This is a genomic window from Novosphingobium sp. HR1a (assembly GCF_015594425.1).
GTDB classification, from domain to species: Bacteria; Pseudomonadota; Alphaproteobacteria; order Sphingomonadales; family Sphingomonadaceae; genus Novosphingobium; species Novosphingobium resinovorum_A.
This window is the reverse complement of sequence record NZ_JABXWS010000003.1, coordinates 1-57671: the sequence shown is the minus strand read 5'-3', so window position 1 is coordinate 57671 and position 57671 is coordinate 1. Positions and strand designations below refer to the sequence as shown.

Below are 57671 nucleotides of genomic sequence, written 5' to 3'. Positions count from 1 at the left end.
GTCAAGGCGGACCTCAAGTACCCCGGCCCCGGCGGCATCGGCACCGTGGTCGGCCCGCTGACCAACCTGTCCAAGCACACCGCCAACGGCACCCTGTTCTACGAGGACAAGCTGCTCTCCCTGCGCGGCTCGGTGTCCTACCGTTCGGGCTACGTCGAAGCGTTCGGCGGCGGCGCGCGCGATCAGAGCACGCAGGAAGGCGTCAACAGCGCAATCAACGTCGATGCCTCGATCGGCGTCAACCTGACCGACAAGATCACCCTCACCATCGAGGGCAACAACCTGACGAACGAGGTCAAGGACATGTACATCGGCGATGCCGACCGCGTCGTCCTCAACCACAGCTTCGGCCGCCAGTTCTACTTCGGCGTCCGCTTCAAGTACTGACGACCTGTCCCGGCCCCCGCTTAACCGCGAGGGCCGGGATTTTTCGGTCCAATTATGATAGCGCTATCCAAACCGGGAGAGAGATGACGTGACCAAGGGCTTCGAACTGAGCCGCCGCGCGGTGGTTGCCGGCAGCCTCGCGCTGCTGGGCACGCGCCCCTCGCTCGGCCTTGCCGCCGAGCCTTTGAAGCGCCCGCCCTTCCCGGTCGAGGACGACAACGGCCGCCCGATCGATCCGCCGCCTGCGCGCTACTACGACGTCGCGACGCGCAGCGGCCCCGGCCTTCCGGTCACTCCCGAAACCGAGCGTGGCGGCTGGGTCACCAGCGAGGCGGCGGTGGACCGCAAGGGCGTGCGCTTCAAAGGCCCCGGCACGCCGCCGAAGAACGCGCTGCCGTGGAACGATTCCGACTCCGGCCGCGTCGTCACGCAGGGCCTGATCCCGCCGGTGAAGCCGCTGATCCACGTCCACTTGCGCGACACCATCGTGTGCCTCGGCGGTGACGGTTTCTACTACATGACCGGCTCCACCGGCGACGACATCTGGAAGGCCAACGACGGCGTCGAACTCTGGCGCTCGGCCGACCTCGAGCAGTGGGACTACCTCGGCCTCGTCTGGAGCATCGAAAAGGACGGCGGCTGGGAAAAGCAGTGGACTGTGCGCAAGGGCGACTACTTCCGCGCGATCTGGGCGCCGGAAATCCACTACATCAACGGCAACTACTACATCTGCCATTCGATCAGCCGCTCCGGCATCGCGATCCTGCGCAGCACCACCGGCAAGGCGACCGGCCCCTACGTCCACGCCTTCTCGCCCGACAAGCCGCTGCGCAACGGCATCGACGCCACCCTGTTCGGTGACGACGACGGCGCGGTCTACCTGACGTACGGCGGCGCCTTCGAGATGGTGCGCCTGAAGCCCGACCTCTCCGGCTACGACGGCGAGTGGACCCCGATCACGCTGGAAACCCCTGACCCCGACCCGCTGCACCACAACAAGAAGTGCGTTCACCGCGGCTTCAAGGACATCGGCTTTGAGGGCGCGACGATGTTCAAGCATGACGGCAAATACTACCTCGGCGCCGTCGACCGCTTCCACCCCAACCGCTATTCCTTCGCGCTGGCGACCTCGGACACGCCTTTCGGCCCGTACCGCGACCGCTACGAGAGCGTGCCGTGCGGCGGCGGCGGCAACATCTTCAAGGACAAGGAAGGCCGCTGGTGGTGCACCATCTTCGGCAACGACGACGAGGCGCCGTTCCGCGAAAAGCCCGGCATCGTGCCGGCGCGCATGGACGAGAAGGGCCATCTGGTGCCGGACTTCACGCCGCGCACGTAACTCCTGGGTGCGCGATCATCGTGAATTACAGAACCGTCATTCCCGCGAAGGCGGGAACCCATCTCCCGACATTTCGTGTGGCACCGGCATCAGATGGGTCCCCGCCTTCGCGGGGATGACCAGGAGTGTTTCAATTAGAAGAAGCGCCCCTCCGCCACCCCGCTCAGCCTGAGCGGGGGGAGAGTAATGACCGCCCGACGCTTACTGCACCGAGGGATGCGGGTCCATTTCCAGCCGCGCGCCCGGCAGCGCGGTGTCGGGGGTGACCCCGCCCTGCTCCAGCACGTGGCGCAGATAGCGCGCATAGTCCGACTTGCCGAGCCGCGAGATCGCCCGCTCCAGTCCCGCTTCGCTGATGAAGCCCCGGCGATAGGCGACTTCCTCCGGGCTGGCGATCTTGGTGCTCTGCCGCTTCTCGAGGATGCGTACGAACTCGGCCGCGTCCATCAGGCTGTCGGGCGTCCCGGTATCGAGCCAGGCGTAGCCGCGCCCCATCATCTCCACCGACAGCTGGCCGCGTTCCAGATAGGCGCGGTTGACGTCGGTGATCTCCAGTTCGCCGCGCGGCGAAGGGGCGAGGTTGGCGGCGATCTCCACCACTTGCGCGTCGTAGAAGTAGAGCCCGGTCACCGCCCAGTTGGAGCGCGGCAGGCTGGGCTTCTCTTCGATCGAGACGGCGCGCGCCCGGCTGTCGAACTCGACCACGCCGTAACGCTCGGGGTCCTGCACATGATAGGCGAAGACGCTCGCCCCGCGCTGGCGCTCGCCGGCGCGGGCGAGGAGGTCGGGCAGGCCGTGGCCGTGGAAGATGTTGTCGCCCAGGATCAGCGCCGAGGGCTGCCCGCCCACGAAATCCGCACCGATCACGTAAGCCTGCGCCAGCCCGTCAGGGCGCGGCTGGACCGCGTATTCCAGTTCCAGTCCCCATTGCGACCCATCGCCCAGCAGTTCGCGGAAGGCGGGCAGGTCACGCGGGGTGGAGATGATCAGGATCTGCCGGATGCCCGCCAGCATCAGCGTGCTCAGCGGGTAGTAGATCATCGGCTTGTCGTAGACCGGCATGAGCTGCTTCGAGGTCGACAGCGTCATCGGATAGAGGCGCGTTCCGCTGCCCCCGGCGAGAATGATGCCTTTCATGAGCAGGCTCCTGCGAACTGGTTAAGGGAGTGATGCCGGGCGACCAGCCGCTGCACGACGCCGCGCAGGGAGGTCCGCCACGGCGGCAAGGCGACACCGTGCACCGCCGCGATGCGCGCGCAGTCGAGGCGGGAGTCCGCCGGGCGACGCGCCACGGTCGGATAGGCACTGGTCGGGATGGCGCGGACCTGTGCCCAGGGGCCGCCCAATTCGTGCGAGAGGTCGAACACCGCCTCGGCAAGCTGCGCCCATGAGGCGTCGCCCTGCCCGGTCAGGTGGAACACGCCGCGCAGGCACGGATCGGGGTCCGCCAGCAGGTTGCGCGCGACCGCGATCACACCCTCGGCGATGTCGAGTGCGCTGGTCGGGTTGCCGAACTGGTCGGCGACGACGCTGACCTCCTCCCGCTCTCGTGCCAGTCTCAGCATGGTCTTGACGAAGTTGCCGCCGAACGGGCTGTAGACCCAAGCCGTGCGCAAGACCGCGCTGTCGGCGCCATGTGCGGCCAGCACCGCGCGCTCGCCTGCGAGCTTGGTGGCGCCGTAGACCCCGGCTGGATCGGTCGGCGCGTCCTCTGTGTGCGGCCCCCCCGCATCGGCGGCGAAGACGTAGTCGGTGGACAAATGCACCAGCGGCACGCCGAGATCGCGCGCGGCAAGCGCGATCGCCTCCGCCCCGTGCTCGTTGACCGCCTGCGCCTTGCGGCGATCGGTCTCGGCCGCATCGACGGCGGTGTAGGCGGCGGCGGAGACGATGGCGTCGGGGCGCACGGCGGCCAGCGCATCGCGTACGCTCTCGGGCCTGAGCAGATCCAGCACCGGACGTCCGACCGGCAGGACCTCGACCCCGAACGCCGCGCCCCGCTCCATGAGCGCGCGCACGACCTGCCCTCCGGTGCCGGTGACCGCCAGTCTCACGCGGCGACCTCCTGCATCAGCCCGAGGCGCTCGCCTTCGTACCGGGCGCGCAGCGGGCGCCACCACCATTCGTTATCGATGTACCACCGGACGGTGCGGCTGATCCCGGTCTCGAAGGTTTCCTGCGCCTGCCAGCCGAGTTCGCTCTCCAGCTTGCTCGCGTCGATGGCGTAGCGGGCGTCGTGGCCGGGACGGTCCTCGACGAATTCGATCAGGCGTTCGCGCGGCACCGGACCCGGCGCCATCGCATCGAGGATCATGCAGATGCGGCGCACCACGTCGATGTTGCGGCGCTCGTTGCGGCCCCCGACATTGTAGGTCTCGCCCAGCCGCCCGCGCGAGGCGATGCACTCCAGCGCGCGCGCGTGATCGTCGACATAGAGCCAGTCGCGCACATTCTCGCCCCGGCCGTAGACCGGCAGGCGGCACCCCTCCAGCGCGTTGAGGATGGTCAGCGGGATCAGCTTCTCGGGGAAGTGATAAGGGCCATAGTTGTTCGAGCAGTTCGAGACGACCACCGGCAAGCCGTACGTGCGATACCAGGCTTTGACGAGGTGATCCGATGCCGCCTTCGAGGCCGAATAAGGCGAACTGGGATCGTAGGGCGTGGTCTCCTCGAACAATCCCTCGTCACCGAGCGAGCCGTAGACCTCGTCGGTCGAGACATGGAGGAAACGAAAGCGGTCGCGCTCGGTCGCGGGCAGGCGCTGCCAGTAGTCGCGTGCCGTTTCCAGCAGGGTGAAGGTGCCCACGACGTTGGTGGCAATGAAGTCCCCCGCGCCGGTGATCGAGCGATCGACGTGGCTCTCGGCGGCAAGGTGCATCACCCGGTCGGGGCGGAACTGCGCGAAGGCTTCGGCCATCGCCGCGCGGTCGCAGATGTCGGCGCGCAGGAAGCGGTAGTTCTCGCGCCCGGCCACGCAGTTCAGCGAGGCGAGGTTGCCCGCATAGGTCAGCTTGTCGAGGTTGAGGACGGTGTCCCCGCGCGTCTGCACCAGATGGCGCACCAGCGCCGAGCCGATGAAACCCGCCCCGCCGGTCACCATCACGCGCATGCGGCAAGTTCCTCGAAGAAGAAGTGCGCGGGCCGCTCGCACAGCAACGGCTGCGCGCGGTCCTTGGGAGAGAGGCTGGCCGGGTTGGCAAGCTGCGGCCAGTCGATCGCCAGCGCCGGGTCGTTCCAGCGCATGCCGAGGTCGCATTCGGCGCAGTAGTAGTCGGTCACCTTGTAGGCGACGACGGTGTCGGGCAGCAGCGTGCAGAACCCGTGCGCGAAGCCGGGCGGTATCCAGAGCTGGGTGCCGTTGTCGGGCGTCAGCGTCTCGGCGATCCAGTGGCCGTACGTGGGAGAGCCGGCGCGGATGTCCACCGCCACGTCCATGATCGCGCCCGCGGTGCAGCGCACCAGCTTGCCCTGTGCATGCGGCGGGCGCTGGTAGTGCAGGCCCCGCACGGTGCCGACGGCAAGGCTGCAGGACTCGTTGTCCTGCACGAAGGCCGCATCGCCGCAGTGCCGGGCGAACAGGTCGTGCCGGAAGGTTTCGGCGAACCAGCCGCGCGTGTCGGCGATCCGGCTGGGCACGAAGGCGCAGGGACCGGAAATCTCATAGGTCTTGACGATCATGGTCGAGGCTCCCGCTCCCCCGGCCGGGCGAGAAAGCCCGGATGCGCGTATCCGCGTAGCCGCAACGATCGGCAGGCCCCGCTAGGGACAAGAAGCCAGATTTGCCGGGCAGCCGCCATTCGGCGATGACCGCCCCGAGTATTCTATTCCGACTTCGCCTTTATGACTTTTACGCAATCCGTAAGAGGCACGATTACGTGTCTTCCAATAGAAGTGCCGCTCAGTCGCGTATCTTGCGCCCGGAACATCGGCCCGCAGTAATCGTTCCCCATCGACTTACCGCAATGCTGCAACGTCGCAGCAACAATCCTTACCCATCCGAGCACTGATTTTTACGGCATTGTCAAACTATTAATCATCATCCATGGTGCCTGACACGCATGGGGGCGAAAATGCGAAGAGGGGCATACGAACCGACATGCCGGCATCCATTTCCATTGCGATCACGAATTCGATCATCCGCGAAGGTCTAAGGCGCATATTCACGGATGCGGACTTCGAGGTGTCGGAATCGGTTTCCGCTCTCGAAGAACTGAACCTGGGTCTTTCCGAAGAAGAGGTTCAGCACATCCTCGTCGTCGAGCGCGAATTGCTGCAGGATAATTGCACCGCCATCGTCGAAACCATGCAGCAAGACCATCCCGAAATGCGGATCATCGTGCTTACCGGCGCTTTCGATTTCGACGAGATGGTCGCGCTCTATGCGGCCGGAGCCTATGCCTATTTTCCCGACAACGTGCCTTATCTTTCGCTGGTCGCGATCCTGCAAATGGTCTCGAACGGGCAGAAGGTGGCGCCGCCGGAGGTGATCGACTTCCTCGTCAGCCTGCCGGCAGCCACACGGCACGCCGCCCCCGCCCCGGCGATCGAGGCGTTCGGGTTCCGCGACCGGGAACTGCGCGTCCTGGAGCATCTTGCACTCGGCCAGCCCAACAAGGCGATATCGCGCGAGATGGGCATCAACGAAGCCGCGGTAAAAGCGGCGGTTAAGGCCATCCTTCGCAAGCTCGGGGTGGAAAACCGTACCCAAGCCGCAGTAATGGCACGCGAGTTAATTAACAGGCCTTCCAGCCTCGTCGGTCAGGAGGCCGTGGAGGGAAACGTCGATATTCCTCAGACGAGCCATCCCCCGCAGCCGAGTCTGTTCGATCATGGCTCGACCTCTTCCGATTCAAGCACTAGGCGCTTCTCCGGGTCGATCCAGACCGACAGGATGATTGCGCGCAAGAGCAGAGACACTTTGTTACAATAGGTGATCCGGAGTCATCTATCTGCTTTTGTTATATTCATGTGTTCCGGATGGGCCGCTTATACTGAATTTTCAGAGTCCCATTATAGTACTGATAAGTGCCTCAAGAGGATGACGAGCTAGGTATATTCCCCCAAAATATTGCGTGACTCTCCGTTAGAGCGATGCGACATTGGGTTCATGGGGTTAACTGACCCCATTAGAGTCTACGGGGGTTTATATGTATCGAATTGAAGGAACCGAGAACGTCCAGCTGACTTCACGCGAACTGGACGTACTTCAGTTTGTGGCCATGGGTCGTTCGGCGAAGGAAACCGCGATCGAACTGAACATCGCGCCCTGCACGGTCGAACGCCACGTCGAGAACGTGCGGCTCAAGACGCGCACTCGCAACCGCGCCCACATGATCGCCTACGTCATCCGCGAAGGACTGCTTCAGTCGCAGGCTAACTGAGTACAGAGAAAAGCAAGAATGTCGGTTAGTATTTGGGAACTAACACTGGCCTCGCATGGCCCAAGACATCAGCAAACCGCCCTTCGGGTCGACAACATCGCTTTCCACGACTTCTCCATCGACAAGCACGTTCCTCGGGCCGCAGCCCACACCGCACTCGAACGATGACGGGGCAATTGAAAGACCCTTTCCGAGTGCCTTAGAACAGGCTTCCTTCCTGACCCAGACCGTCAGGAATGCATGGTCGGAAAACGCATCCGGCCTTTCATTCAACTGCATTAATTCGCGATCGGTATAATACATCGCAGCCAGTCCGGCCGCGTCGTCGACAGAGCGCACCCGCTCCATGTCGATCCCGATCTCCACGTGCCGCGCGAAAGCGACGAGCGCGACCTCTCCGCTGTAGCTCATGTTGCACTGCACATGCGGCACATCACGAAGATGCGGCTTGCCGAAATCGTTCACGCCATAGCGCTGCCGCGATGCCGCAATGCCGAACTCTGCCTCGATCAGCAGGCGCAGCGCGCCATGCGCCGCCAGGTAGCGCCGCGCGAGGGCACAAATCCTGAACCGATCTGCGCGCGCGCGTTCCTCGTCACTCAGGAGCGCGGAAACGTCGCCCGCGTTGTCCGGATCCGCCCGCACCAGCCAAAGCGGAAACGGCGCCGCGATCCGCTCACCGATGATGCCGTGCCGGGCGAGTGTCGCGACGAGATCCTCTCCCATGGCCTCAACGCCGTTGGGGCGCGAGCATCCCGAACCAGAGAAAGTCGCTGAGCAGCCGCGGCGGATCCTCACGCGGCTTGCGGCGCAGCTGCTGCTTCACGAGGTAGAAGCAATGCCCCGCGATCCAGGCGAGATCGGCCGCCAGCGCATAAGCCCAGCCATGGTTCTTGCGGAAATAGCGCCGCCGCGATGCGAACCAGTAACCCGGGACCCGCCGCGCATGAGCGTCCTCGCCGGTGACGCCGGTGCTTTGCCCGGCGACGTGCAGCACCGTCGGACGCGGCGCATACCAGCACTGCCACCCGCGCGTTTTCGCCTCGCGGCAGAAGTCGGTCTCCTCGTAGTAGAGGAAATAGTCCTCGTCGAAGCGAAGCCCCTGCTGCAGCGCCTCGCGGCGCACGGCCATGCTGGCGCCGGAGACCCAGTCGATCTGCTCGGCGCGCCCGTCCATCCGCCGGGCCGTCCTGTGCCTCGCCAGCAGGCGCGAGGCCGGCCCCCAGCGCAAGGCCCGCTCCAGTTCGCCGAGTACGGTAGGGAAGCGGAAGGCGTAAGGCCACGGCGCGCCATCGGCGAGCAGCAGCGCCGTACCCACGACGCCCGCGCGCGGCGTTGCCGCCATGAAGGCGGCCAGTGCATTGGCCGCGCCGGGCATCACGCGCGTATCGGGATTGAGCAGCCAGACCGCGCGGGCCTCGCCGTCGCGAAGGGCGTGCTCGATGCCGAGGTTGCATCCCGCCCCGAACCCGCCGTTGGTCGGCGAACGCACCAGCGTAGCCCAGTCCCAGCCTTCCCGCACGATCACGGCTTCGAGCGATTCGGCCGAGCCATCACGCGAATCGTTGTCCACCACGATCACCCGCAGTCCCGCGCCGGAGCGCCGCTCGACATCGAGGCTGGCGAGACATTCCGTCACCAGCGCCGCCGTGCGGTAGTTGACGATGACGACGGCGATCGGGAAGTCGAGCCCCCGGCGAACTGCGCGCCCGCTCATTCCGCCGCCTCCTCGAAGAAGTCGAACCGCTCTTCCTGCATCACCGCGGCGCGGCTCCACGGCCCGTGCTCGGACACGGCATCGTCGAGCGCGTTCTGGAACAGCGGGGCGAGCGTGGCGACGTGCGGCTCCTGCAGGTTCGACATGTGGCCGCCGGGAATGTCGAGGATCACGATGTCCTCGCGCACCCGCTTGCCCCAGCCCAGCGCAAAGTCCCGGTAGATCGCGCGGTAAGGGGTATCGTCGGCAAGGTCGGTGTCGTTGGACGCCTTGAACAGCGCCACGCTGGTCGATTGCAGGATGCCGATCGGCCGATGTTCCTTGTGTGCGGCTTCATAGAGCCTGAGGAACGGGATCGCCGGAGCATCCGCTTCCATCGCCGCGTCACCGGCATCGGCAGCGCGCAGGGCATCGACGGTTCGTCGATCCTCGGCCCTCCGCATCCGCGACTCGATCTCCCAGCGCGCGAGGTTCCAGGCGCGGCGGCAGAGGTCGGGCAGCATCTGCAGCGGATTGCCGGACTTCAACACGCCGAGCACGCGGCCAAGGCGGGCTCGGCTCTCGCCGAAGCGGTGCTTGCGCGCCTCGACGTCGGCGGCGTCGATCACGCCGACGAAGGCCACCTGCTCGCCCATCGCCTGAAGTTGCTGCGCCATCTCGAAGGCAATCACGCCCCCGGCGCAGAGCCCGGCGAGGAGATAGGGGCCTTGCGGCTGAACGCTGCGCACCTTGCCGATGTAGTACGTCGCCATCTCGTCGATGCGAGTGTGGGCGTAGTTGCCGTCCGCCTTGCGCAGCGGCTCGATCCCCAGCACCGGCCGCGCGCCGTCCAGCCGCAGCGCCAGGCCGCGATAGAGCAGCGTCTCGCCGAGCCCGTCGTGGATCAGGAACAGCGGCGTGGCCGGGCCGCCCTTGCGGATGGTGACGATGCCCTGAGCCAAGCCAAGACCCGGTGCATCCGCCTCGGCGGCGGCGGGCATGTCAGGCGCCCGGCTGTCCGGGTCGATCACGGCGGCAAGCCCCGCGACGGTCGGCTGGCCGAGCATCGCCGCGAGCGGCAGGGTGCGGCCGGTCTTCTTGCGCAGCCGGTTGGTGAACTGCACCGCCAGCAGCGAATGGCCGCCAAGATCGAAGAAGTTGTCGTGCCGCCCGACCGCCTCCATGCCCAGCAGGTCGCACCACAAGTCGGCGATGACCTGTTCGGCCGGGGTCGCGGGCAGATCCGCCGGATCGCCGCTCGCAGCCTCGCAGCGGCTGGCGCGCGGCGGGCTGCGCAGGCGCGCGAGCACCGGCGCGAGGTCGTAGGGCGAGATCACCGTATGCGGGCGGCACCGGCCCGAGAGCAGGCGCGCGATCACTTCGGTGCCCTCTTCGGGCAGTATGCCCTCGGAGCTTGCCGCGATCTCGCCGGTGGCGGCCTTCGCGGCGCGCGGCGGCGTCGCGGAGGCGCGGGCGAGCAGCGCCGCGTCGCCCATGTGCATCATCGTGAATTCGCGCACTTCGGCGACGACGAGGCCGTCGGCGTCGGTGATCGTCACGTTGAACACCGCCGTCTGGCCATCGGAGGAGACCAGCCGGATGTGGCTCCACGCGAGCGCGGGCAGCGGGGCGTGGAGGAGAAAGCGGCGATAGGTGAACGGCGCGTAGAAATCACGGCTCCGGTCGCGCCCGGGAATCAGCGTCTGCGCGCCCGCCGTCGCGAAGTCGAGCAGCGCCGGGTGCAGGCCCATCGCCAAGGCCTCGGCGGCGTAGGGCGCGGGGAGTTCCAGCTGGAGCAGCGCCTCGCCGTGAGGGGACGCAAGCGCCTGCACGAGCGTGTCCCAGCGCGGGCCGAAGTTCATCATCGGCTGGTCGGCGCCGCCGCAGATCGCGGGGCTGCAGCGCTCGGCGATGGCGCCGAGGTCGAGCGTGGAGCGCAGCGGCGTCAGCGTGTGCGGCCGGACCACGCCGTGTGCGTGCTCGGTCCATTCGCCCCCGTCTTCGGGGCGGCCGAGGATGGTGACCTTCCACCCGCTCGCGCCGCGCCGACGGACATGGACCCGCAAGCCGCGCGCCTCCCCGTCAGGCACCGCGAAGGGCTTGAGGAACGTGAAGTCGGACAGTTCCAGCGCGCCCTGGTGGACCAGCGCAACTGCTGCCCGAGACATCTCCAGGAAAGATGTCCCGGGCAGCAGCGCACCGGCATCAACGACTCGGTGCTCGTCGAGCACCCAATGCCGCACGGGGGTTAGGATGCCGGTGACCACAAACTCATCGTCGGAAATGGTGCAGAGCCGTTCGAGGAAGGGATGCTCGATCGTCTTCCCTGTCCCGAGGTCGTCGGGCAGCGCGCCCATCCCTCCTTCAGGCGCTCCGCCCTCGCGCCCGCCGAGCGCGGCGGCCATGCCAACTTCGGCCCACTGGCTCCAGCCGACCGACTGCACCCGCGTGCGCGGATCGCTGCGCCGGGATTGCGCGTAGGCGTCGAGGAAGGCATTGGCGGCGGCGTAGTCCACCTGCCCCGGCAGCCCCGCGAAAGCGCTGACCGAGGAGAACAGCAGCAGGAAGCCCGGCGCCTGACCTTGCAGCGCGGTCTCCAGTGCAAGGGTGCCCGCGATCTTGGGTCGCAGCACGGCGTCCACCGCCTTGCGGCTGCGGGTCTCGATCAGCCCGTCGTCGAGCCCGCCCGCAGCATGGAACACGCCGTCGATCGCGCCGAAGCGGGCGACGGCCCTGCGCACGCCCTTCGCCAACGCCTTCGCATCGGCGACGTCGGCGACGATCAGCTCCACGTCCGCCCCCGCCGCTTCGAGCGCGAGCAGCTTGCGCACCTTGTCCTCGACGCCCAGCGGCAGGTCGCCGCTTGCGAGGCGCTGCGCCCACTCCCCGCGCGGCGGCAAGGCGCTGCGCCCGACGAGAGCGAGGCGCGCCTTGTATCCGCGCGCAAGGTGGTCGGCGATGGACAGGCCCAGCCCGCCCAGCCCGCCGGTAACGAGGTAGACTCCGCCCTCGCGCAGCCATGTCGGCTGTCCCTCGGCCAGCGGCTCGCGCGCGTTGCGGTAGGCGAGCGTCCAGCGCTCGCCCGCGCGCAGGGCGACGTCGCCGGAAGCGCGGGGGCCGGAAACCTCGGCGATCACCGCGTCGGCAAGGTCGGCGGCGTTCACGGCGGCAAGATCGATGTCGATCGCGCGCACCTCGAGTCCCGGATACTCGGCCGAGACGGTGCGCGCGGCGCCGATCGCCGTGGCCTTGAGCGGCATGAGGTCCGCATCGCCCGCCACGCGCTGCGCCTTGTCGGTGACAAGCGCGACGACCACCGGCCCCTCGTCCACCTGAGCGGCGAGTTCTGGCACCATCGCGATCAGCGCATGCAGCCCCCGGTCGAGGATCGCCGCATCCCGGCGCCTCGGCGCGGCTACCCCGCCCGCCAGCCAGCAATGATAGACCTGACGCGGCATCCGCCCGTCTCGGCCCAGCCGGACGAACAGCCGCGCCCAGTCCTCGCGCACGTCGGGCCGCAGCGCGAAGGCGTCGGCGGCGCTCGCGGCAAAGCGCGTCGCCGCGTGGACGGTGACGGTCTCCACCCCCGCCTTGCGCAGCCGCACGGCAAGGCTGGCGCCGAACCCGTCGTCATCGCAAAGCACCAGAGCCGGACCGCCTGCAGCCCCGCCCACGGCTTCTCCCACCACCAGATCCTCGCGGCTCCACACCGGCTCGTAGCCCCAGTCGCCCAGCGCGAGGCGGGTATCCGCATCGCCCCCGGAGGCCGCCGTGTGCAGGCTCGCGCCCGGCTCGATCCAGTGCCGCTCGCGTTCGAAACGATAAGTCGGCAGCGGCACGCGCAGACGGCGCTCCTCGCCCCACCATGCGGTCCAGTCGATCTCGACGCCCAGCGCCCAGAGTTCGCCAAGCGCTTCGAGCAACCGCTGGTCGTCGGCAACCTCCTCGCCCGCATGGCGCATCGAGGCGACCACCGGCTGGCTGGCCTTGCGCGCCGGGTGCTGGCGGGCAAGGCTGGTCATGGCGCGGCCGGGGCCAACTTCCAGAAGCACCTGATCCGCCTCGCCCAGCAGGCATTCGAGGCCGTCGGTATAGCGCACCGGCTCACGCAGATGCCGCACCCAGTATTCGGGATCGGTCGCCTCCGCCGCGCTCACCCAGCGCCCGGTCAGGTTCGAGGCGAAGGGGATCTGCGGCGCGCGCAGCGTGATCGTCTTCAGCAGGGCGCGGAATTCAGGCAGGATCGGGTCGAGCATCGCCGAATGCGCGGCGACCTCGATGGGGATCGGCTGCGCCTCGATCTCACGCGCACGCAAGTCGTCGAGGAAGGCCGCCACCGCGTCCGCCGCGCCCGATACGACGCACAGGGACGGGGCGTTGATCGTCGCGATCGAAACCCCGGGCGGCAGCAACGGGGCGAGTTCGGCCTCGGAAAGCGGCACGCTGATCATGCCGCCTTTCGCGGTCGTCTCGAACAGGCGCCCGCGCGCGTGGACGATGCGCAGGCCCGCTTCGAGGTCCACCACGCCCGCGACATGCGCCGCAGCATATTCGCCGCAGCTGTGGCCGATCATCGCGGCCGGCGCGATCCCCAGCGCCATCCAGAAGCGGGCGAGCGCGGTCTGGACGATGAACAGCGCGGGCAGCGCGTTGGAGGGACGTTCCAGCTCGGCGGCCGCGGCATCGCGGTCGGCCTCGACCGGGAACAGCCAGCGCTTGAGGTCCGGCACGCCGATGCGCGCAAGCACGGCGAGGCCCTTGTCCACGTCGGCACGGAACGCGGCCTCGGTCTGGTAGAGATCACGCGCCATATCGACATGCTGCAGCCCGCCGCCGCAGAACTGGAAGGCGACCGGGCGGCCGGGCACGCAAACCTGCTTCGCGGACGACTGGCGACTTGCGGTTTCGAGCGCAGCGGCGGCTTCAGCCCCGTCCTGACCCACCGCGAACCGACGCCATGCCAGCGCGCGGCGGCCGGTGTTGAGGGTGAAGGCGGCGTCGGCGAGCGATTCCGTGGCCCCCGCGAAATGCTGCGCCCCAAAATACGCGGACAGCGCCGCAGCATTGGCATCCGCCGCACCTTGCGTGGCGCCCGAGGTCATCAGCAGCTGGCGACGGCGGCTCGGCCCGCTTGGCGCGCGCGGCGGCGCTTCCTCCATGACGATGTGGGCATTGGTCCCCCCCACGCCGAGTGAGCTGACCCCGGCGCGACGGGGGCGATCGTCGCGCCGGAGCCAGGGCGCGCTGGTGGCCTGTACGCGGAAAAGGCCAGTATCCAGCGCGCATTCGGGATTTGCGGCCCCGAAATGCGGAACAGGGGGAAGCTCGGCGTGGCGCATCGCCAGCGCCACCTTGATGACGCCCGCCGCGCCTGCGGCGGTGTCGGTGTGGCCGATGTTGGCCTTCACCGAACCCAGCGCGCAGGGCTCTGGCCTTGCACCAGACTGGGCGAAGACCTGCCGCAGCGCCGCCACTTCGATCGGGTCGCCGATCGGCGTGCCGGTGCCGTGCGCCTCGACGTAGTCGATGGCCGAAGGCGCGATGCCGGACACCGCGAGGGCCTCGGCGATCACCGCCGCCTGCCCGTCCACGCTGGGGGCGAGGTAGCCGACCTTGCCCGCGCCGTCGTTGTTGATCGCCGAGCCCCGGATCACCGCATGGATGTGGTCGCCGGCGGCCATGGCATCCTCCAGTCGGCGCAGCGCCACCACGGCGACGCCGCTGCCGAACACGGTGCCCTTGGAGTCCGCGTCGAAGGGACGGCACAGGCCGTCGGGGGAAAGGATTTCGCCCTGCTCGTAGAGGTAGCCCCGGCGGTGCGGCAGTTCGATCGAGGTTCCGCCCGCGAGCGCCATGTCGCACTCGCCCGACAGCAGGCTCTGCGCCGCCATGTGGATCGAGACGAGCGAGGTCGAGCACGCGGTCTGGACGTTGATGCTCGGCCCCTTGAGGTCGAACAGGTACGACACCCGCGTCGTCAGGAAGTCCTTGTCGTTGCTGGTGTGGCGCAGCAGGAACAGGCCGACCTCGTTCACCAGCTTGCCGTTGGTGAGCAGGTTGTAGGGCATGTAGGCGTTGTGGCCCGATCCCGCGAAGACGCCGATCACGCCGCCTGTTCCCTCGGCAAAGCCCTGCGGCGTATGGCCTGCGTCCTCCAGCGCCTCCCACGAGCATTCGAGGAAGTGGCGATGCTGCGGGTCCATGACTGCAGCATCGCGCTTGGACAGGCCGAACAGCGCGGCGTCGAAGCACTCCATGTCGGCGAGCGGCGCGCCGCGGCGCACGTAGTCGGGGTTGCGCAGCAGCGCGGGCGAGACCCCGGCGGCGAGCAGTTCCTCCTCGGAATAAGTCTCGATCCCGTCGCGGCCTTCGCTCAGCAGCGACCAGAATTCCTCGGGGCCGTGCGCCCCGGCGAAGCGGCACGCCATGCCGACGATGGCCACCGCGCTGGAGGTGTCGAGCGAGGGGTCGAACGGTTCTTCGATGGGCTGGTGCATGGTTTAGACCCTCACGCCGATGCGGGCGGTAGCGCGACGATTGCGTGCCTGATTGCGCATTTCGGCGCGGTTCTGACCGGCGAGCGCGGCGGCATCGTCCTGCCCGCCCGACAAGTGCGCGCCGAGCGCGGCGATGGTCGGGAAGCGGAAGATGTCGGTCAGCGCGACCGGCTGCGTGAGTTCGGCGGACAAGCGGCGGTGGACCTGGATGGCGAGCAGCGAGTGGCCGCCGATGTCGAAGAAGTTCTCCGTCAGGCGCACTTGCGGCAGCTTGAGCACGTCGCACCAGATCGCCTGGATCTGGGCCTCCACGCCGGTCGCCGGGGCGGCGCTGTCATCCATGTTGTCGACGACCACGCTGACCGGCTCGGGCAGGGCATTGCGGTCGATCTTGCCGTTGGGCGTGCGCGGCAGGGCTTCGAGCAGGACGAAGTTGCCGGGCACCATGAAGTCGGGCAGCCGCTCCCGCAGATGCGCGCGCAAGTCCTCGACCGCCGGGGCGCCGGTGCGCGGGGCGAGGTAGGCGACGAGGCGGGTGGCAGCGCCTTCCTTGCGGGCGACCACGACGGCCTCGGTAACCTCGGGGTGCGCGGTGAGCGCGGCCTCGATCTCGCCCAGTTCGATGCGGTAGCCGCGGATCTTCACCTGATGGTCGAGGCGGCCGAGGAATTCGAGCGTCCCGTCCTCGCGCTGGCGGGCGAGGTCGCCGGTGCGGTAGACGCGCGCGCCCGGATTGAACGGGTCGGCGACGAAGCGTTCGGCGGTCAGCTCGGGCCGGTCGTGGTAGCCGCGCACGACCCCCGCGCCGCCGATGACCAGCTCGCCCGGCGTGCCCTGCCGCACCGGCTGCAGCCGCCGGTCGAGGATGTAGATCTGCTGGTTGAGCAGCGGCCTGCCGAGCGGCGGCGCGCCCCCTTCATCCAGCGCGTGGACGGCAGACCACACGGTCGTCTCGGTCGGCCCGTACATGTTCATGACGGTGCCGGAAACGAGGCCGGTCATGTCGGTCGCCAGCTGCGGCGGGAACGCCTCGCCGCCGACCATGAGGTGCTGGAGTGCCTGCAGGCGCGGGCGGGCAGCCGGGTCGCTCGCGAGCACCTGAAGCAGGGACGGCGTACACTGCAGGTGCGTCACCCCGTGGCGCGCCATCAGGTCGTGAAGCGGGCGTTCTGCGGCGTTATGGTCCTGTTGAGTGCCGTTGAGTGCCAGTGTGCGCAAACGCGCGATTTGCGGCAGATGTTCGATAACCGTCTGGGAATCCACACCAAAATCGACAAGACAGCCGATCTCGTCGACGCCGATCGCCGACAGGCGGTGGACCAGTCCGACGTTGTCCTCAGGCGTGCCGAACAAGCCGCTGGTCTCGAAATAGCGCTCGAAGGCATGGTCGAGCAGGGCGTCGGTCTCTTCCTCGGAGATATCGGAAAGTTCCAGTCTTTCAGCACCTTGCGGCGTCTTGAAAGCCGGAAACGACCAGGCGTACTGCTTGAGCAGATTGGTCGAGGTGCGCAGGTAGTCGATGAGCGCAGGCTTGACGGCCGCGCGCACCGCATCTTCGCTTTCTCCAAGAAAAGTGTGCAACATCAAGGTGATGCGCCCTTCTCCCGAATGCCCGGCCTCGTGCCAGGCGCTACGATAGGCGGCGATCTTGGTCGCCACCTCCTCGATCGACTGCCCCAGCAGGTGCGTCAGCACATTCGCGCCGACCCGCCCTGCCTCGCGGAAAGTCTCTGAATTTCCAGCAGAAGTTATCCAGACCGGCAGCTCCGACTGGACCGGACGCGGGTACGTGCGCACCGAGACGTCATGCCCCAGCGGCCCCGGATAAGCCCGCGCCTCGCCCCGCCACAGGCCCCGGACATCCTCGACACAGCGCTTGAGAACGCCCGCGCGATCGGCATAAGCCACTGGATTCAGGACGAAATCGTCCGGCTGCCAGCCGGAGGCGAAAGCAATCCCCACGCGCCCGCCGGACAAGTTGTCGACCAGCGCCCACTCCTCGGCGATGCGAAGGGGATGGTGCAAGGTCCCGACCACGCTGCCGGCACGGATCTGCACCCGCGACGTGATCGCCGCGATCGCCGCTGCGGCGACGGCGGGATTCGGGTAAGGTCCTCCAAAGTCATGGAAATGTCGCTCCGGCGTCCAGATCGCCTCGAAGCCCTCGGCATCGGCGAAGCGGGCGCCTTCCAGCAGGAGGTTGTACTGCTCGGCCGCGCTGCCCGCGCTGGAACTGGCGAAGTAGAACAGGCTGAAACCGACCGGGCGCGCATCAACGGCGACCACTTCCGGCACATCGCCACGCACTTCGCGCTCGCTGGCGATGACGATGTGATAGCCGTGCATCAAAGGCCACATCAGTTCCAGCGTCGAGATGTCGAAACTGAGGCTGGTGACGGCAAGCCACGTCCCGTCCGGCGCGATCTTGCGGTCCATTCCCGCGTAGAAATTCAGCAGGTTACGGTGCTCGACCATGACGCCCTTGGGCAAGCCGGTCGAGCCCGAGGTGTAGATCATGTAGGCGAGATTCGCGCCTTCTGCGCCGCCGTCGAACGGATCGGACGGGCATGCGGCGAAGACCTCGCGCATGGTATCGACGTGCAGGATCGGCGCGTCCGTCTGCGGCAGATCGCCCGCCAGCGCGGTCTCGCTGAGGATCAGGCCGAGGCCCGAATCCGCCACCATGTGCGCGATGCGATCTCGCGGATAGGACGGGTCGAGCGGCACGTAGGCACCCCCCGCCTTGTGCACGCCGATAAGGCAGGCGAGCATCTCGACAGAGCGCGACAGGTGCAGCCCGACGAGAACCTCCGGCCCTACGCCGCGCGCGGCAAGGTCACGGGCGATGCGGTTGGAAAGCGCATTGAGCTGAGCGTAAGTCAGCGAGGTGCCGAGGGCGGTCACCGCCGGCTTTTCCGGCGTGCGCGCCGCCTGTTCGGCGAAATGGTGATACCAGGCGGGGCCGGTGAGGAACGGGCCTTCGGTCGCATTCCAGGCGCCGACGATCCGCGCATGTTCCTCGGGCTCGAGCAGCGACAGGCTGCCGACCGGCGCATCGGAGGCACCTGCGCACATCGCCTCGAAGCCGCGCACAAGGTCCTCGGCATCGGCGCGGGCGAGACGGGTGCCGTCGCAAGTCCAACGCAGCGTGCCTTCGGAGGCGCAGACGGCGATGTCGAGTACGGCGTCGCTGGCGCGCGCTTCGTCGAGGCGCTTCACGACCTGTATGCTGACAGGGTGGTCGAAGCCGGTCCGCCCGCGCAGTTCCGGGCTGCGGGCGATGAGGTCGGCGGAAATGGCCACGCGGCGGTGCATTCCTGCCACTTCGCGCTCCAGCGTATCGCGCAAGGCGGCGATGGGAGCGCTGAAATCGACCGCAACCTTGAGCGGCATTTCTGGCGCGAACCAGCCCGCCACATCGTCCAGTCGCGCGCGGCTGACACAGTCGCAGTACCCGATCTCGACACTCGCGCGGTCTGCAGCGCGCGCCAGCCATGCGACCAGAGCGGCCAAAGCCTCGCCGGCACCCAGCCCCTGCGGCAAGGCGCGGTCCAGCACGAAGGGCTGCGCAGGCCCGTCACCGACGCGCGGCGTGAACTGCGGCAGTTGCAGGCTCTCGCGCTGCTGCAGGCGGCGGCGCCACCATGCCTCGTAGCGTCCGGCGGCGGCATCGAGGCCGTCCAGCTGATCACGGCGCGTATCGTCGATGACGGTGAATCCGCCCGCCCCGATCAGCAGTTCACCGACCTGCGCACCACTCAACACTTCGCCCGAAAGCGTGGCGAGGCGATCGATCCGCATATCCCGATCGCCGGTCGCGACCACAGGTGTCGGGCCGGAGACGAGGATAGTGCCCGGTGCGCGGCCCGATGCACTGGCGAGCGGCGTGACCTGCTGTACCAGCAACAGATGCTCGTCCAAGAGCGCCTTTGGAGCGCCCATCGGGTTGGCGTAAGCGCCGAAGTCGAGCGCGCGGACGAAGCGGGCGATCTCCTCGGCCGAGCGGCTCCAATCGATGGTGGCGGCCGCCTGCGGGCGGTCGGCGCGGCCGACCATGCGATCGGGCGCGCGGTCCTGCCGGACGGCCGCTGCGACCGCGCCGCCCAGATCGGCGACGAGCCCTTCGAAGCAGCGCAGGCCCGCCTCGAAGCAGCGGGTGTTGAGCGACAGCGCGGTTTCCTCTTTGGCGATGTCGAAGCGTTCGGCGGCGAGGATGGCGCCTTCGTCCACCGCGCCGGTCATCAGGTGCCAGGTCACGCCGTGGCGCGGCGCTCCGTCCAGCAGCGCCCAGACCGGGGTGTTGAGGCCTGCCAGTTCGGGCAGCGGCCCGTCATGGAAGTTGATCGCCGCGCGCGAAGCCAGCGCCAGAACTTCGGCCGGAAGGACGGCGAGGTTGGAGATGCTGAAGACGTAGTCGACGCTGCCGATTTCGGCCGCCAACAGGGCGCGCGGTTTCTCGAACAGCGCAATGCCGTGACGGCGCGCCCAGTCGGCGGCGGGAGACATCGGCGCCGCGGCGACGGCGGCGATCCGGTGCCCGCGATCGAGGAGCAGCCTGCCGCATTCCGCGAGCAGGGTTTCATTGCCGATGAGAATGCTGCTCATGTCCGAACCAACAGGCGATTGCCCGTTGCCGGTGAAGTCGTCGAAAGACGCCATGTGATGCCCCACGCCTGAATGATTTCCCCCAAGTCGATACCGACTGTATTGGGGCTGAATTTGGAAAACTATGTCCCAAACCCCGCCCCTGTTTTCACCATGGATGGTTACTTGGGTGTTTTAGGGAGCGAATTACTTATACTCGATCAGACGGGCGGGCCGCGCCGTGATGTGCCGGGACTTGCGGCGGCGCCAGTAATCGATCTGGCCCTGCAGATGCGGCAACTTGCCCAGGATCAGCCAGGTCGCCTGAAGCGGGTCCTTGCGCGCCCGGATGCGCAGCCACAGCACGGGCCAGAGCAGCCATAGCGGCGGCAGCGACCAGACCACGTTGCTCAGGACCTTGCGGCGCAAGTCGCGCCCCGCTTCAGGGTCCTGCGCGCCGCGCATCGCCAGTGCCTCCGCCGTCGCATAGCCGCTGCGTCGGTTGCGCTGCCACCACTGGCCAAAGCGCATCATCGCCGCGTCGTGGATGGTCATGTCGCCCTCGATCCGGCGAATGAGCCAGCCGCGCCGCCGCATGCGATGGCACATGTCCGGCTCCTCCCCGGCGATCAGGGTCTCGTCGTAGCCGTTGACCTGGCGCAGCGCCGCGACCCGCAGCAGGGCATCGCCGCCGACGCTTTCGGCGAGGCCGACGGGCGTGTTCCACTCGGCCTCGCACAGCCGGTTGTAGCGGCTGGCGTCCGGAGCCTTCTCGCGCCTGCGGCCGCAGACGGCGGCGAGTTGCTGGTCGGCCAGCATCACGGTTCGCGCTTTTTCGAGCCAGCCGGGGATCAGTTCGCAATCGCCGTCGATGAAGTGGACGAGTTCCACCTGTGGATCGCTTTCCAAATGCCAGTGCCACCCGGCATTGCGCGCCCGCGCCGCCGTGAAGGGGAGGGCCGGGTCGAGTTCCACCACCGGCAGCCCCCGTGCCCTGACCCGCTCCACGCTGCCGTCGGTCGAGCCGGAATCTACGTAGACCACGCGCTGTCCGGTCCGCGTGACGCTGTCGATGCACAAGGTCAGGCGCGCGCCTTCGTTGCGGCCGATGATGACGAAGCCTACTGGCGTCACGGTGAACGCTCCGTGCGGGTCCACTCCCGCTCGCGCCGGGTCACGAACTGGGCGATCAGCGGCAGCTTCCAGACGAAATAGCCCGGCAGTTCGCGCAAGGACGACCACGGCAGCGCGTCGCGCCCGTGATGCCACCATGCGAGCGACACGCCGAGCGCCGCCGCGACCTGAGCCGCCAGCAAGGTCAGGAACGGCGCCGTCGGTCCCGCCAGCGCGAGCACGATCCCCAGAGCGGCCGCCGAGCAGAGCGCCAGCAGCACGGTCGGCGGCACCATGAGGTCCAGCGCCACCACCGCCAGCGCCGGGCGCCGTACCGCGCGCGCCAGCAGTCTGGGCACGTAGCGCCAGGCGGTCTGCATCATGCCGTGCTCCCAGCGGCGGCGCTGGCTGCCCGTGCCCTCGACCGAACTGGTGGCGCTCAGGATGCGGGCGCCGGGCTCGACGACCACGCGCCTGCCCGCGAGCAGCAGGTCGAGACCCATCTCCAGGTCCTCGACCAGAGAGCCGCCGGGCCAGCGCATTTCCAGGTACATCGCGCGCGGAAAGGCCATGCCCGAACCCTGCAGCAGCGCCATGCCGGACAGGCGGGCCAGCCCCTGCAGCCGCACGAGGTTCTTGACGAGGAAGGCGAAACTGGAAACCCGTACGACCGCGCCCGCATCGCGCGGGGCGGCAAGCAGGAAGATCCCTTGGACGGCGGCATCGCGCCGCGCCGCCGTCTCCGCCAGCGCCGTCAGGGAGCCCGGCATCGCCCGGCAATCGGCATCGAGCACGATTACCGCGCCGCAGTCCGGACGATGCCCGGCGATGAAGGCGCGGGCGTAGTCCAGCGCATGACCCTTGCCGCGAAGGTCGGGGTCGCGGCGTTCGATCACCGTCGCGCCCAGCGCGCGTGCTCTTGCCGCCGTATCGTCGGAGCAGTTGTCGGCGACCACCAGCAGTTCATCACCGCCGCGCAGCTGCGCCAGAGCCGCGCGGGCGCTAGCTTCGATCCCGGCGGCTTCGTCGTGGGCGGGCATGACGACGATGAAGGACGGCGCCTCCCCGCTCTCCACCGAAGGTCCACGCCGTGCACCGACGAGGCATTCGAGCGCCAGCATCGCCGTCGGTAACCCCGCCGCGACCGCCATCCACCATGCAAAACCCAGCGCCATGCGATCGGCGAGCGCAAGCACATCCATCCGCTTCCCCCTCTCGCGCCCCACGGCGCCAGCTTCACCGGGGCCGAGGATAAGGAGCCGCCGAGGGGCCGGGCAGCCCTGAAACTCCCTTGGAAGTTCTCATGATCGACACCGGACCGCCCCGGCCAATAGACTTGAACCCGAAGCTTCATTGCGGATTTTCAAGGAGAGTTGCTGCGTGCACATCGGGCTCTGCTCACATCGTCGGCTGCCGTTTGCGCGCACGATGACCGGACGCGTGACGCCCGGAAGCGCGACACAATGACCGCGCAGGCCCCGAGCGCCGGATGGGCGCCGCTCCGCCCCGGCCTGATGAGCCGACTGCGGGGCGCGGCTCTGCGGGACACCAACGTCGTCGTCGCCTCGGTGGTGGTCACGAACCTGCTGCGGGCGGTGAGCAGCATGATCCTCACCCGGCTGCTGGCACCGGAGGTGTTCGGCATATCGGGCGTCATCGCCTCGCTGCAATTGACCATCGCCTTGCTCAGCGACTTCGGCTTCCAGGGCTTCATCGTCCGGCAGAAGGACGGCGACCGCAAGCGCTTCCTCGACACGGTGTGGACGGTGGCGGTGCTCCGTTCGCTGCTGCTCACGGCGATCATGGCGCTGCTGGCGGTGCCGATGGCGCACGTCCTAGGCAGGCCCGAACTGGCCCCGCTGATCGCCGCCGCCTCGCTGCTGTTCCTGGTGGACGGCCTCGCATCGACCAGCATGATCACGGCGCTGCGCAGCGGCCGCATCCTGCGGCTGTCGGGCGTCGAACTCTTCGCGCTGATGATGCAGATCGCGGCGAGCGCGCTGCTGGCATGGGCCTGGCCGACCTACTGGGCGATCCTGGGCGGCATGTTCATCGGCACCGGGCTGAAGTCGCTGCTGAGCTTTGTGGTGTTCCCCGACGCCCGGCGCGCCTTCGGGCTGGAGCGCGAGACGCTGAAGGCGCTTTGGGCGTTCTCCCGCTACGTCACGGGATCGAGCATCATCTACCTGATGGTCACCCAGTGCGACAAGCTGGTGCTGGCCAAGTTCATGCCGCTGGACCAGTTCGGGTTCTACGTCCTTGCTGGCAACCTCGCCTCCGCGCCGCTGGCCTTCGCGGGCAACTACACCAGCCGCGTGCTGCTGCCCGCCTATGCCGCGCTGTGGCGCGAAGGCGCGAGCGACCTGAAGGCGCAGTTCTATGCCCGGCGAAGACTGCCTTCCATCCTCTACGCCGCCGCGACCGGCGGGATCATCGGCAGTGCGCCGCTCATCATCGGTCTGTTCTACCACTCCATCTACGCCGAGACGGCATTCTACATGCAGATCCTGTGCATCTCCTCGCTGCTGGCGATGCCCTCCAACGCGGCGAACGAAAGCCTGATCGCGACCGGCCGGGTCAGCGCCTATTTCGAAGCCAACCTCGCCAAGCTCGCGTGGCTGATCGTGATGGGAACCGCGGGCTATCTCCTGTGGGGACAGATCGGGCTGGTCGTGACGGTTGGCACCATCGAAGGCGCGGCGCTGGGGCTCAAGTGGTGGCGCATGTGGCAGGTGAACCTGCTGGACTTGTGGCAGGAGGGACTGTTCCTCGGCGCCGGGCTCGTCGGCGCGCTTCTCGGAGTGGGGGCCAATCTCGTGCTGGGCCCGTTCCTGACATGAGCGACATTCCCGACAACGACACGCTGCTGATCTATGCGCCGGTGCCGCTGCACCGCGATGCGGCGGGCAATCTCTTCGTCGAGGCGCAGGCGGTGAACGGTCTGCGGCTGTGGGCCGCAAACTTCGCGCGCGTCATCGTCATGATGCCGCTGAGCCCGGAGCCGGTTCCTGCGGGCTGGGTGCCGGTTTCCGACACCGGCGGCAAGCTGGACCGGGTCCGCTTCGAGATGCTGCCGATGGCCTACCGGCCGGACCAGTTCCTGCGTCATCTGCCGGCGACGCGTCGCCATATCCGCAGGCTGATCGCCGAGGCGCAGTGGCTCAGCTTCGCGATCGGCGGCCTGTTCGGGGACTGGGGCGCGGTTGCCGGTTTCGCAGCCCACGACATGGGCCGCCCCTTCGCCGTGTGGACCGACCGCGTGGAATCCGAAGTCGTCCGCAAGTCGTCGGCGAGCGGCCCCTGGAAGGAGCGCCTGCGCGCCCGGCTGACTCACCGGCCGATGGCGTGGCTGGAGCGCGCGGTGATCCGCCGCGCCTCGCTCGGCCTGTTCCATGGGCGGGAGACTTACGAGACTTACGCGCCCTTCGCCACAGGCCCGGCGGAGGTGGTCCACGACATCCACATCGCGCCCGGCGACCACATCGCCGCGGATCGCCTCGCCGCCAAGGTCGCGCAGGCAGGCGAAGGGCCGCTGCGGCTGGTCTACACCGGGCGAGCCGATCCGATGAAAGGCCCGCTCGACTGGATCGAGGTGCTGGAGCGCCTTGCCGCCATGGGCGTGGACTTCCGCGCCCGCTGGCTGGGCGACGGATCGGAACGGCCCGCGATGCTCGCCCGCATCGCCGCCGCCGGGCTGGAAGCGCGCGTCGAGATGCCCGGCTTCGTGACCGATCGCACCGCGATCCTCGAAGAACTGCGCGGCGCCCATGCTTTCCTGTTCTGCCACCTGACGCCGGAATCGCCGCGCTGCCTGATCGAGGCGCTGGCGTCCGGCTGTCCGATCGTCGGCTACGGCAGCACTTATCCGGCGGACCTCATCTCCGTCCACGGCGCGGGCGTGCTCGTGCCGATGGGCGACAGGGCCGCGCTGGCCGGGGAACTGGCCCGGCTGGACGCGGACCGCCCCCGGCTCTCGGACCTGATCGTCAAGGCATCGCGCGACGGCGCGCCGTTTACCGACGAGCACGTCTTCGAACACCGCAGCGAAGTCATCCGCCGCCATCTCGGCCCGGCCAATGCCATGGCGGGAAGCCATCCGGTAAGGCCGCGAGCGGGCAAGCCGGCGATCTCCGGGGCCTGACGACCCGCCGCCGTTATCGGGTCCGAAATGGCGCATCCTTGTTCATTTGTATCGTCGTCATTCCCGCGAAGGCGAGAACCCATCTCCTGACATTGCCTGTTGCACGGCTTTCAGATGGGTTCCCGCTTTCGCGGGAATGACTGGCGCTGGTTTCGATCGAGGCAAGGTCAGGTTTACGCCGATGCCAATCCCGGCTGCGCGGTCGCCTGCCGCACACCCGGCGCGGGCCGCTGCCGCAGCGTCTGCTGGTACTCTTCCTCCGCCTGATGCGCGGCATAAGTCCGGCTGATGGCCCGGATGGCGGCGGCGAAGCCCATGAAGCCGATCGTCAGGTAGGCCATGCGGGTGGCGAAGAACGTGAAGAACAGCGTTGCCGCCAGCGCGGCGAGGCTGCCGAACACGAAAGCCGCCGGCACCGCCGTCCCCGTCGCGATCTCGGCGCGGCGCATGCGCCACAAGTACGAGAGCGGGGCCGTGAAATTCCACACGAAGGCTGCCAGCCCGATGACCCCCGAAACGAGCGCGAACCACAGGTACGAGTTCACGTAGTCGATGATGCCCTCTCCCTGGCGCATGTCGTTCAGGCGCACTTCGAGCTGATCACGGGAAAAGCCGACGATCGGGCTGTCCCAGAACTCCTGCACGCCGCGATCGAAGAGGGCGCGGCGATATTCGCCGGTCTCGCTCGCCTGGCCCGACAGGCCGAGGGAGTCGGAGAAGGACGGGTAGATGCTGGCCGCAGCGAAGATCAGCGTCAGCGCCGCCGCCGTCGGCGCGGCCTTGCGAACGAGCGCGCTCCAGCGACCGAGGAACATGTCGGCGAGCAGGACCGCGATGCCCAGCGCCACCCAGGCATTGCGCGACTGCGGCGCAGAAAGGCCGAGGAACAGGGCCGCGCAGAGCAGACCATGGCGCATCCGGGTCCGGAAATCGTCGCGAATGAGCCACAAGGCAAGCATGCACAAGGTCATGACCAGCGCGATCGAGGTCGGCTCGTTGAACGGTCCGCCCGGTCGCATGAAGGCACCGCGCACTTTGACCGCGAGCAGCTTGGGCACGTCGTAATGCCAGTACAATTCGTTGTACATCGGCCAGTTCTGCACCATCTCGAATACGAGCACGCCTGAAATCGCGATGCCGGAGCAGGCGAACCAGCGCATCCCCGTGCGCATCGAGGCGAGATCCCTGAAACCCCGGCTGAGGATGAAGTACGGCATGCCGTAATCGAAACCGATGTTGATCGTCGTGCGCAGGAAGTGCGTAAGGCTCGTCTCGCGGGCCGATGCAAAGACCATGACGAGCAGAACCGCCGCGACGCGCATGTCATCGCCGCGCCCGATCCGCGCCTTGCCGGGCGCGATGACGATCGCGATGACCGCGCCCAGGGCCAGCATGTCGTGCACGCTGATGTCGAACAGCTTGATGCCGGCCAGCTCGACCGCCTGGTCGAGACTGGGGAGCAGCATCAGGCTGTACAGATAGACCCCCGCGATCTCTTCCGACCGACGGGCGAACAGCGGAACCCACATCAGCATGACGAAGTAGAGCATCCACACGTTCGGCAGCAGCCAGGCGACGGCGGGCATGAAGAAGGTGATGAGCACCGCCTTCACCGCCATCTCCTCGCGCAGAGGCGCGCGCAGGCATCGCAGGAACCAGAGCACGCCTGCCGTACTGCAGACGGCGCCGTAGAATCCCGGCTTGGCGATGACGAACAGGATGGCGGCCGTGACCAGCATGGCCACCACGATGAGCGGCATGGCTGACGAATTCTGTCGGTTCAATGGCTTGCCTCCAGGAAGCGGTGCACGGCCTGGTACTTGGGCGCCTCGGCGATCGGCTGGCCGCCGTATTCGCGCAGGCCCCACGAGCCGTATTCGGAGATCGGCGCGGTCGATGCATAGAGCATCATCGTGTCGCCGAAGCGGTCGCGCCACTCGGTAAGATAGCGGGCATAGGCCTGCCCCATGCGCGGATCGCGCTGCACCGATCGGGCAAGCGCCAGATCGGGCGTGACGAGGTGCTGCCCGGCTTCGTACGTGATGTAGCGCTTGCCGTACTGCGCGGCGATCTCGCGCTGCTCGCCCGCCATGTCGAGCGACTTCTCGATCGCGGCGGGCATCGCCGCGAAGACGCGGTCGGTATCGCCGGCATGGTAGGCGTCCATGTCCATCCACACGTAAGGCGCGGTCGCCAGGGCATCGACCCAGTCGGCGGTATCGCGAAAGCCCAGGATCATGCGCGCAAGACCGGCGTTGGCGTTCTGCGTCGCGGCGACCCGCACCAGCGCGCCGGGCCTGTCGGCGAACACCTGCGTCCAGATCCGCATCGTCTCGGTCACCCGCTCGGCGTAGCGCTCCATCGCGGCGCGAGTGGCGTTGCCCTCGCCCAGACCGCGCGCCAGCCCCTCGCGCTCGGCGTCTTTGGTCGCGTCGAACATGTCGTTCCAGACCTCGTTGCCCAGTTCGACGTAGACCCGGCTGCCCGGATCGAGCCGCTGGTGGACGAGCTGCGCGAAGCTGCGGACGTAAGCCTCGTCGGCGTGGAAGGGCAGGGTGAACCAGGCATCGGCGTGGACCGTGTTGGCAAGGTCGACCATGTCCTCCACCGACGCGCCTGCCGGGCCGGACTGCGAAGAGGTTTGCGGGAGTGCCCGCTGGCTCCAGGTCAGGCGCAAGTTGTCGTTGGTGCGCTGCCAGTCCATGAAGCGCAGCACCCCGAAGCCCGACACGAAGTTCACGAACTCGGGGTCGAAGCGGACGCTGGCGGGCGTGCCTGCCTTGCGGCAGTCGATGTCGCGCACCGGATCGCGCGGGTCGGTGCGGGTAAGCTCGATCCACGCCATCTCGTTCTCCTGGCCGGTCGGCGAGAGTTTCAGGTCGAGGCTGTGCGGCCCGCGCCCGGTCACTTCGACCACGCCGTCGGCTTCAAGCTGGCCGGTGCCCAGGAAAGTGCAGCGCACTTCGACCGGCCGGAACGGCGCGGCGGGCATGACAAGCAGCCGCGTCGCGCTCTGGCCCGGCTCGAGCTGTTTCACCCACCCCAGCGCGTCGAGCTGGCCTACAGGCATCGGACTCCAGCCCTCTCCGCGCGACTGGAACCATTCGCTTTGCGCGATCATGTTCGCGAAGGCCTGCTGGCGGTTGTACCAGTGCAGCGTGAACAGGTTGATCCCGATGGTCGTTTCCGGCGCGGGCGCGACCCGGACCAACCGCAGTTCGGTGCCCCCGGCCGCCTGCCACGCCCCTCCGACGTAGAGCAGCGCGGACAGCGATGCCGCCCCTCCGACCAGCATCGCCAGTGCCATGCGGTTCATGATTCGCCCCCGGATCATGCCCCCTCGCCTATGCGTGCAGCGGCGTTCGCGCCGGGACCGGAGCCCGGCTGCTGCGCCACATCTGGTGGATACGGAAGATCTGCGGCCCCTCGATCAGATAGCGCCGCCAGAGCCGCTGCGGGTTGGAGCAGAGCCGGAAGGCCCACTCCATCGACATCTGCTGGATAACCACCGGCGCACGCTCCTGTTCGCCGGACAGGAATTCGAGGCTGGCGCCGATGCAGAAGCCGATGCCCTGCCCGCCGCGCGCTTTCGAGACGCGCCGCGCGATGATCTCCTGCTGCGGCGAGCCGACGGCGAGGAAGGAATAGCGCGCCTTCGCCTCGACAAGGAAGCGCACCGCGCGCGCCGTCTCGCGCGGGTCCTTGATGAAGCCCATCGGCGGGTTGTAGTGTCGCACGTTGCGCAGCCCGTAGAGGTCCTTGATCCGCGCCACGGTGGCCTCGCTGCCGCCCAGGATCGCGACGGCGTCGTCGGGGGCTATGCCCTGCTCGAACAGGCGTAGCGTCAGGTCGCTGCCCGTCACCACCGGAAGCTCGCGGCCGTCACCGCGCGCCAGGCGGGCGAGGATGCGGCTGTCGCACAAGGTCATCCACGCGTCGCGATAGGCCGGCCACAAGTCCGAACGCCGCCGCAGCAGCCGCACGACATGATCGACGTTGGGCGTGACGATATAGGTGAAGGGCGCCGTGGGCGGCCGCTTGCACACCGCGTCCATCGCCGTCGGCAGGTCGATCGGCGTGAAGTCGAGGTCGAGGAATTCGACATCGTCGCGGTGCGCTCCGCGATCGGCAGCCTCATGCCCGGCATCGAGATCGAGCACATCCGGCAGCGGCAGACCCAGGGCGGGTGCCAGTGCGGGCGCAGGAATTTCAAGGCCGGTGATGTTCAGGTGTTCAAGCGACATAGAGCGTACCTCCCCACACGCGATTATGCCGCCGCCCTGCGCCGTGGTCTTCCCGAGCAACTGCGCAGGGTGAAGGGAGAGGCCCATTCCGCCTGCCGAAAATCCCCCTGGGAAATATCCGCTAGGTGTGCGCGACGAGCCGATGCGGGTTTCTCCCCACGGATAAGCACGCCCTCCAATGGGAGAATTTTCGGCAAGTACCGCATGGGGTTAGCTTTTCGACAGACCGGCATTCGATGTCGGCTGTGGGGGGTAGACATGCTTCAATCGAACGATTCACATCGGTCGCGCACCGCGCGCCGGTCGATCCGAGCCGTTGCGGCGGCCGCTTCGCTGATCGCCCTGGGCCTTGCGGTCCACCCGGTCGCAGCGCAGGTCAAGGCTGGCAGCCCTGCCAGTCCGGCGATCGCGCCCGCCGTATCCGGCGCCCAGTCCGCCGCCGCGATGCCCGACGCCGCCTCGGCCACGCGCTACAAGGTGAAGGCGGGCGACCAGCTCGACGTATTCGTCTGGGGCGAGGAGCGCATGCAGCGCCAGGTTCTGGTCCAGCCGGACGGCACGTTCGCCTTCCCGCTGGCGGGAACGATCCGCGCCGACGGCCGCAACGTCACCGACATCGCCGACGAGATCCGCGGCCGCATCGCGCTCAATTACACGGCCGCACCGCCCGACGTGACGGTGACCGTGCGCGAGACCGACGGCACGCGCTTCTACGTGCTTGGCAAAGTCCGCACGCCCGGCAGCTACACCAGCCGCTCGGTCCCGAACATCCTGCAGGCGCTCAGCATGGCCGGCGGCACCGCCGAGTTCGCCGATACCGGCAGCGCGGTGATCCTGCGCCAGACCCGCAATGGCCAGGTGGTGGAGCGCATCCAGCTGAGCAAGCTGCTGAAGGGCGCCCGCTCGCTCAATTCCGGTGCCCTCGGCACCCCGCTGCCGACGCTCCAGAGCGGCGACGTCCTGCTGATCCCGTGACGGCGGTACGTCGTGGCACCCTGCTCCTCCTGGCCGTCGCCCCGTCGACGCTGGGGCTCGCTTCCACCGATGCGGCCGCGCAGGAGCAGCCGCCCTACATCGAGTTCGACATGACGGGGTTCACGGGGCGCAACCCGTTCCTCACCACGGACGACCGCAAGATGACCTCGGGCGGCGAAGTCTCCGCGCAAGGCAGCGCGGGGGTCAGGATCGATCCCAAGACCACGCTCGATCTGGACGGCAAGCTCGCCTATCGCCGCTACAGCCGTCGGTACGGGGATTTCGTCACGGGGTACGCCCGGACGGCGATCGACTATCGCGGCAGCGAGCGCTTTTCGGCCCGCACGGAGGGCGGCTTCGAGCGCCTCCTTCCGCTGGAAGGCGGCACCGGCTCGATCGATGCCGCGATCGACCCGGTGAGCCTGCAGGAACGCTACGAACTCAAGCAGAGCATGCGCTGGCGTCCCGACCAGTACATGACGGTCAGCGGAGAGGCGGCGTGGAGCCGGTTGTCGCCGCAAGGTTCGCTGCTGCTGCGCCGGACCGACGCCACCAGCTTCGGCCTCGGCCTGGAGCGCAGGCTTTCGGGCACCTCCTGGGTCGGCCTCGGCGGTATGGCGACGTTCAGCAAGTCGGCGGACCGATCGGAATCGGATTCGGCGATCTTCGTCCTCAAGGCCGGTTCGCGCATCGCGCCGAACCTGTCGATCCAGGCCGAAACGGGCGTCTCGAAGATCACCCGGCGCGAACCGGGACGGCCGAACGAGAACAACCCGTTCCAGCTCACCACCGCCCTGTCCGTATGCTACGATCCGCGCCGTCTGCGGGTGTGCATCGAGGGCCGCATCTCGCCGGTCGTCACCAGTTTCGGCGGCATCCAGCGCGAGAAGGTGCTGACCACCACCTTCGACTTCCAGACCAGCGATCGCGGCAGGCTGAGCGCGAGCGGCGAGTATCGCTCGGTTCCCAGTCCCACCTTCGGATCGGACGCGAAGATCGTGCGCCTGTCCACGACTTACGAGCACCGCCTCGACGACCGCTTTCGCCTTCACATCGGCGCGGACTATGACCGCCGCACCGGCATGACCACCCAGACGCAGAAGTCCTGGACGATCCGGGCCGGCGTCACCTTCCGGATACCCAGCCGATGAACAGCACGACCCAGACATCCGCGCCCGTTTCGCCGCCGGCATCCATCGTGGGCGATACCGACTCCCTCGGCATCTACCCGGTCGAGATCCTGGCCATGCTGCGTCGCCGCTGGCGCTGGCTGATCGCGCCGACCCTGCTCGGAGCCGCCGCAGCGGCGGGCTCGGTGGTGATGCGAGAGCCGGTCTACCGGTCCTACGCGACGTTGCTGATCGATTCCCCGCAGATCCCGCAGAGCCTGATCTCCTCGCCCATCACCGAAGTGGCGGACGAGCGCATCGCCAAGATCCGCCAGCAGATCGTCAGCCGCGACAGCCTGACGCGACTGATCGAGCAGAACAGGCTCTATCCCAGCGAGCGCGCGGCGATGGACTATCCCAAGCTGCTCGAGATCATGCGCACGAAGATCGGGGTGAACCTGGTCGCCGCCAACCAGGCGCAGGGACGCGGCGGCACGATCGCCTTCAACCTCACCTTCGACTACCGCGATGCCCGCACCGCGCAGGCGGTGACCGAGCAGCTGACCAAGATGTTCCTCGTCGAAGACAAGCGCTTCCGCACCGAGCAGGCCACCGGAACCGCCGCCTTCCTCGCCAAGCGCTCCGACGAACTGCGCCGCCAGTTGCGCGACCTTGCCGAGAAGCGCCGCGGCGTGCAGGCCCGCTATGCCGGTTCCCTGCCCACCGACGTCGCGCTCAGTTCGCAGTCGAGTTCGGCGATGCGCGCGGAAATCTCGCGCACCGATGCCGAGACGCAGGGACTGGTGCAGCAGTCCAGCCTGCTCGCCGCTCGCCAGCAGGAACTGGAGCGCACCCCGCCCGGCATCGAAGGGATGCAGCGCGCCGAGGAACGCCTCTCCGCACTGCTTTCCACCCATTCGGAAAATTTCCCCGACGTGATCGCCGCCCGCGCCGAAGTGGCACGTCAGCGCGCCCTTGTCGCGCGGGAACCGGGCCGGGGCGAGACGCTGATCGAGGCCGAGATCGCCGCCGGGCGCGAGCGCATCTCCACCCTCGCCGCCCGCCGCGCGGAACTGGTGCGCACGATGGCCGACATCGACGCCCGCGTCGCGCAGGCACCGCAATCGGCCTACGAACTCAACACGATCGAGCGCGAGTACGACAACATCAAGCGCCAGTACGACTCCCTGCGCGAAAAGCAGCTCGACGCGCAAGTCGCCGCCAACCTCCAGTCGGAGGACAAGGGCGAGCGCTTCACCGTGGTCGATGCGCCCAACCTGCCGCTGCACCCGCTCGGCCAGAAGGGCTGGATGGTCGTGCTGATGGGCATCGCCGCCGGGTTCGTCATGGGCCTCGTCCTGATCATCGGCCGCGAGATGCTGACCGGCACGATCCACGGCACCGAAAGCCTGCGCCGCGCCGTCCGCGCCCCGCTGTTCGGAGCCGTCGCCACCAGCCGCACACCCACTTTTCTCGATCGGCTCGCACGCTGGCTGCCGGGCCGGGCGCATGCCGCAGCCTATTCGCCAGCCTAAGCCAGTCATAACGGGAGCAGGCCCATGAACGCCGAAGTGCCATTCATTCCGCAAGGCGGCATCGAAGTCCCCGCCGTCGCCGGCATCACCTTCACGCCCGATGCCGCGCACCTGGCCGACAACCACATCGTCGGCCTCGCCCCGCCGAGCAACGAGCTGCGTCCCTTCACGATGATCCGCTCGGCCTTGCTCGACCATGCCCGCGCCACCGGCACCCGCGTCTTCGCGGTGACCTCGGCCGAGCCCGGCAACGGCAAGACGCACATCACCCTCAACCTCGCCATGGCCATGGCGCGCATTCATCCCACCGTCCTCGTCGAGCTGGACCTCCGCCGCCCGGCCCTGGGCGAGCGGCTGGGCCTGCCGGACGACTACGCGGGAGTGGAGGACTACCTTGCCGGTGAGTGTCCCTGGAGCGCCACGCAGGCGCGGATCGAGGGGCTCGACCTTACCGTCCACCGCGTCCGTAGCGCGCGCGACGATGCCGAGGTGCTGCTCGCCTCCAACGCACTGGCGCTGGCGCTGCACAACCGGCACTCGATCGACAGCGGGACGATCTGCATCATCGACACGCCGCCCGCGATCCTCAGCGACGACCTCGCGCTGATCGCCCGCAATGTCGATGGCATCCTGATCGTCGCGGAAGAAGGCCGCACCGCCAAGGCCGCCCTTCAGGAGATCATGCAAGCCGTCAGCCCGACGCCGATCATCGGCACCGTGCTCAACCGGTCCATCTCGCAGACCGCGAGGCGGGTCGATTACGGGTACTACAAGAGCGGCTCCAGGCAGGCCTGAAGCGGCCGCACACCGCCCCATACCGGAGGATGCAATGACGATCCTGAAGCTGAAAGCGCGCGCCCGATGGCTGCGCGACCTTCCCTCGCAGACGGCGCTTGCGGTGCTCAACGAAAAGCGCCTGCGCCTCTGGCTGGGCAAGCGACACCGGGCCGCCGTAAGCCGCCATGCCCGCCGCCTGCCGGATCTCGACGCCATCGGCAACGACATCGTCGCGCAGCTCAACCGCAAGGGCGTTTGCGTGACCACGCTAGACGCGCTGAAAATCCACGGCGCCGCCGAGGTGGTCGAGACGGCATGGGCTCTGTCCAGCGACTTCGCCCCCGAAGCCCGTGCGCTGGCCGCCGGGGGCAGGCAGTTCATCATCGTTCCGCCCGCCGAGATCGTGCGCAACCCCAACATCTACCGCATCGGCCTGCACGAGCGTCTGCTCGACATCGTCGAGAGCTACATCGGCCTGCCGGTCGCCTACGACGGCGTCGCGATCAATTACACCGTCGCCGACGGGCAGGAGGTCGCCACCCGCAAGTGGCACCGCGACCGGGAGGACCGGCGCATGCTCAAGGTCGCGATCTATCTCCACGACGTCGATGAGGAAGGCGGGCCCTTCCAGTGCATCGCCCGGCAGGACACCATACGCAACGACATCGACGGCTACCGCTACGAATTCGGCGAAGATCCGCTGCTCAAGGCGCGGCTGGGGCCGGACTACATCGACGACATGGTAAGCTGCACCGGCCCGAAGGGCACCGTGGTGTTCTGCGACACCGCGCGCTTCTTCCATCGCGGCAAGCCCGCCACCGCGCGCGACCGGGCCGCGCTGTTCTACAGCTACTTCGCCAGCCCGCCGCGCCATCCCTTCCTGTGCGAACGCAGCGGCATCGATCGCGGTGAAGCATTGGGCATGATCGAGGGACTGGACGAACGCCAGCGCCGCGCCGCGCTATGGCGCCGCCAGCTCTCGCCGGTCATGCGGATGATCCCTCCCGCCAGCGTCTGACGCGCGGGTCACCCTTGTCGGAGCCCGATTTTCCTCGGTTGAAACACTCGTAGTCATCCCCGCGAAAGCGGGGATGACGAGGCTGATCGCGAGCGCAGCATGTGCTCGCAATGACGATCAGCGCACCAGCGGCTCCAGCAAATCCACCATTCGGGCCGCGCAGCGTTCGGGATCGTGGCGTTCGAGGACGCGGGCGCGGGCACGCTCGCCCATTTGCTCCAGTTCCTCAGGCCAGGCATCGAGCGCGGCGTCCAGCGCCTGCTCGATCGCATCCACGCAGCCAGAAGGCACCAGCCAGCCGACCTCACCGTCGACCAGTTCCGGGATTCCGGCGATGGCCGTGGCAATGACCGGGCGGCGCAGCGCCATCGCCTCCATGAGCACGACCGGCAGCCCCTCGGCGAAACTGGGCAGCACGAGTGCGCGGGCGGAACGCAGGGCATCGCGGATCGTCTCCGGACTCGCCCAGCCGTGCAGGGTGACGGTACCGCCCAGCCCCAGCCGCGCGATCTGGGCCGCGATGATCGCCTCGTCCTCGCCGCCGCCGATCAGGTCCAGCCGGATCGGGCGGCGGGCGGCAACCCGGGCGACGGCCTCCAGCAGCAGCGGCAGGCCCTTCTGGGCGCTGAGACGCGCGACGCAGACGAAGCGCGTGTCGTCTCCGGGCGCGCCCTCGATCGTCGCCGCGTCATCTGCCGCGAGCCCCGCGAAGAACGCCGGGTCCGGTGCGCAGTGGACGACGTGGATGCGCGGCCAGTGATCCGGGTGCGACCAGCGCATCAGCTGCCCGCGGCCGAAGCTGGACACGCCCACCACGAAGGCGGCCTCGGCGATCTTGCCCGGCAGGTCGAGGCCGCGCGGCGCATCGAATTCGTCCGGGCCGTGCGCGGTGAAGCTGTAAGTCACCGGCGCCAGCCGTGCCACCAGACGCGCCACCATCGCCGGGTTCGTCCCGAAATGGGCATGGAGATGCGAGACTCCCGCCGCCTCCAGCCTGCACGCCAGCAGCGCGGCTTCGGCGAAGTAGGCCAGCGCACGAATGCGATTGCCGCTTCCGCCGGTTCGCCAGGCCAGTTGCAGCGCGCTCAAGGCGGCTCGAGGGTGCCGGGCAAAGCGATCCAACATCGCCGACGCAAGCGCCCCTCGATCCTCCAGCAGCGCCGTAGTGCGGGCCGCCTCGGCGCGCTCAGCTGCATCTGCGGGGGCTTCTCCGGCACGGCGCACGGTGAAGCGGTGGACCGCGAACCCCTGCCGCTCCAGCGCCGCGATCTCGGTCTGGATGAAGCTGTGGCTGATCTTCGGATAGACGTTGCTGAGATAGGCGATCGCCGCGCGCGCGCGGGGCGGCGAAGCACGGCGTGAGGCGCCTGCCCACTGCATACCCGAATCGTGCCTGAAGGCGAGCGGCGCGGCGGCCGGTTCGATGATCTCCATAATCCCGTCATTATGCTCCCTGCGGGAGCCCACGGCATTGCGGGTTTTACTTAGGGAATTGACGGTGGGAGCCCCGGGAGCGTGATCCCCCGGATGCCCCCCGGGTGCCCACCGTGGGATGAATCGGTTTCACTGCGGGAGACCGGTCTTGTCGGCATTTGCCGCCTTTCGTTCCAGATGGTTGGGCAAGCATCGGAACCGCGAGCAGCCGTCGGCCGGGCGTGGGAGGACGGTCATGCGCCGGGCCATGGTCAAGGGTAGGACGTGGCTCGGTGCATGCCTGGCCCTCGTCGCCGTCGCCACCGTTCCCGCCCAGCACCCCGTCGCCAGTCCGCTGCCGCGCTTCACCGCGCCGCCGGTGGTGCGCGGCGCCTTCGACGCGCCGGACGATGCTCCGCTGCCCCCGGCCGATGCGCAGTCGCAACTGGCGCGCACCTTCAACGCCGCCGTGCCGCTGGCGGGGGGCGTCATCATCGCGGCCCAGCCGTTCTACTTGCGCGCCGCGCCCGAGGATCTGGCACGCGCGACCGACTGCCTCGCCGCTGCGGACTACTACGAGGCGGGCCTCGGCATCGCCGACCAGCGCGCGGTCGCGCAGGTCGTGCTGAACCGGGTACGCCACCGCGCCTTTCCCGCCAGCGTCTGCGGCGTGGTCTTCCAGGGCTCGGAGCGGCGCACCGGCTGCCAGTTCACTTTCACCTGCGACGGCTCTCTGCTGCGCCGCACGCCCTCCGCAGAGGCTTGGCAGCAGTCCCGCCGCGTCGCCACCGAGATGCTGCTGGGCCAGGTCGATCCGACCGTCGGCCTGGCCACGCATTACCACACCGACTGGGTGAGCCCGGCCTGGGATCGCACGATGGACAAGATCGCGGTCGTGCGCACCCACCTGTTCTACCGCTGGCGCGGCACGCAGGTTTTCGAGATGCGCCACACCGGCAGCGAGCCGGACATCGCGATGCTCGCCCGCATCTCCGACGCCCATCGCGCCGCGACGGTCGGCTCCGAAGCGCCGCAGCTGCAGTTCCTGCCGGTTATCCCGACCGGACAGCCTCCCCTTACGGCACCGACACCGCCGGCCGCGCCGAGGTCGGGTCTCGGCAGCGTCCTGGCTGCACCGCCACCGAACGTCTTCCTCGTGACCCTGCCCGCAGGCGGCACCCCCGCCAGCTTCCGCGCTATGGCCGAGCAGCGCTGCGCCGGGGTGAGCCAGTGCCGCTTCATCGGCTGGACCGACGCCGCCCGCACCCCCCGCGCTCTGCCGATGCCCGGCAGTTCGGTCGATGCGATTACCTTCATCTTCGAGCGCCGCAGCACCGCCACCGCGCCCGAGAACCTGCGCTGGGACTGCACCCGCTTCGCGCCTGAAGGCACGGGGCATTGCATCTGATGCGCAGGGGATGCCCCCTTCCGAAAAGTTCGACCGACCTTTGCCGAATTCCGCCGGGACGGCCCGGAACCTAGACATTCCATCGAGGGAGAAATCGCAACGTGTCGGCAGCCCAGCATGGACCTTATCGCCGGGAAATAGACGGACTGCGCGCCATCGCGGTGCTGGCCGTCGTGCTCTACCACTTCGCGGTGCCGGGCCTGAAGGCGGGTTTCGTCGGCGTCGACGTGTTCTTCGTGATCTCCGGCTTCCTGATCGGCGGGATGCTGTGGTCCGAGCTGCTGGATGCGGGCCGGATCGACCTCGGCCAGTTCTACCTGCGCCGCATCCGCCGCCTGGCGCCCGCCTTCTTCGCGATGGGCGCCGCCAGCGCAGTGATCGGCTGGTTCGTGCTGCTCCCCTACGAGCTGCGCAACTTCGGCAAGGAACTGATCGCGTCCAGCCTGTGGATGTCCAATGTCCTGTTCTACCGCGAGGCGGGCTACTTCGATTTCGGCGCCGACAGCCGGGTGCTGCTGCACACCTGGTCGCTTTCGGTGGAGGAGCAGTTCTACATCTTCCTGCCGCTGCTGCTGACCGTGCTCGCACTCGCGCGTGTCGGGCCGAGGGTGATCCTGGGCGTGCTGATCGCGGTCTGGGCAGGCTCGCTGCTGGCCTGCGTGGCCATGACCGCCGGCTATCCGGTGATGACCTTCTACCTCTTCCCGTTCCGCGCGTGGGAAATGCTGTCAGGCGTGCTGCTGGCGATCGCGCTGCGCGGCGCGGCGCTGACCCCGCGCCTGCAGGCCGTGCTGGCAAGCGCCGGGTTCCTGCTGCTCGCCGCCTCCTTCCTGCTGATCGACAGCGCAGGCTTCCCCGGCTGGCAGGCCCTGCTTCCAGTGGCGGGCAGCGCCGCGCTGCTGGCGGGAGCGACCAATGCAAGAGGCAACCCCGGCACCGTGCTCTCGCACCCGGCGATGGTCTTCGTCGGGCTGATCTCCTACTCGCTGTATCTGTGGCATTGGCCGCTGCTGATCCTCTCGCGGTACTGGCGCGGGCACTATGCCTCACCGCTGGAGACCGCCGCATGGCTGGCGCTGGTCTTCGTCGTCGCGACGCTGAGCTGGCGCTTCGTCGAGCAGCCCTTCCGCCGCAGCCGCCGCGTCACTTCGCCAGTGCTGCTGGGCAGCGCAGCCGTGGCCGCCGGCGCGACCCTCGCGGTCGGCGCGGTGACGTTCCTCGCCAACGGCCTGCCCGACCGCTTCTCCCCCGAAACGCAAGTCTACATCGCCGCCTCGAGCGGATTCCTGCAGGACACCAGCCGCTGCCGCCATCCAGAGAACGGCCCGCTCGCCGGTATCCGCACATGCGCCATCGGCCCCGACGGCCCGCCCGAGGTGCTGATCTGGGGCGACAGCCACTTGCGCGCGCAGATGGACGGCCTCGCCATGGCCGCGCGCGAGGCGGGGCGGCCCGGCATCATCATCTGGCGCGCCGGATGCCCGCCGCTGTTCGGCCTCGCCAAGCAGGAGAGCGCATCGACGCCCGACCAAGACGTCCTCTGCGCCGAGGAGAACCGGCGCATCCGCGCGGCGATCCGGCAATATCCCGGCATCCGCCGCCTGCTGCTGGTCGGCCGCTGGGCCTACTACGCCGACGGCCGGGGCGTGGGCCGCGACGCTCACAACCTCATTACCCTCTCCCCCGATGCCGGGTCCGGCCTCCCGCAGGGGGACGGACAGGCCGCCTTGTTCGGCGCCGCGCTCAAGCTCACGGTGGCGGAGTTGAACGGCGAGGGCCGCGAGGTCTACCTCCTGCGGCAAGTCCCCGAACTACCCCAGTTCGACAGCATCCGCGTCGCCCGCGATCTCGCCTACGGACGGCTTACCCCCGATCAGGCCCGCACGCTCGCCAGCGTGCAGATGGCCCCCCTGCGCGATCGCAACCGTCAGGCGGAAGCACCGATCGACCAGCTCGTCGCCGAACGGCAGGTGCGCCTGATCGACCCATGGCCACGGCTCTGCCACGGCAGCTGCAGCGGCATGGTAAAAGGCGCTTCGCTCTATTTCGACAACAACCACATGACTTACGAGGGCTCGGTGCGCCTGCGCGACCTGTTCGTGCCGTTCCTCCTCGGCACCGGCCCCACGACCATAGCGGCGGCGAGCCAGTGACCCCGGGCGAACTCACCGAAAAACATTGGGACGTCATCGTCATCGGCACCGGCATCGGCGGGGGTACGATCGGCCGCCGCCTTGCCGAGCGCGGCCTTTCGGTCCTGTTCGTAGAGAAGGGCCGCGCCGGACACCGCGCCGAGCAGAACCACATGGCAAGCGACGAGATCACCGATCCCGTCGCCCGCCTCGTGCGCGGATCGTGGCCCGAGACCATCCACGCCCGCATCGAGGGACAGGAACACCGCGTCCATCCCGCGATAGGCGCCGCCGTTGGCGGCTCTTCCGTCTTCTACGCCGCCACGCTCGAACGGCCCGAGCCGCACGATCTCGACCACAGCGCCGAGCGCCCGCACCCAACTAACGGTTGGCCGGTCAGCTTCTCTGCGATGCTCCCCTACTTCGACGCGGCGCAGGCCCTGTTCGAGGTGCGCGGTCAGCCGGACCCGCTCGCCACCCACCCGACACCCAACCTCACGGTAGGCCCCGCGATGTGCGAGGGCGATGCCCGGCTGATGGAGGGCATGCGCCGCTCCGGCCTGCACCCCTACCAGTTGCACAGCGCGATGCGCGGCCTCGACGGCTGCGGCTCGTGCCTCGGCCGCAAGTGCCCCCGCCCCTGCAAGCTCGACGGCCGTTCGGCCGGGGTAGAACCCGCCCTCGCCACCGGCCGCGCCGCCCTCGCCGATCGCTGCGAGGTTACCGAACTTCGCGGCGACGGGGGCGGCGTTACCCGCGTCGTCGCCCGCCGCGATGGCGAGGCGCTGGAGTTCACTGCCGCCCACGTGGTGCTGGCCGCAGGCGCACTGTCCTCGCCGCGCATCCTCCTCGCCTCGCGCTCGGACTGGGCCGAGGGCTGCGGCAATGCGCATGGCCAAGTCGGGCGATACCTGATGTTTCATCTGAACGAGATGTTCGCACTCTGGCCCCGGCGCAAAGAGGGCTACCCGCAAGCCGCCAAGTCCATCGGTTTTCGCGACCTCTACTATGCCGAGGGGCACCGCTTCGGCATGGTGCAGGCGATGGGGCTGGATGCAGGCGAAGGCGAGATTCTCAGTTACCTGCGCGGCAAGATCGCACGCAGCCCGCTGCGCCGCCTGCCCGGCGCGAGCCAGATGGCGCGCATACCCGCGAAAGTCGCGGCGCGGGTTCTGGGGCAGGCCAAGGTCTTCGTCGGTCTGCTCGAAGACATGCCCTATGCCGAGAACCGCGTCTCCGCCGATCCCAACCGTCCCGGCGGTATCCTGATAGACTACCGCTTCAGCCCCGAACTCCACCAGCGCCGCAAGCTGTTCCGAAAGCTGATCCGCGCCTCGCTGGGACGGCAGCGCGTTCTGTTCCTGACGTATCAGCCGGAGCTGAACTTCGGCCATCCCTGCGGAAGCCTGCGCATGGGGACCGATCCCGCGAAGTCCGTCGTCAATGCCGAGTGCCGGGTTCACGGCATGCGCAACCTGTGGGTGGCCGACGCCTCGTTCATGCCAACCTCGATGGGGGTCAACCCCAGTCTGACCATCGCCGCCAACGCGCTGCGGGTCGGCGATGCGATTCTCAAGGCTGCGGGAACATCGGACCTGGAACACCGTGCCATGAGCCTCGTGTCATGACGCTGGCCATCGTCACCGGGGCCGGTCAGGGCCTTGGCCGCGCGGTGGCGCTGGAACTCGTCGCGCGCGGCTGCATTGTCGCGGGCCTCGCCCGCAGCGAGAGCGACCTTGCCGCCACGTCGAAGCTATGCGCCACCGCCGGGGCGTTCCACCCCATAGCCTGCGACGTATCCGATTACGACGCCCTGCGCGGCGCCTTCGACGCGATCCGCCGCATCGGCCCGATCGCCATCCTCATCAACAACGCCGCCGTCTACCCCCGCCGCGATTTCCTCGACGAGACGCCCGAAAGCTTCATGCACACGATGGCGATCAACCTGGGCGGCATGGTCGCCTGCAGCCGCCTCGCGCTGGAGGACATGGTGAGCCGGGGCAGCGGCCGCATCGTCAACGTCACCAGCTTCGCCGACCTCGCGCCGATCCCGGCGAGCGGCGCCTACTCGGTCTCCAAGGGCGCGGGACGAATCTTCACCCGCGCACTGGTCGCGGACCTCGAGGGGCGCTTTCCGGACATCGTGATCAGCGACTGGATCCCCGGTGCCCTGCGCACCGCGATGGGCCTGCCCGACGGCATTCACCCGGCCGACGCAGCCCGCTGGGGCGCCGAACTCGCGCTGTCGAGCGATCCCTCGCTGAACGGCACATTGTGGGAGCGCAACAACGAGGTCCTGGAGCCGCAATCGCTCAAGCGGCGGGTGTTCAACCGCCTGATGCTGCGCCCAGCGCCGACGCCGAGGATGCTCTGCGCTGCGTGAGCCATAGAGGTAGCGGGAACGGGATGAGCCACCGCCTTCCGCTTGGCACCAGGCGGCACACGTCCGCCGTCGCCATTCCGGCCTCCTGCTCCTTCGATACCGCGATGATCTGTTCCTCGCTGAACCTGCTCCGCTTCATATCCATCCGACCCCTTCAAGGGGCGGACTCTGCTCAAATCTGGAGGAAATCCACGGGCTCAGACCAGCGGCTCTGCCGACGATACACCGCAGTTGGCGCGGTCGGAGCAACCTGCGAAGGCAGAGCTTGGCCGCGCCAAAGGCGCGGAGGCAGTCATCTTCACCTGCTCGCCGAGCCAGGTTTGCCAGACTTGCATCCCGCGCCGGGCGATGAATCGGTAACTAACGACTTGGGCACTGCGTCAATCAAGCGAGGTTACCGGTTGCAAACAGTGCTAGGATGCTTTTCAGCCTCCAACCGTGTGTGGAAACGAAGGGCGAGGCACGAGGGGCTGCAAGATGCGGGAATGGTCAGAAGGGGAGCTTCGGCAAAAGCTGTCTGCCCGGCAGTACGAGGTTCTCTCGCTGGTTGCCCGGCACCTGTCTTCCAAGGAGATCGGCGCAAGCCTTGGGCTGTCCTACAAGACCATCGACAATCATGTCGCCGACCTGATGGTCAAGCTGGGGGTTTCCAGCCGGGCCGATGCGGCGCGTATTTTCCTAGACGCATCAAAGGGTAGGGAGCGGCTACCTAGTGCGCCGCAACCGCTCGACAGCGACGAGGATGCCGAGGCACAGAGCACTCGTCCGGAAGAAACGAGAGCCGGAGCAGAAGACCAAGCGAGGGCAACGCACCCTCGATGGGAATTCTCGCGGCTCCTCAGTCTTCCTCCGGTCGGGGGCTCCCGTCATGACCTGACGATGGCGCAGCGCATGGCGATGATGGGACAGGTTGCGCTTGTCTCCGTCGTCGGCCTGGCCGCGATCGTCACGGTGATGGTCGGAATTCTCAGCCTGCTCGGCAGGTGAGCTTCACTTCACGGCAAACCTCAGCGTGATTCACGCATCGGAGAAACATATGCGTCTTTCGGAAGCAGGCGGACGAGCGGTCGCCACGGAAATTTCTGGCATGTTCAAGAGCGTCGACACGGCCCTTTTCGATGCCGCGCGCCTTGCCGCGACCATCATGGAGACCAATGCCGCATCCAGCGTCCCGCCGGCCCATCTGCAAAGTGCGCTGGATTCGGCTGCAGCCGGTTTCGCCAAGCTGGTGGAGGGCCGCAAGGACATGGTGCAGATGCATCGCAAGCTCGCCTTCATCAAGGGCGAGTCACAGCACCGGGAGACGGATTGGGGTTGCTTCGGCGACGATAGCCCGAGCGGGCTGCTGAAGACCCCCGAGACGGCGACGGCCCGAGTGTAATCCGGAAAGGGGTGATGGCCTTGACGTCGAACGTCGCAGGTTGAAGTCAAGGCCATGCTCCTGAACCTCGTCTTCGGAATACTCATGTTCGTGTCCTGCCTGCCAGCGCTGCTGTGGGGCGGGTGGGAAGGGCGCAGGATATGCCTCATGTTCGTGGTCGCTGCGCTGGCGACCTATATCGGCGCAACGACGTTCAAGACCCAGATCAGCCTCGCGCACTCCACGGTCATGGTGGACTTCGTGCTGCTCATCGGCCTCGCGCATCTCGCGGCGAAGACCGACCGGTACTGGCCCTTGTGGATATGCGCGTTTCAAGCACTCAGCGTCATCTCGTTCCTGGCCTGGGAAATCGTTCCCAATACGCCCCGGCTGTTCAAGGCTGCCTCGGCGGTGTGGAGTATCCCGCAACTGATCGTTCTGTGCGTGGGTCCAATACTCGACCTTCGGCATTCCTCCCGGGGAGCGCGCCGTGCTGAACCTCCATACGCTGACTGACGAACTGGCGCATATCCTCGGAGATCACGCCGAGATCGAGTGCGAGATCGACAACGTTCAGTCCTATCTCGACGGGATTGCCGCACGCCGCAAGGTTGCCCCCGACATCGATGAATGCGCCTGGCTGATGCTCCTTGGCCTTTACCGGGCGGGCAGTGCTCGAAAGGGGGAAATGACCGTCGCGCAGGTTTGTGCTGCGGCGGCCTGTTCATCGAGCAAGGCCATCACGCACGTTTCCTCCTTGCTCAAGGACGAACTGGTCTGTTTTCAGGCAGAGGATGACCGGTCGCAACCTCCTCTCGTCATCACGAAAAAAGGGAGCAAGATGGTGAGCGCATGGCTATCGCTCATGCATCTCGGCGCCCGTACCCCGATAGCTGTCACAACGACATCGATCGTTTCCGCGCTCGAGACCCTTGCCAGGCGCAACAGCCCCGCCGCCGATTGATGGCGCGGCCAGGCCAAGACATTGAGACATTCATGAGCACCACATACTGGACGGCGTTCGGTATCGCCGACCAACCAAGGCAGGGGCGTTCGCAGATCGACCGCAGGCGCGCGCTCATCGAGGTCGTGTCGAAAATCGCGTGCAGCGCGGTCTGGACTGAAACGCCAGATTTCATGATCTTCGATTCCCGGATCGCGATAGACGACATCACGGACCGCTTCAAATCAGCCATCGACGATGAGGTGGATCTGTTCGTTCTGGTCTGCACGCATTCGAAAGCCGGGCGGATCGTTGGCGCGAACCCGGACAAGGATATCTTCAAACTGATGACCTCGATCGAGTCAGGCTGAGACCTGAGCCGACACTCGCCAGATCAGCTGGGGAAGTTCGCATCCACGAACAACCTCGTGAACTCGAACGGACTGATCTCCAACCCCTGTTCACTGGCGGATCGCCTGCTGGCCTCCCAGACAGAAGCGATCTCGGAAACGTAGCCCTCGCTGAAGCTCATCCGTTCAGCGACGATTTCAAACCAGGGCCGCGTTCCTTCAGCCTGGACAAACGTCGGGGAGAGGAGGTGGATTGCCTGTTCCTGCTGCTCGGTCAGTTCACCGATCGCGCGCAGCACGAAGGAGTCGAGATACTGGAGAAATGGCTTTTCGGCATAACGCATCATGGCCTGGCTCCCTGACGGGCAGTATAGACCCAAAGGTCCCCGGCATCCAGCCGGGAACACGCAAGTGCTGGAATAACAACCTCTTCCCGCAGTTTCATTCGAGCATGAACCACAGTCGAACTGCCCTTGCTGCAAGATTTGTTCCGCCGCAGTCCGTGTCGTCGTAAAGGCAGGCTGGAGCCTGCATATTTAAACACAATTTATGCTTCTCTCTCCGCAGGAGCAGGCAAATGAACGAAGATTCGATCGCCGGCATTTCTGCATTCCGGTGAATTGCACGGTCGAAGTGGCCGATTGTCAGACTTCGCATCGCTTGAAAGAGGTTGGATCTGCCTGCGCCCACCACTTCGCAGTGCGAGGATCGCGAGCGCCGGAAAGCAGTTCACCGGGTTCAACGAAGGCATAGAGCTCATCAACGGAACGCATCTCCACCGCACTGATACGCTGGCGCAGACCGTCCGGGGTGAATTCATCGGGCGACTGTAGACCGCAGGCAACGACGATGTCGTGAAGCGCTTCAAGCGTCGTCCGTTGGAAACGGGCGACGCGCTCGGCTTTCTCCGGGATCACCAGAGCCCGCTGACGCGCCGGTGACTGCGTGGCGACACCGGTTGGGCACGTATCCGTGTGACAGCGCATGGATTGCACGCAGCCCAGCGAGAACATGAACGAACGCGCGGCATTGCACCAATCGGCACCCAGCGCTGCATTCATGGCAATACCCGCACCGGAACTTACTTTGCCCGATGCTGCCAACTTCACGGGCCCTTTCAGATTCGCTCCCACCAGCGCGTTACGCGCCAGGATCAATCCTTCTCGCAGCGGCATTCCTACCCGGTCGGAAAGTTCCGTCGGCGCTGCGCCGGTTCCGCCTTCAGCACCGTCGATGACGATGAAGTCCAGAAGGATTCCCGTCTCCAGCATAGCCTTCGTCACGGCAAAGAGCTCGTGCGGGTAACCTACGCACAGCTTGATGCCCACCGGCTTGCCGCCCGACAACTCGCGCATGCGGGCGGCAAATTCGACCAGCTCGATGGGCGTGGAGAACGCTGAATGCCAAGGCGGCGAAAGGCAATCCTCGCCCTCGGGCACATCGCGTGTCCCGGCGATCTCGCGGGTTACCTTCGGGCCGGGCAGAAGGCCCCCATGCCCCGGCTTGGCGCCTTGGCTCAACTTGATTTCGGTCATCTTCACGGCATCGTTCGCGGCCCGTTCGGCGAAGCGGCCGGGATCGAATCGGCCCTCCTTGTCGCGGCAGCCGAAATAGCCCGAACCGATCTCCCAAACGACGTCGCCACCGTGCTTCAGGTGATAAGGTGACAGGCCGCCCTCGCCGGTGTCGTGATAGAATCCGCCTATCTTCGCGCCCAGGTTCAGCGCCTCGATAGCGTTCGCTCCCAAGGCGCCGAAGCTCATGGCCGAAATATTCAGCCGTGCCGCATCATACGGCTGCGAGCACTGCGCGCTTCCGACGTGCACGCGCGTTTCCTTGGGGGCGTCACGCGAAGGCGCAATGCTGTGTGCCAGCCATTCATATTCGTCGGAATAGACGTCGAGTTCGGTTCCGAAGGGGTGGGCCGCGACATCGCCCTTGGCGCGCGCGTAGACCAGCGCTCGCTCGTCGTGGCTAAAGGGCCGGCCGTCGAGATCGCTCTCGACGATATAGGCGCGCAGGAAAGGCCGCAGCCATTCAAAGAACCATCGGAAGCGTGCGGACGCTGGGTAGTTCCGGCGCAGCGAATGCCTCGTCTGGAACAGGTCCACCAGCGAAATCACCAGAACAGGCAGGCTGGCTAGCAGCAGCCAGAATGCCATCGGATGGCGCGGCCCCGCGACAAGCACGGCGACCGTTGCAGCCAGCGCCGCCAGCAGAACGAGATTGCGCGACAGCGCATGGTCGCGGGTCAACGCGGCGACCAGCCCGGGCCAAGTGCTCATGGGAGCAAATTGCGGATCAGGCCCGCGACATCGCGGCCCCGGCCGCCCAGCAAGGCCTTTGCAGAATAGAGCGCCATGCCCGCCACCTGCCCGGCCTCGACTTTTGGCGGCATTACCAGTTCGAACCGGTCGGTCACCACGTCCAGCAGTGCGGGTCCGGGCGTCGCCAGCCAATCCCGCACCGCGCCTTCCAGTTCCTCCGCCTTTTCCACTCGGCGCCCCCAGAACCCGACCGCTTCGGCAACGCGGCCGAAGTCGGGATTGAGCAGGTCCGTATAAGTGTCCAGCAACCCCTCCACCTTCTGCTCGATCTCCACGAAATCGAGCGCGCTGTTGTTGAACACGGCGACCTTGATAGGCAGCTTCTCCTGCACCGCCGTGAGCAGGTCACCCAGCATCATCGCGAGCCCTCCGTCACCTGAAAGCGAGATCACCGTTCGATCAGGGTATGCTGCCTTGGCGCCCAGGGCCTGCGGCATCGCGTTGGCCATCGTCCCATGGCTGAGGCTGATGACGGTGCGGTTGTGCCCAGTTGAGGTGACGTGACGCAGGCACCACACCATCGGTGAACCGCCGTCTGCGGTGTAGATTGCATCGTCGGGCGCCAACCGGGAAATCGTCTCGGTCAGGTATTGCGGATGGATCGCCCCACCCTTGCCGATGTGCGCGTGCTTGCCCTGCCGTTCCTCTGTCTTCGCCCGGTGCCCCAGGCAGTCGTCGAGGAAAGCACGGTCCGAACGAGCCCGCAAACGGGGCAGCAGTGCACTCAAGGTAGCCTGAACATCCCCGACGACGCCCAGGTCTACCGGATGCCGGCGGCCAAGATGGGTGCCGTCGAGATCGACCTGGATGATCGTCGCCTTTTCAGGATAGAACTGGCGCCAGGCGAAATCGCAGCCGAGCAGCAGCAGCGTGTCGCACGCCATCAGCGCGTGGTAACCGGCGTCTCCGCCAAAGATGCCGGTCATACCGACATCGAAGGGATTGTCGTGTTCGAGGAAGTCCTTTGCGCGCGAGGTATGCGCGACCGGGGCCTGAAGTGCGTGCGCCAAAGCCACCACCTCGTCGTGCGCCTGCTCGCAGCCAGAGCCGCCGTAGATGGCGATCTTCTTGCCCTTGCCCAGCAGGCTTGCGATCTGGTCGAGTTCCGGGTTGGAGGGGCGCACCAGCGGATTTGCACGGTGCACCGCGAAGGGCGGCTCCTCGGGCGCCTTTGCGCTCGATATGTCGGCAGGCACGATCAGCACTGCGACCCCGCGTTTGGCCAGCGCGGCCTGTGCGGCCATCGCGGTCTTGCGACGGGCCTGCTCCGGCGTGCGGATTTCCTCGCAGAACACCGAGCAGCTTTGGTAGACCGAGCGGAAATCCACCTCCTGCGGAAAATCGAAACCCAGTTCGTCGCGCACGATCTGGCTTGCGATCAGCACCACCGGCGCACGGTTGCGATGGGATTCAAACAAGCCGTTTATGAAATGGAGGCTGCCTGGGCCGCACGACCCCGCGCACAGCGCCAGTTCGCCGGTCAGCAGCGCATCCGCTCCGGCCGCAAAACCGCCCGCTTCCTCATGCCGCACGTGGACCCATCGGATGTCACTGGTTCGGATCGCATCGGTCACGTGGTTGAGCGTATCGCCCGGCACGCCGTAGCAGCGGGATGCGCCCGCCGCCGCAAGGGTTTCGACGATAACTTGCGCGACAGTCGCCATGAATATTTCTCGTGTGTTGCCAGAAGCCACAAGAGAAAGCCCCGAAGGTTGAGCCTGTTCCGAACGAGTGCCTTCGGCTTTCGTGCACTCCGGACACGCGGCGCCCGCCGTAGATGGTCTGTTCGATGGTCCGGCCTGGCCCGGTCCTAACGATGCGGAATCCAGGCAGCGCGCCGTTTGCCTCACCTTTTACTGTTAGATGCGTTCCTGAGGCTATCGAGATTATCGCTCCACCACGGCGACATAGCCACGCGTTCATTCCAGTGAGCGCCGCGATGGTACGCAGCCCGAACTCTATCGCTATCGCCATGGGCGAGCGCGCGTTCGATCGCATCAGGGTGCCATTTCCCGCTTTCGTTCAGCAGCGTGGATGCTGTTGCTCGAAAACCATGGGCCGTCATTTCATCGGTCGAATAGCAATGTCTGTAAGGGCCGCGCCTTTCGCGAGATGACACCCCCAGTATGGGGGCATCTCCAATCGACCCGAGAACGCGAAACCCCAAAAGACCACCACAATGGCATGGATTCCGGTGGACGGGGGTACGCAAACCCGGACGAACCAAGGCACAAAAACCCTAGGTTTTCTGCGGATTTTATACCATTTTCAGGGTGATTTTTGAAGGGGAAATGGAGCGGGTAGCGGGAATCGAACCCGCATAGCCAGCTTGGAAGGCTGGAGCTTTACCACTAAGCTATACCCGCATTACCGGCCCGCCCAAGGACAGACCGTTGATGCGCTCGCCGCTTGCCACGACGATGACCGCCTCGTCAACGTATCTTTTCCAATCTTCGACATCCATGGCACCGCGACGCCTTTACGAAGCGAAGCGATGCGATCGTCGTTCCGCCTTGCGCCCGGACAATGCCGGTTCACATAAAGATTCGATACTCGGGAAACTGCAGGCGTGGCGTCACGCGTCCTGTGGGGACGACCGCACAATCGACCGTACGATCACGACCTCCATCACCATCTGTTTCGAAATTCAATCACAGAAGATGTTCTATGGTTGAAACCACACTTTTTGCGGCATGCGCAGAAATATGGCTGTCATCCAGAAAGTTTGCATTTCGTCCGTTATAAACCGCACAATACTTTTGATCAGGGCACATTACCGGAAGATAATCGACAAGATCGATCTTGGAGTTCTTACCCACCAACCCTTCAAGATCTTTCTGATAGAACAGCGTATCTGAATAAAGATCGGAGCTGCAATTCCTGAAATCCATATTGCGGTAGGCAGCCCTGCTTGCACAGGAAAACGCTTTATTTTCGCCGGTTGGAGCGATACCCATCAGGATCAGTTTATATCCGCCGGGCGGCAGTTGCTCTCGCATTCTTGAAAATCGATCAGCCATGATGCGCTGGGTGCCATCCGGACTTGCGACTTCATCACCATCCGTCAGCAGTCCACCGCCTGAAAGGTAAGTCCTCCAGTTTCCTGCGACGATAAGCCCCTTCAACTTTGGTATGGCCGCAACCCGTTCGATTGCCTCGCTGTTGAACTGCCGGCAATCGCGGCGCATCTCCGAATTCGGCAACATCGTCGTATCGGGGATAGGCGCACACCCCGCCTTGGTTATGATCAGGCCAGCATAGCCATTGGCATCCGCGATCTCACGAAACGCCGGGATCAACTGAGTGGCATGAGAATTGCCCCAAAGCACCAAAGTGGGCTGCCGGGTGGGATCGCCGATCACGCATTGCGCAGAAGTCGAAAGTTCCGCGCCGCGCATGAGGCAAGGATCGCGCTGGAATGAACTGGACTCGGCTGCGGCCTGACTCACCCAGGCCGGCATCGGGTGCCGCCCCTGCAAGCCATTGGTGAACAGCATCGACGCGCAAACCAGGCCCATCGCAATTACCGGCGCCACTGCCATCGGTGCCCACACCTTCATGCGCGCGCGCGTTGCCGGGATGCGGCGGAAAATAGGCTCCACCCCCGCATACAGCACATGCGCGGCGCCAAACATGACGGCGATCTGGACGAGTTTCACAGCCATCGACACTTCAGTTGTCGAGGCAAGTCCCCAGAATACGATGATGGGCCAGTGCACAAGGTAAAGAGGATAAGAAATCCTCCCGATATATTTCATGACGACGTTGCATAGAAATGAAGAAACCAGGTTTTCGAATTGCCCGCCGAAAATGATCAATGCCGCGCCAATGCAGGGGATCAGGGCGTGCAAACCCGGGAATGGCGTGGTCTTTTCAAAAAAGAAAATGGAATAGCCAACAATCAATATTCCGGCGGATACAAGTACGCCAGCTACGCTCTTTTTAATTTGCAAACCTAGATTGCCGGAAAGGCCAAGAAGGCCTCCGATCGCCAACTCCCATGCACGTGCGGGCAGCATGTAGAAGGAGAAACTGGGATTGCTCTTCAGAAGAAGCTCTGAACAAATAAGACTGATGATGATTACGACCGACAATACAGCCTTGACCCCATGCCTGCCGAAAAACTTCAGCGACAGAACGATCACCATCGGCCAGAAGATATAGAATTGCTCTTCAACCCCTAAGGACCATGTGTGTAACAGCGGCATCTCTTCCGCAGATGGGCTGAAATAGTCGTTTTTCTTAAAGAAATAAATATTTGACAGGGAAATGGACGCAGACAAGGCACTTTTAGAAAAATTTTCCAACTCTGACGGCAGTAATATAAAAACAGCCGCAACGGTCGATGCGATAAGTACAGCAATTAAAGACGGAAATATCCTCCTCACCCGACGTAAATAAAATTCCATTAAATTAAATTTTTCCGTCACACTTCTGTTGTATATATCTTGGGTTATCAAAAATCCGGAAATGACAAAGAAAATATCTACGCCAACAAACCCGCCCGGAATCGCGGAAAAGCCCATGTGAAAAAGCAGCACGCTCAAGACCGCAATCGCGCGCATGCCTTCTATGTCCGGCCGGAACTTGATGAAGTTGGATTTCTCGATTTGTCTCAACTGCGTCATCCGAATTGCCCCTGCCTCATCTTGCGGAAACAGATGAGGTAGAAATACGGAAGCCGAACAAATTGGGTGATGTCAACATCGATTGCGCTGCATCGCAGCATGCGAAGGCGAACTCGAAAGAACTGTCGAAACAGTACTTCCGGCCCATCCCGCTTGATCCTGCAGCCCCGCAAGATTCCAAGGTTCCTGGCTGAAGGCGTTTGCCGGAGCCCAAACGCCGACATCCGTGACACTTTGGTGCGCGTCGACCGATCGCCAGGGCGGCTTCTGCCGTTCAAGGCACGGAAAACTGCCGATCCGGACTATTCCTCCTGTCCCGAACGCCGCGCATCGCGGCTTCGACGTATTCTCTCGCAGGTGCAGCGATGATAGCCTGACATCTCAAAGCTGCTGACGAGAACGAGGTCATCATGAACACGCCCCGGACGCGCACACCCGCCGAGACTGCCTCCGCGCGGCGGCGCAACCCGCTCGATCTGCTGATGAATTCCGGACTGGGCAAGCTGCTGCGCGGCATCGGCGTCGCCCCCCGGCCAGCGAGCGGGGAGAGCCTGCTCGACCTTGCCGACGCCCTGCTTTCGCTGCGCGGGCGCGCTTCCGGCCCGGCGCTCGCCTCGGCGTTCTTCGATCTCTACGAAGCGAGCGACCTTGCCGCGCGGCAGGAATTTCTCGGCAAGGTGCACGATCTCCACCCGGCCGACGCCAAGGCCATCGACCAGGCCATCGCCAGATGGAACGACAAGCGGGACGAGGCTTCCGCCCTCGCCCTCAACGTCGCCAGCAAGTCGCCCAGCCGGCGGCTGATCAACCAGCTCAACCTGGCGCCGCAGGGCACCCAGCGCCTGATCGACTTGCGCGAAGACCTGCTGGCGGTGCCGCGCTCGGCCTCCACCTCGGGCCTGGCCGCGCTCGACCGTGATCTGGAGAACGCCTTCACGGCCTGGTTCAATGCCGGCTTCCTCGAACTGCGGCGGATCGGCTGGGACAGTTCGGCGCAACTGCTGGAGCGCATCATCCGCTACGAGGCGGTCCACCAGATCCAGGGCTGGGAAGACCTTCGCCGCCGCGTCGAGCCGGTCGACCGGCGCTGCTACGGCTTCTTCCACCCGCAGATGCAGGACGATCCGCTGATCTTCGTCGAAGTCGCGCTGACGCAGCAGATTCCCGGCTCCATCCACGAGATCATCTCCGAGGAGCGTGAGACGATCGCCCCGCGCGAGGCCAACTGCGCGATCTTCTATTCGATCAGCAACTGCCAGGTCGGGCTGAAGGGTATCCCCTTCGGCAACCACCTGATCAAGCGCGTGGTCGGGCTGCTCAAGGAAGAACTGCCGCACCTCAAGACGTTCGCCACGCTCTCGCCGGTGCCGGGCTTTGCCAAGTGGTTGGCGAAGGAGCAGGACGCCGATGCTCCGGTCCCCGGTGCGCAGGAATTGCGGCGGCTGGCGGCGCGCTACCTGGTCGAGGGGAAGAAGAGCGGGCAGCCGCTCGATCCGGTGGCGCGATTCCACCTCGGCAACGGCGCACGGCTTGAGGCGGTGCATGCCAATGCGGACCTCTCCGCCAATGGGCAGAAGCAGGCGCACGGCGTCATGGTGAACTACCTCTACGATCTTGCCGACATCGAGGCGAACTTCTTTGCGCTGACCGAACTGGGCACCGTCGTCACCTCGAAGGCGGTGCAAACGCTTCTGGAGGAGCCGGAAGGCGGGGCGAAGAAGGGTGGGAAGAAGGCCAAGGAGACGGTGGCGGCCTGAGCGGCAGGTCCACCCTCCCACCCCGCCGCGACTAAGTCTTGCGGACTAAGTCTCGCTGCCCCTCCCGCTTGCGGGAGGGGGAAACCCGACCTCTCATTCCCCTCCCGCTTGCGCGAGGGGGCAGGGGTGGGCTTTTTCCCTTAGCGCCTCAATGCCCCTCAAAGGCCATCAGCGCCTCGGCCGGAACGCCTGCATCGCGCAGCCGCTGCGCGCCGCCGAGGTCAGGCAGGTCGATGGCGAAGAGCGAATGCACCACCTCACCCCCTGCCCGGCGTAGCAGTTCCACCGCCGCCAGCGCCGTGCCGCCGGTGGCGATGAGATCATCGACCACCACCACGCGGGCGCCGTCCGGCACCGCGCCCGGATCGACCTCCAGCGTGTCTGTGCCGTATTCCAGCGCATAGTCGATCGCGAGGACCGGGACCGGCAGCTTGCCCGGCTTGCGCACCGGCACGAAGGGCAGGCCCATGCGCGCCGCCATCGCCGCGCCGAACACGAAGCCGCGCGCCTCGATCCCGGCGATCACCTCGGCCCCGGCCGCTTCGGCACGGTCCGCCATGTGCCCCACCGCCGCTGCGAAGCCGGGGCCATGGCCGATCAGGGTGGTGACGTCACGGAACAGGATTCCGGGCTTGGGGAAGTCGGGGATCGTGCGCACCAGCTGGCGGAGGTCTTCGACGGTCACTTTTGCATCTCCGGCAGCTCATAAGCAAAGCGCCCCGCCATCACCGTGGATGGCGGGGCGCCGGAGCCCTTAGCAGGTGGAAGCGCTTACGTCAGCGCTTCTTGGATCAGTGCTTCTTGCCCGCCCAGATGTTGCGGTAGGACATATAGCCCAGCACCGTCGCGAAGATCAGGAAGAGCACCACGGCAAGGCCGGTCTGGTTGCGCTTTTCCAGCTTCGGCTCGGCGGTCCAGACGAGGAAGGCCGAGACGTCCTTCGCCATCTGGTCGACCGTCGGCTTCGGGTTGCCCGGGCTGTATTCCACCTGACCGTCGGCAGTCAGCGGCGGCGCCATCGCGAGGTTGAGGTTCGCGAAGTACGGGTTGTAGTGCAGGCCGTCAGGCGTCTTGGCGTCCGGGAACTCCTTCAGCAGCGCGGCGGGCTGGGCCTGGAAGCCGGTCAGCAGCGAGTAGACGTAGGGGCCGCCTTCGTGGCGCGCCTTGGTCATCAGCGACAGGTCTGGCGGGATCGCGTTGTTGTTCGCTGCGCGCGCGGCCGTGTCGTTGGCGAAGGGCTTGGGGAAGTAGTCGGTCGGCAGGCCCGGACGGGTGTTCGCCTCGCCGGTGGTGGGGTCCACGCCGGGGACCTGGAAGCCCGCCGCGATTGCCTTCACCTGGCCTTCGGAATAGCCCAGCGCCGCTAGGTCGCGGAAGGCGACGTGGCTGAGCGAGTGGCAGGCCGAGCAGACTTCCTTGTAGATCTGGAGGCCGCGCTGCAGCTGCTGCTTGTCGAACTTGCCGAAGGGGCCGTCGCTGGCGAGGTGGAGTTCCTTGGGGTGCAGGTGGAACTCGTGCTCGGCAGTCGCTGCGGGCGGTTCGGTGATCTGCGTGTAGGCGCCCTTGCCGAACGACCACGCCAGCGCGACCGTGAAGAACAGCCCGACGAGGATCGAGAGAATGCGTGCCATGTCTTTCGTCTTTCGTTCTGGCTGGATCAGACGGCCGAAGCCGGGGCGGCGGAAACGTCGAGTACGGCCTCGTCATCCTTGCCGAGCACCGATTCGGTGATCGAGAACGGCAGCGGCAGCGGCTTTTCGATCGCCGAGACCACCGGGATGATGATGAGGAAGTGCGCGAAGTAGTAGAGCGCCGCCAGCTGCGAGATCATCACGTAGGGCTCTGCCGCCGCCGCACCGCCGCAGTAGAACAGCACCAGCATCGCCGGGATCAGGCCGAAGAAGAAGAACTTGCGGTACAGCGGACGGTAGCCGCCCGAACGCACCGGCGACTTGTCGAGCCAGGGCAGGAAGAACCACACCAGGATCGCGCCAAACATGGCGAGCACGCCCATCAGCTTGGCCGGGATGAAGAAGAAGTCCTGCGTGAAGGCGCGGAGGATCGCGTAGAACGGCCAGAAGTACCATTCGGGCACGATGTGCGCGGGCGTGCTCATCGGGTTCGCCGGGATGTAGTTGTCCGGGTGACCGAGCGCGTTGGGGAAGTAGAACACCGCGATCGCAAAGAGGATCGCGAAGACGCCGATCGCCCAGCCGTCCTTGGCGACGTAGAAGGGGTAGAACGGCACCGTGTCCGAGCTGGACTTCACTTCCACGCCGGTCGGGTTCGACGAGCCGGGGATGTGCAGTGCCCAGATGTGCAGGATCACCACGCCCAGGATCACGAAGGGCAGCAGATAGTGCAGCGAGAAGAAGCGGTTGAGCGCGGCGTTGTCAGGCGCGAAACCGCCCAGCAGCCACTGCTGCAACGGCTCGCCCACGAAGGGGATCGCGCCGAACAGGCCGGTGATGACCTTGGCGCCCCAGAAGCTCATCTGGCCCCAGGGAAGCACGTAGCCCATGAAGGCGGTGGCCATCATCAGCAGGAAGATCACCACGCCCAGCAGCCACACCATTTCGCGCGGCGCTTTGTACGAGCCGTAGTAGAAGCCGCGGAAGATGTGGATGTAGATGACGACGAAGAAGGCCGAGGCGCCGTTGGCGTGTGCATAGCGCATCAGCCAGCCCCAGTTCACGTCGCGCACGGTCATCTCGATGGTGTCGAACGCCACGGCGGTATTGGCCGCGTAGTGCATGGCCATGACGATGCCGGTGACGATCTGCAGCACGAGGCAGAGCCCCGCAAGGAAACCGAAGTTCCAGAAATAGTTGAGGTTGCGCGGAACCTCGTAGCCACCACCCACGGCATTGTAGACGAGGCGCGGGATCGGCAGCCTGTCGTCCATCCACTTCATGAAGGGATGCGCGGGGGTGTAGTGCTTTGCCCAGGGAAAGCTCATGTTCTTGATCCTCTCTCTTGGGCTCAGCCGATTTTGACGACGGTGTCGGACGAGAACTCGTACTTCGGCACCTCGAGGTTCTTGGGCGCGGGGCCTTTGCGGATGCGCGCCGCGGTATCGTAGGCGGAACCGTGGCAGGGGCAGAAGTAGCCGCCGAACTCGCCCTTCACTTCACCTTCGCCGGCGCCCAGCGGCACGCAGCCGAGGTGGGTGCACACGCCCATGGTGATGAGCCAGTTCTCCTTGCCCTCCTTGGTGCGCTCCTCCAGCGTCTGGGGATCGCGCAGCGAGGCGACGTCCACCTTGTTGGCGGCCTCGATCTCGTGCGGGGTCAGGTTGCGCACGAAGACGGGCTGCTTGCGGAACACCGCCTTGATCGCCTGTCCGGGCTGGATCGCCGAGATATCGATTTCGGTGGAGGAAGCCGCGAGAACGTCGGCCGATGCCGACATCTGGCTCACGAGCGGGACGACGATCCCGATTCCTGCAACGCCTGCAGCGCTGACTGCGGCGATGTTGATGAAATCGCGCCGCCTTACGCCCTCTGTTTCTGCCATGTTTGCCCTTGCCTTGCTTTCGACAACCCTCTCTGCCGGAGGTGCGGCAGGAGGTCTATCAGACCGAATGGTATCCTGGTATCCCCCGTACCGGTTGCGAGCCATGGGCAAAACCCATGAATCTCCCGGCTTTGGGGCTTCTGTTATACATGAACGTGGCCTGTGCCAACCTTGATTTTGGTCAAGGCAAGCTACTGTAACGGACGGAAGTTAGGGCGATCGGCTTGGCGATACCGGTGATTTCGGGGTGGGACGGTGGTGATGGCGCGTTCGGGCTGCCGAAGCATGGCAGGCCGCAGCGCTCGGCCTCGGGGGGCTTCGACAAGCTCAGCCTGAGCGGGTTAAGGGCCTATCAGTGAGACGCCGATGTTGCGCCCCTGCCTTCGTCATCCTGAACTTGGTTCAAGATCCATCGGGCAGCTGGCGCCGAAGCCGGAAGGCGAAAACCGCACCTTCGATTTAGCCGCTCACGAAATGGGCGATCGGCCTGATGGCCCCTGAAACAAGTTCAGGGTGACGGCGGATTTGGGTAGGAAGCAGCTGCTTTATCCTCCCTGTTCCGTAGGAATGGGGAGGTGGCAGCCCGCAGGGCTGACGGAGGGGTTTCTCCCCCTCACTCGTATAACTTCGTATAATGTATGCTATACGAAGTTATTAC

Annotated in this window: 43 protein-coding genes, 1 tRNA gene and 2 pseudogenes (1 of these 46 running past the window's edge); 21 read left to right on the top strand and 25 right to left on the bottom strand. The window is 66.4% G+C overall.

Annotated elements, in window-relative coordinates; genetic code table 11:
* On the top strand, positions 1-387 hold the 3' portion of the coding sequence (locus tag HWN72_RS00520; RefSeq protein WP_069708807.1) for a TonB-dependent receptor. 2469 nt of this gene lie to the left of the window's left edge; 387 of the gene's 2856 nt are visible here — the last part of the coding sequence; its start codon lies beyond the left edge, outside the window; it ends in the stop codon at positions 385-387.
* 88 nt (positions 388-475) lie between these two features.
* A complete protein-coding gene (locus HWN72_RS00515) occupies positions 476-1726 on the top strand; it encodes a family 43 glycosylhydrolase (RefSeq protein WP_211149498.1) in 1251 nt (416 codons plus the stop codon).
* A 201-nt stretch (positions 1727-1927) separates the two neighbouring features.
* Here HWN72_RS00515 and rfbA read toward each other — a convergent pair whose 3' ends face one another.
* Genes rfbA through rfbC form a run of 4 tightly spaced genes read right to left on the bottom strand, consistent with a single transcriptional unit; the run spans position 1928 to position 5404 of the window.
* Positions 1928-2863, bottom strand: a complete 936-nt coding sequence (gene rfbA, locus HWN72_RS00510) for a glucose-1-phosphate thymidylyltransferase RfbA (RefSeq protein ID WP_008830139.1) — start codon at positions 2861-2863, stop codon at positions 1928-1930.
* Positions 2860-3780, bottom strand: a complete 921-nt coding sequence (gene rfbD / locus HWN72_RS00505) for a dTDP-4-dehydrorhamnose reductase (RefSeq protein ID WP_211149497.1) — start codon at positions 3778-3780, stop codon at positions 2860-2862. Before rfbD ends, rfbA begins: the two co-directional genes overlap by 4 nt.
* Positions 3777-4835, bottom strand: a complete 1059-nt coding sequence (gene rfbB, locus HWN72_RS00500) for a dTDP-glucose 4,6-dehydratase (RefSeq protein WP_211149496.1) — start codon at positions 4833-4835, stop codon at positions 3777-3779. The genes rfbD and rfbB overlap by 4 nt, the downstream gene beginning before the upstream one ends.
* Positions 4826-5404 carry a dTDP-4-dehydrorhamnose 3,5-epimerase gene (gene rfbC, locus HWN72_RS00495; RefSeq protein WP_211149495.1) on the bottom strand — a complete coding sequence of 193 codons (579 nt, stop codon included), beginning with the start codon at positions 5402-5404 and terminating at the stop codon, positions 4826-4828. The genes rfbB and rfbC overlap by 10 nt, the downstream gene beginning before the upstream one ends.
* A 418-nt stretch (positions 5405-5822) precedes the next feature.
* Between rfbC and HWN72_RS00490 the strand changes: the two genes are divergently transcribed.
* Positions 5823-6656, top strand: a complete 834-nt coding sequence (locus HWN72_RS00490) for a LuxR C-terminal-related transcriptional regulator (RefSeq protein ID WP_211149494.1) — start codon at positions 5823-5825, stop codon at positions 6654-6656.
* A gap of 217 nt (positions 6657-6873) precedes the next feature.
* Positions 6874-7107, top strand: coding sequence for a response regulator transcription factor (locus HWN72_RS00485; protein ID WP_008830144.1), 234 nt, complete (start codon positions 6874-6876; stop codon positions 7105-7107).
* A gap of 39 nt (positions 7108-7146) precedes the next feature.
* On the opposite strand, the gene HWN72_RS00480 is transcribed toward HWN72_RS00485, so the two are convergent.
* The 6 genes from HWN72_RS00480 to HWN72_RS00455 all read right to left on the bottom strand — a co-directional run bounded on the left by HWN72_RS00480 (position 7147) and on the right by HWN72_RS00455 (position 22199).
* Positions 7147-7833 (bottom strand): 4'-phosphopantetheinyl transferase superfamily protein, encoded by a 687-nt coding sequence (locus tag HWN72_RS00480; protein ID WP_211149493.1) that lies wholly within the window; start codon positions 7831-7833, stop codon positions 7147-7149.
* A 4-nt stretch (positions 7834-7837) separates the two neighbouring features.
* Entirely contained in the window at positions 7838-8824 is a 987-nt protein-coding gene (locus HWN72_RS00475) for a glycosyltransferase family 2 protein (RefSeq protein ID WP_211149492.1), read from the bottom strand.
* Positions 8821-15300 (bottom strand): type I polyketide synthase, encoded by a 6480-nt coding sequence (locus HWN72_RS00470; RefSeq protein WP_211149491.1) that lies wholly within the window; start codon positions 15298-15300, stop codon positions 8821-8823. The genes HWN72_RS00475 and HWN72_RS00470 overlap by 4 nt, the downstream gene beginning before the upstream one ends.
* A gap of 3 nt (positions 15301-15303) precedes the next feature.
* Positions 15304-19959, bottom strand: a complete 4656-nt coding sequence (locus tag HWN72_RS00465) for a MupA/Atu3671 family FMN-dependent luciferase-like monooxygenase (RefSeq protein ID WP_211149490.1) — start codon at positions 19957-19959, stop codon at positions 15304-15306.
* 132 nt (positions 19960-20091) lie between these two features.
* Positions 20092-21018, bottom strand: coding sequence for a glycosyltransferase family 2 protein (locus HWN72_RS00460; protein ID WP_211149489.1), 927 nt, complete (start codon positions 21016-21018; stop codon positions 20092-20094).
* Entirely contained in the window at positions 21015-22199 is a 1185-nt protein-coding gene (locus HWN72_RS00455) for a glycosyltransferase family 2 protein (RefSeq protein WP_211149488.1), read from the bottom strand. Before HWN72_RS00455 ends, HWN72_RS00460 begins: the two co-directional genes overlap by 4 nt.
* A gap of 261 nt (positions 22200-22460) precedes the next feature.
* Between HWN72_RS00455 and HWN72_RS00450 the strand changes: the two genes are divergently transcribed.
* Both HWN72_RS00450 and HWN72_RS00445 read left to right on the top strand, forming a co-directional pair.
* Positions 22461-23837 carry an oligosaccharide flippase family protein gene (locus tag HWN72_RS00450; RefSeq protein WP_008830605.1) on the top strand — a complete coding sequence of 459 codons (1377 nt, stop codon included), beginning with the start codon at positions 22461-22463 and terminating at the stop codon, positions 23835-23837.
* A complete protein-coding gene (locus tag HWN72_RS00445) occupies positions 23834-25138 on the top strand; it encodes a glycosyltransferase (protein WP_211149487.1) in 1305 nt (434 codons plus the stop codon). Before HWN72_RS00450 ends, HWN72_RS00445 begins: the two co-directional genes overlap by 4 nt.
* Positions 25139-25311: 173 nt before the next feature.
* Here the strand turns inward: HWN72_RS00445 and HWN72_RS00440 are convergent, their stop codons facing one another.
* The 3 genes from HWN72_RS00440 to HWN72_RS00430 are packed head-to-tail and all read right to left on the bottom strand — an operon-like array spanning position 25312 to position 29382.
* The gene (locus HWN72_RS00440; RefSeq protein ID WP_211149486.1) at positions 25312-26898 is read right to left on the bottom strand and encodes an O-antigen ligase; all 1587 of its coding nucleotides are present in this window, start codon (positions 26896-26898) and stop codon (positions 25312-25314) included.
* 20 nt (positions 26899-26918) lie between these two features.
* On the bottom strand, positions 26919-28454 hold the full coding sequence (locus tag HWN72_RS00435; protein ID WP_211149485.1) for a hypothetical protein: 1536 nt from the start codon (positions 28452-28454) through the stop codon (positions 26919-26921).
* Positions 28455-28482: 28 nt separating this feature from the next.
* Positions 28483-29382, bottom strand: a complete 900-nt coding sequence (locus HWN72_RS00430; RefSeq protein WP_008830601.1) for a WecB/TagA/CpsF family glycosyltransferase — start codon at positions 29380-29382, stop codon at positions 28483-28485.
* Positions 29383-29640: 258 nt separating this feature from the next.
* Between HWN72_RS00430 and HWN72_RS00425 the strand changes: the two genes are divergently transcribed.
* From HWN72_RS00425 to HWN72_RS00405, 5 genes are read left to right on the top strand one after another with little or no spacing between them, the layout of a single operon-like run.
* Positions 29641-30357 carry a polysaccharide biosynthesis/export family protein gene (locus HWN72_RS00425; RefSeq protein WP_248005707.1) on the top strand — a complete coding sequence of 239 codons (717 nt, stop codon included), beginning with the start codon at positions 29641-29643 and terminating at the stop codon, positions 30355-30357.
* Positions 30354-31508, top strand: a complete 1155-nt coding sequence (locus HWN72_RS00420; protein WP_172704933.1) for a hypothetical protein — start codon at positions 30354-30356, stop codon at positions 31506-31508. Before HWN72_RS00425 ends, HWN72_RS00420 begins: the two co-directional genes overlap by 4 nt.
* Positions 31505-33001: a Wzz/FepE/Etk N-terminal domain-containing protein gene (locus HWN72_RS00415; protein WP_008828314.1), complete on the top strand. Its 1497-nt coding sequence runs from the start codon at positions 31505-31507 to the stop codon at positions 32999-33001. Before HWN72_RS00420 ends, HWN72_RS00415 begins: the two co-directional genes overlap by 4 nt.
* A 24-nt stretch (positions 33002-33025) precedes the next feature.
* Positions 33026-33796, top strand: a complete 771-nt coding sequence (locus HWN72_RS00410) for a CpsD/CapB family tyrosine-protein kinase (protein ID WP_008828313.1) — start codon at positions 33026-33028, stop codon at positions 33794-33796.
* 34 nt (positions 33797-33830) lie between these two features.
* Complete coding sequence (locus HWN72_RS00405; protein ID WP_069708793.1) at positions 33831-34796, top strand: hypothetical protein; 966 nt, start codon at positions 33831-33833, stop codon at positions 34794-34796.
* A gap of 117 nt (positions 34797-34913) precedes the next feature.
* Here HWN72_RS00405 and HWN72_RS00400 read toward each other — a convergent pair whose 3' ends face one another.
* Complete coding sequence (locus tag HWN72_RS00400; RefSeq protein WP_211149483.1) at positions 34914-36230, bottom strand: glycosyltransferase family 4 protein; 1317 nt, start codon at positions 36228-36230, stop codon at positions 34914-34916.
* 235 nt (positions 36231-36465) lie between these two features.
* Between HWN72_RS00400 and HWN72_RS00395 the strand changes: the two genes are divergently transcribed.
* The 4 genes from HWN72_RS00395 to HWN72_RS00380 all read left to right on the top strand — a co-directional run bounded on the left by HWN72_RS00395 (position 36466) and on the right by HWN72_RS00380 (position 42132).
* Positions 36466-37617, top strand: coding sequence for a cell wall hydrolase (locus tag HWN72_RS00395; protein ID WP_211149482.1), 1152 nt, complete (start codon positions 36466-36468; stop codon positions 37615-37617).
* Positions 37618-37718: 101 nt separating this feature from the next.
* Positions 37719-39770 (top strand): acyltransferase family protein, encoded by a 2052-nt coding sequence (locus HWN72_RS31765; RefSeq protein WP_211149481.1) that lies wholly within the window; start codon positions 37719-37721, stop codon positions 39768-39770.
* Complete coding sequence (locus tag HWN72_RS31760; protein ID WP_211149480.1) at positions 39767-41377, top strand: GMC oxidoreductase; 1611 nt, start codon at positions 39767-39769, stop codon at positions 41375-41377. Before HWN72_RS31765 ends, HWN72_RS31760 begins: the two co-directional genes overlap by 4 nt.
* Positions 41374-42132 (top strand): SDR family oxidoreductase, encoded by a 759-nt coding sequence (locus HWN72_RS00380; RefSeq protein WP_211149479.1) that lies wholly within the window; start codon positions 41374-41376, stop codon positions 42130-42132. The genes HWN72_RS31760 and HWN72_RS00380 overlap by 4 nt, the downstream gene beginning before the upstream one ends.
* Before the next feature lie 52 nt (positions 42133-42184).
* Here HWN72_RS00380 and HWN72_RS30910 read toward each other — a convergent pair.
* Positions 42185-42271: pseudogene (locus HWN72_RS30910) on the bottom strand (transposase); the annotation flags it as partial.
* Positions 42272-42609: 338 nt separating this feature from the next.
* On the opposite strand from HWN72_RS30910, the gene HWN72_RS00375 reads away from it, so the two are divergent.
* From HWN72_RS00375 to HWN72_RS00355, 5 genes are all read left to right on the top strand, one after another.
* The gene (locus HWN72_RS00375) at positions 42610-43119 is read left to right on the top strand and encodes a helix-turn-helix transcriptional regulator (RefSeq protein ID WP_008828305.1); all 510 of its coding nucleotides are present in this window, start codon (positions 42610-42612) and stop codon (positions 43117-43119) included.
* 100 nt (positions 43120-43219) lie between these two features.
* Positions 43220-43513 carry a hypothetical protein gene (locus HWN72_RS00370; protein ID WP_008828304.1) on the top strand — a complete coding sequence of 98 codons (294 nt, stop codon included), beginning with the start codon at positions 43220-43222 and terminating at the stop codon, positions 43511-43513.
* A 54-nt stretch (positions 43514-43567) separates the two neighbouring features.
* Positions 43568-44008 (top strand): hypothetical protein, encoded by a 441-nt coding sequence (locus tag HWN72_RS00365; RefSeq protein WP_069708788.1) that lies wholly within the window; start codon positions 43568-43570, stop codon positions 44006-44008.
* Positions 43983-44456, top strand: coding sequence for a hypothetical protein (locus HWN72_RS00360; RefSeq protein ID WP_008828302.1), 474 nt, complete (start codon positions 43983-43985; stop codon positions 44454-44456). Before HWN72_RS00365 ends, HWN72_RS00360 begins: the two co-directional genes overlap by 26 nt.
* A 32-nt stretch (positions 44457-44488) precedes the next feature.
* Complete coding sequence (locus tag HWN72_RS00355; protein ID WP_037517656.1) at positions 44489-44806, top strand: hypothetical protein; 318 nt, start codon at positions 44489-44491, stop codon at positions 44804-44806.
* 23 nt (positions 44807-44829) lie between these two features.
* Here HWN72_RS00355 and HWN72_RS00350 read toward each other — a convergent pair whose 3' ends face one another.
* From HWN72_RS00350 to HWN72_RS00330, 6 genes and pseudogenes are all read right to left on the bottom strand, one after another.
* Positions 44830-45132, bottom strand: coding sequence for a hypothetical protein (locus tag HWN72_RS00350; protein WP_008828300.1), 303 nt, complete (start codon positions 45130-45132; stop codon positions 44830-44832).
* A gap of 297 nt (positions 45133-45429) precedes the next feature.
* Positions 45430-47070: an FMN-binding glutamate synthase family protein gene (locus HWN72_RS00345; protein WP_211149478.1), complete on the bottom strand. Its 1641-nt coding sequence runs from the start codon at positions 47068-47070 to the stop codon at positions 45430-45432.
* Complete coding sequence (locus HWN72_RS00340) at positions 47067-48776, bottom strand: thiamine pyrophosphate-dependent enzyme (protein WP_211149477.1); 1710 nt, start codon at positions 48774-48776, stop codon at positions 47067-47069. The genes HWN72_RS00345 and HWN72_RS00340 overlap by 4 nt, the downstream gene beginning before the upstream one ends.
* Before the next feature lie 182 nt (positions 48777-48958).
* Positions 48959-49192 (bottom strand): annotated as a pseudogene (locus tag HWN72_RS30905) (tyrosine-type recombinase/integrase); the annotation flags it as partial.
* Between the two features lie 212 nt (positions 49193-49404).
* A tRNA-Gly gene (locus HWN72_RS00335) sits at positions 49405-49478 on the bottom strand.
* A gap of 285 nt (positions 49479-49763) precedes the next feature.
* Positions 49764-51740, bottom strand: a complete 1977-nt coding sequence (locus HWN72_RS00330; protein WP_211149476.1) for an acyltransferase family protein — start codon at positions 51738-51740, stop codon at positions 49764-49766.
* A gap of 410 nt (positions 51741-52150) precedes the next feature.
* On the opposite strand from HWN72_RS00330, the gene HWN72_RS00325 reads away from it, so the two are divergent.
* Positions 52151-53497: a malonyl-CoA decarboxylase domain-containing protein gene (locus tag HWN72_RS00325; protein WP_211149475.1), complete on the top strand. Its 1347-nt coding sequence runs from the start codon at positions 52151-52153 to the stop codon at positions 53495-53497.
* A 148-nt stretch (positions 53498-53645) separates the two neighbouring features.
* On the opposite strand, the gene HWN72_RS00320 is transcribed toward HWN72_RS00325, so the two are convergent.
* From HWN72_RS00320 to petA, 4 genes are all read right to left on the bottom strand, one after another.
* Positions 53646-54182: an adenine phosphoribosyltransferase gene (locus HWN72_RS00320; protein WP_211149474.1), complete on the bottom strand. Its 537-nt coding sequence runs from the start codon at positions 54180-54182 to the stop codon at positions 53646-53648.
* A gap of 106 nt (positions 54183-54288) precedes the next feature.
* The gene (locus HWN72_RS00315) at positions 54289-55128 is read right to left on the bottom strand and encodes a cytochrome c1 (RefSeq protein WP_211149473.1); all 840 of its coding nucleotides are present in this window, start codon (positions 55126-55128) and stop codon (positions 54289-54291) included.
* A 26-nt stretch (positions 55129-55154) separates the two neighbouring features.
* Entirely contained in the window at positions 55155-56456 is a 1302-nt protein-coding gene (locus HWN72_RS00310; protein WP_008830912.1) for a cytochrome b N-terminal domain-containing protein, read from the bottom strand.
* A 23-nt stretch (positions 56457-56479) separates the two neighbouring features.
* Positions 56480-57013 (bottom strand): ubiquinol-cytochrome c reductase iron-sulfur subunit, encoded by a 534-nt coding sequence (gene petA / locus HWN72_RS00305; protein ID WP_008830913.1) that lies wholly within the window; start codon positions 57011-57013, stop codon positions 56480-56482.
* Positions 57014-57671: the final 658 nt, after the last annotated feature.

Excerpts from the sequence above, each read along its gene's own strand:
- rfbA (WP_008830139.1), bottom strand. The coding sequence starts at position 2,863 with ATGAAAGGCATCATTCTCGCCGGGGGCAGCGGAACGCGCCTCTATCCG.
- rfbB (WP_211149496.1), bottom strand. The coding sequence starts at position 4,835 with ATGCGCGTGATGGTGACCGGCGGGGCGGGTTTCATCGGCTCGGCGCTG.
- rfbC (WP_211149495.1), bottom strand. The coding sequence starts at position 5,404 with ATGATCGTCAAGACCTATGAGATTTCCGGTCCCTGCGCCTTCGTGCCC.
- HWN72_RS00490 (WP_211149494.1), top strand. The coding sequence starts at position 5,823 with ATGCCGGCATCCATTTCCATTGCGATCACGAATTCGATCATCCGCGAA.
- HWN72_RS00485 (WP_008830144.1), top strand. The coding sequence starts at position 6,874 with ATGTATCGAATTGAAGGAACCGAGAACGTCCAGCTGACTTCACGCGAA.
- HWN72_RS00480 (WP_211149493.1), bottom strand. The coding sequence starts at position 7,833 with ATGGGAGAGGATCTCGTCGCGACACTCGCCCGGCACGGCATCATCGGT.
- HWN72_RS00475 (WP_211149492.1), bottom strand. The coding sequence starts at position 8,824 with ATGAGCGGGCGCGCAGTTCGCCGGGGGCTCGACTTCCCGATCGCCGTC.
- HWN72_RS00470 (WP_211149491.1), bottom strand. The coding sequence starts at position 15,300 with ATGCACCAGCCCATCGAAGAACCGTTCGACCCCTCGCTCGACACCTCC.
- HWN72_RS00465 (WP_211149490.1), bottom strand. The coding sequence starts at position 19,959 with ATGGCGTCTTTCGACGACTTCACCGGCAACGGGCAATCGCCTGTTGGT.
- HWN72_RS00455 (WP_211149488.1), bottom strand. The coding sequence starts at position 22,199 with ATGGATGTGCTTGCGCTCGCCGATCGCATGGCGCTGGGTTTTGCATGG.
- HWN72_RS00450 (WP_008830605.1), top strand. The coding sequence starts at position 22,461 with ATGACCGCGCAGGCCCCGAGCGCCGGATGGGCGCCGCTCCGCCCCGGC.
- HWN72_RS00445 (WP_211149487.1), top strand. The coding sequence starts at position 23,834 with ATGAGCGACATTCCCGACAACGACACGCTGCTGATCTATGCGCCGGTG.
- HWN72_RS00440 (WP_211149486.1), bottom strand. The coding sequence starts at position 26,898 with ATGCCGCTCATCGTGGTGGCCATGCTGGTCACGGCCGCCATCCTGTTC.
- HWN72_RS00435 (WP_211149485.1), bottom strand. The coding sequence starts at position 28,454 with ATGAACCGCATGGCACTGGCGATGCTGGTCGGAGGGGCGGCATCGCTG.
- HWN72_RS00430 (WP_008830601.1), bottom strand. The coding sequence starts at position 29,382 with ATGTCGCTTGAACACCTGAACATCACCGGCCTTGAAATTCCTGCGCCC.
- HWN72_RS00425 (WP_248005707.1), top strand. The coding sequence starts at position 29,641 with ATGCTTCAATCGAACGATTCACATCGGTCGCGCACCGCGCGCCGGTCG.
- HWN72_RS00415 (WP_008828314.1), top strand. The coding sequence starts at position 31,505 with ATGAACAGCACGACCCAGACATCCGCGCCCGTTTCGCCGCCGGCATCC.
- HWN72_RS00410 (WP_008828313.1), top strand. The coding sequence starts at position 33,026 with ATGAACGCCGAAGTGCCATTCATTCCGCAAGGCGGCATCGAAGTCCCC.
- HWN72_RS00405 (WP_069708793.1), top strand. The coding sequence starts at position 33,831 with ATGACGATCCTGAAGCTGAAAGCGCGCGCCCGATGGCTGCGCGACCTT.
- HWN72_RS00400 (WP_211149483.1), bottom strand. The coding sequence starts at position 36,230 with ATGGAGATCATCGAACCGGCCGCCGCGCCGCTCGCCTTCAGGCACGAT.
- HWN72_RS00395 (WP_211149482.1), top strand. The coding sequence starts at position 36,466 with ATGCGCCGGGCCATGGTCAAGGGTAGGACGTGGCTCGGTGCATGCCTG.
- HWN72_RS00380 (WP_211149479.1), top strand. The coding sequence starts at position 41,374 with ATGACGCTGGCCATCGTCACCGGGGCCGGTCAGGGCCTTGGCCGCGCG.
- HWN72_RS00375 (WP_008828305.1), top strand. The coding sequence starts at position 42,610 with ATGCGGGAATGGTCAGAAGGGGAGCTTCGGCAAAAGCTGTCTGCCCGG.
- HWN72_RS00370 (WP_008828304.1), top strand. The coding sequence starts at position 43,220 with ATGTTCAAGAGCGTCGACACGGCCCTTTTCGATGCCGCGCGCCTTGCC.
- HWN72_RS00365 (WP_069708788.1), top strand. The coding sequence starts at position 43,568 with ATGCTCCTGAACCTCGTCTTCGGAATACTCATGTTCGTGTCCTGCCTG.
- HWN72_RS00355 (WP_037517656.1), top strand. The coding sequence starts at position 44,489 with ATGAGCACCACATACTGGACGGCGTTCGGTATCGCCGACCAACCAAGG.
- HWN72_RS00350 (WP_008828300.1), bottom strand. The coding sequence starts at position 45,132 with ATGATGCGTTATGCCGAAAAGCCATTTCTCCAGTATCTCGACTCCTTC.
- HWN72_RS00345 (WP_211149478.1), bottom strand. The coding sequence starts at position 47,070 with ATGAGCACTTGGCCCGGGCTGGTCGCCGCGTTGACCCGCGACCATGCG.
- HWN72_RS00340 (WP_211149477.1), bottom strand. The coding sequence starts at position 48,776 with ATGGCGACTGTCGCGCAAGTTATCGTCGAAACCCTTGCGGCGGCGGGC.
- HWN72_RS00330 (WP_211149476.1), bottom strand. The coding sequence starts at position 51,740 with ATGACGCAGTTGAGACAAATCGAGAAATCCAACTTCATCAAGTTCCGG.
- HWN72_RS00325 (WP_211149475.1), top strand. The coding sequence starts at position 52,151 with ATGAACACGCCCCGGACGCGCACACCCGCCGAGACTGCCTCCGCGCGG.
- HWN72_RS00315 (WP_211149473.1), bottom strand. The coding sequence starts at position 55,128 with ATGGCACGCATTCTCTCGATCCTCGTCGGGCTGTTCTTCACGGTCGCG.
- HWN72_RS00310 (WP_008830912.1), bottom strand. The coding sequence starts at position 56,456 with ATGAGCTTTCCCTGGGCAAAGCACTACACCCCCGCGCATCCCTTCATG.
- petA (WP_008830913.1), bottom strand. The coding sequence starts at position 57,013 with ATGGCAGAAACAGAGGGCGTAAGGCGGCGCGATTTCATCAACATCGCC.